The organism is Sphingopyxis sp. Root1497 (assembly GCF_001427085.1).
In the GTDB taxonomy this organism is placed as follows: Bacteria; Pseudomonadota; Alphaproteobacteria; order Sphingomonadales; family Sphingomonadaceae; genus Sphingopyxis.
In genome coordinates, this window is record NZ_LMGF01000002.1 from 1 (window position 1) to 54,584 (window position 54,584).

Sequence of the window (54,584 nt, forward strand, 5' to 3'; positions counted from 1 at the left end):
ATCCGCCAGCACCTCGCGCATGATGTGAATCGCCTCCGACTCCAAGCGGTCAAGATGGGTCAGCGCATTGCGGGCTGCGGGCATGCGGTGGGATTGGAAATTTGCCGGTCTCATGACCCGCTCTTAGGAAGGCTGCGCGCCCGGCTCTTGACGATTCCTGCTAATTTGTAGAATCCTGCTAATTAATCGACTGACTAGATATCTTTCCATGCCCGACCGGGCGTGATAAGCTGTCGACGACCGCGCATCAAAGCACGGCATCGCGGGAGGCAAGGATGCTGGGAAGCTTCTTTAAGAGTGATCGCGCGATCTATGCGCGCCACCAGTCAGACCTGGTCGTCGAACGCTGTTCGTCGCAAAAGGGCTGGCGCGGGATGCATCTGGAGGTCGGCCACAATCGCGGCTGCGACGTCCGGTCGCTGATGCTGCAAGGCCATTTGATCGGCATGCAGATCACCGGGCAGCCGCTGGCGGTCGAAATCCACGAAAATGGCCGATGGGTTCCCGCCACCCTGCCCTCGCATCAATTGTTCATCCATCCCGCGGGTACCCCGCTCAATATCCGGCACGATCTGTGGACTCGCTGGGCCTTTGCGATCGTCGACCATCCGGCGCTGGGGTCGCGGCGGGGTTCCGACGACACGGCGGGCTGGTCGGATCATGACCAGATTTTGTCGCTGTTGTTCCAGGCGCTGATCGAGCAGCTCTGCCACGAGCAACGCGATACGAGCGGCGATCGCGCGCTCGCCCAGTCGCTGATCGACAGCTTCATCCTGGCGATGCACCAACGCGCGCCCGCGTCGCCCGCCGCATCGGCGCGCGGCGGCATCGCGCCCTATATGGTCGCCGATCTGCGCGTCTGGATCGAAGGCAATCTGGAGGCGAAGATCGGCGTCCAGGACATGGCCGACCGCCTCGGCTATTCCTGCGCCCATTTCGCGCGCGAGTTCAAGCGCGAGGTCGGCGTCACCCCGCACGGTTTCCTGCAGGACATCCGCCTGTCGACCGCGATGGACCTGGCGCGCCGCGGCGCGGCGCTGGTCGACATCGCGCACCGCTGCGGCTTTGCCGATCAGGCGCATCTTTCCAACGCCTTCAAGAGCCGGTTCGGCTTTTCCCCGGCAAGCCTGCGCCAGCGCAGCAATTAAAAACCCGCGATCGGCGCCGGGGATGGATCGACGCCATCGGCAAGGCCTTCGACGAACGCTCGCGGCTGCGACAGGACTGGGTTACAAAGGTCCCAAATCATAAGTGGGAGCGACGCGATGAAAACCGCCTGGGTCTGGGTCGTGACGATGCTGGCCGCCTGTTCGTCGCCGGCCAGCGAAACGGAGACGCCAGAGGGGACGACCGGCGAAACCGCCGCCGCCGCGCCTGCCGCCACGGCCGCGCCCGCCAAAACCACCGCCGCGCTGACGCTGGCTCCCGACGGGCTGTCGATCGTCGAAACGCCACCGGGCAAAGCCAGGCTGGTTCCCTTTGGCATCCCGCGCGCCAGTGCCGAACGGATGGTCGGCTCCGTTCAGGGCGAACAGCTGGGCAAGGGTTCGAGCGCCGAATGCGGCGCCGGAAAAATCGACTACACCAGCTACAGGGACGATCTCCAGCTGACCTTTCAGGAGAACAAGTTCGTCGGCTGGACGATCAACGGCGGCGAATCGCCGCTACGCACCGCGAAGGGCATCGGCGTCGGCTCGACGCGCCAGCAACTCGACGCCGCGTACAAGGTCGACGTCGAGGATTCGTCGCTCGGGCTGTTGTTCAGCACCGGCGACCTTGTCGGCCTGCTCGACATCGATGGAATCGACGGGCTGGTCACCAGCATCTGGGCGGGGACGGTGTGCCTGATCGATTGAGGCGATGACGCGCCTATCGCTCCAGTTCGAGCAGATATTGTTTCGCTTCCATCCCGCCCGCAAAGCCGGTGAGTTTCCCCGTCGATCCGATCACGCGGTGGCATGGGGCGATGATCGAGATGGGGTTGCGGCCGTTGGCGGCGCCGACCGCGCGCGACGCGCCGGGCTTGCCGATCTGCGCCGCGACCTCGCCATAGCTGCGCGTCTCGCCGAACGGGATGGCGAGCAGCGCCGCCCACACGCTTTTCTGGAAGGCGGTCCCGGCGAAGGAGAGCGGCACGTCGAAACGCCGCCGGTCGCCGGCGAAATATTCGCCGAGCTGGCGTTCGGTCTCGACCAGCAGCGGATGATCCGGCGCCTCGGTCAGCGGACCGAGGCGGACGCGGCCCGGCCGGTCATTCTCCCACAGGATCGCGGCGAGGCCGTTGGCATCGGCGACGAGGGTCAGTTCGCCGACCGGCGACCAGATGGTTTTGAAAACATGCGTCATGCGGCCATTCCTTGAACTGTGACGCTCGGTCTATGGCGAGGATTGCGGCGAAGCGCGTCCCGTATCTTGCGCCCAATCGCCCCGCCGAATTTTCTAGCCTCTTTCACCGGCTGTGATAGCCCATGGTCCGGGCGGGGGACAGGATATGGCGACAGCGAACGGCGACACGCGGCACAGCCCCGTCCGGCTGACCTGGATCGTCGTCCTGATCGCGCTGTCGGTCCTGCTCAACTATGTCGACCGCGGCGCGATCGGCGTTGCGGCGCCGCTGATGAAGGAAGAGCTGAAGCTTTCCGCGACCGGCTTCGGCTTTGCGGTCTCGGCCTTTTTCTGGGTCTATGCGCCGGCCTGCCTGTTCGTCGGCTGGCTGTGCGACCGGTTCTGCGTCTACCGCGTCTTCGCGATCGGCGTCGCGATCTGGGCGATCAGCACCGCGCTGACCGGGTTCGTCGGCGGGCTCGCGTCGCTGATCCTGCTGCGGCTGTTCCTCGGGCTGGGCGAGAGCATCGCCTTTCCGGGCAGCAGCAAGATCTTCGCCGCCGAGGTTCCGGCCGAGCGCCGCGGCATCGCCAATGCCTCGGTCTCCGCGGCGCTCGCCTTCGGTCCGGCGGTGGGGGTGCTGTTCGGCGGCGCGATCCTCGGCGAATGGGGATGGCGACCGGTCTTCTGGATTTTCGGGCTGGGAACCTTGCTCTGGCTCATCCCCTGGCAGATCGCTTCGGCACCGCTGCGCGCGAAGCGCATCGCCGCCGCCGCCGGAGAGCGCGTCCCCCTGACGCGCCTGCTCGCCATCGCGGCGCTGTGGAAAATGGGGGCGGTGCATTTCCTCTCCAACTATGGCTTCTACTTCCTCCTCGCCTGGTTGCCGCTCTATCTCGTCAACACCGAGGGCTATTCGATTCCCGAGATGACCGCACTGACGACGCTGGGCTTCACGACGCAAGGCGTCGTCGCGCTGGGCGCGGGATGGCTGTCGGACCGCATGGTCGCGCGCGGCGCGGAAGAGGGCGAATTGCGCCGCAAGCTGATGATCGCAGGCCATTTGTCGACCGCCGCCGCGATCGCGGGGATCGGCGCCAGCGACAATGTTTTCGCCCTCGCCGCCTGGCTGGCGCTCGCCGGGGTCGGGACCGGGCTGATCGCGACCAACCTGTTCGCGATCGGCCAGATCTTCGCCGGCCCGCGCGCCGCGGGAAGCTGGATCGGCGTACAAAATGCGCTGGGCAATGTATCGGGTATCGTCGGACCGATCGTCACCGGACTGATCATCGACTATCTTGGCGGCTATGGCTGGGCCTTTGCGTCGGCCGCCGCGCTGGGCGCGCTGGGCGCCGTGCTATGGTGGAAACTCATTCCCGAAATTCGCGCCGCCGATCTGTGATTCATCGGCTGGCCAATCGCCGCGTGCATTATTAGAGCGCGAACATCCCCTTTTCTTCGGAGCGCGCCATGACCCCCACCGCCACCATCTTGCTGCTCGGCTCGGGCGAACTCGGGCGTGAATTCGTGATTTCGGCGAAGCGCCTCGGATGCCGCGTCATCGCCTGCGACAGCTATGCCGGCGCGCCCGCGATGCAGGTCGCGGATAGCTTCGAAGTCTTTTCGATGCTCGACGGCGACGCGCTGCGCGCGACGATCGAAAAGCATCGCCCCGACCATATCGTCCCCGAGGTCGAGGCGATCCGCACCGAAATCCTTGCCGAGGTCGAAGCCGAGGGGTTCCATGTCGTCCCCAGCGCGCGCGCCGCGCAGCTGACGATGAACCGCGACGCGATCCGCGATCTTGCCGCGAGCGAGTTGAAGCTCACCACCTCGACCTTCGAATATGCGACCACCCGCGAGGAACTGGCCGCCGCCGCGAACCGCATCGGCTTCCCGCTCGTCGTCAAGCCGGTGATGTCGTCGTCGGGCAAGGGCCAAAGCACCGTCAAGACGGCCGCCGACATCGATGCCGCCTGGGACTATGCCGCCGCGGGCATGCGCGGCGACCGGCTGCGCGTGATCGCCGAAGCGTTCATCGACTTCGATTATGAAATCACGCTGTTGACGGTGCGCCACAAGGATGGCGTGACCTTCTGCCCGCCGATCGGCCACCGCCAGGAACGCGGCGACTATCGCGAAAGCTGGCAGCCCGCGGCGATGTCGACCGCCGCGTTGCAATCGGCGCAGGACATGGCGACCAAGGTCGTCGATGCGCTGGGCGGCCACGGCATTTTCGGGGTCGAGTTTTTCGTCAAGGGCGACGCGGTGATCTTCTCCGAACTCTCGCCCCGCCCGCACGATACCGGCATGGTGACCCTGATCTCGCAGCGGCTGACGCAATTCGACCTCCACGCCCGCGCCATCCTCGGCCTGCCGATCCCCGCGATCGCGGTGTCCGATGCCAGCGCCAGCGCGGTATTGCTGGCCGATCGCGACGCGAGCGATTTCGCGATCACCGGCCTCGCCGAAGCACTGGCCCAGCCCGACGCCGAAACGTCGGTCGACGCCCGCATTTTCGGCAAGCCCGTCACCCGCCCCTGGCGCCGCATGGGCGTTGCGCTCGCAAAGGTCGCGAGCGGCACGACCGAAGATGCGCGCGATGCCGCGGTCGCGGCGGCGGCAAAGCTGCATATCGACTATAAATAGCCCCGCCATTGCGAGCGCGGCGAAGCAATGACGAAGGATTGTATCGAATCCTCCGCGCGCTAAGCTGCGCCATGGCAAAGCGCCCTGTCCCGCTCCTTCGCTGGCTCGCAATCGTCGCGCTGCTGTTCCTCATCATCGGCCTGCCGCTGATCTTTCGCGACCAGTTCATGGCGGCAAGCGATGCCGTCCTTGCCGCAGCCGACGAGCGTCCGATCGCCGCCGCCGCCTTCATCATCGCCGCGCTTACCCTCGACCTGTTCCTGCCAGTGCCCAACGGCGTCACCAACACGCTCGCGGGGGCGGCCTTCGGGTTCCCGGTCGGGACGCTCGTCATCTGGCTCGGGCTGATGGGGGCGAGCCTCGCCGGCTATGCCGTCGGCCGCTGGGCGGCGCGCCCGCTCGCGAAACGCTGGCTCGGCGCCGACGATGTCGAAAAGGCCCATGCCCTTGCCGAACGCGCAGGGCCGATCGCGCTGATCCTTTCGCGACCGGTCCCGGTCCTGGCCGAGGTGATGGCGATCGCCGCAGGCGTATCCGCCATGGCCTTCGCGCGCTTCGCGCTCGTCATGGCGCTCGCCAACCTCGGCGTCGCGATGCTGTTCGCGGCGATCGGGGCCGCAGCGATCGAGCAGGCCTCGACAGAACTGCTGATGCTTGGTGCCGTGGGCCTTCCCCTGCTCTTCTGGCTGAGCTGGCAAGGCATCGAGCGCTGGCGCACCCGGTGATGCGCGCGACCGGGAAGAAAGCAGGAACATCGCCCTAGGCCGCCCCGCCGGCCGCTGCTACATCCGCGCCATGTCGGAAAAGAATCATCTCTATCTGGTCGATGGCTCCAGCTACATCTTCCGCGCCTATCACCGCCTGCCGCCGCTGACGAACCCGCAAGGGACGCCGGTCGGCGCGGTCTATGGCTATACGACGATGCTGTGGAAGCTGGCGAAGGACCTGCACGACGCCGACGGCCCGACGCATCTGGCGGTGATCCTCGACCACTCGAGCAAGTCGTTCCGTAACGACATCTACGACCAGTATAAGGCGAACCGGCCCGAGCCGCCCGAGGACCTGCGCCCGCAATTTCCGCTGATCCGCGACGCGACGCGCGCCTTCTCGCTGCCGTGTATCGAGCTTGAGGGTTTCGAAGCCGACGATTTGATCGCGAGCTATACCGAGGCGGCGGTCGCCGCTGGCTGGGACGTCACCATCGTCTCCTCCGACAAGGATCTGATGCAGCTCATCCGCGAGCCGGCGGGCGACGCGCCGCAGGTCGACATGCTCGACACGATGAAGAATGTCCGCCTCGGCCTCGACGCGGTGAACGAGAAATTCGGCGTCACCCCCGACCTCGTCGGCGACGTGCTCGCGCTGATGGGCGACACGGTCGACAATGTCCCCGGCGTGCGCGGGGTCGGGCCGAAGACCGCGACCAAGCTGATCGTCGAATATGGCGACCTCGAAAAGGCGCTCGCGGGTGCCGAGACGATGAAGCCGTCGAAACTGCGCGACAATCTGATCGAGCATGCCGATATGGCCCGGCTGTCGCGCATCCTGGTCGAGTTGAAGCGCGACACGCCGATGCCCGACACGCTCGACCAGCTCAAGCTCGGCGCGATCCCGCCCGAACCCTTGAAGCTCTTCCTCGACGAACATGGTTTCCGCTCGCTGTCGGCGAAGCTCGATCTCGGCGCGACCCCCGGCGGCCCGCCGACGCTGCCGCGCGCGGGCGCGGCCCCCGCGCCGGTTCCCGCTGGCGCACCCTCGACCCCGACCCTGCCCCCGATGCCGGCGATCGACCGCTCGCTTTACGAGACGGTGACGACGATCGAGGCGCTCGACCGCTGGATCGCAATGGCCAAAGCGGCGCATGTCGTCGCGGTCGACACCGAAACCGCGAGCCTCGACAGCGTCACGGGCACCCTTGTCGGGGTCAGCCTGTCGACCGGTGCCGGCAAGGCCTGCTACATCCCGCTCGGCCATGGCGGCACCGACATGTTCGCCGAAAAGCCCGACCAGATTCCCCTAGGCGAAGCGCTCGATCGCCTGCGCCCGCTGTTCGCCGACGATGCGGTGCTCAAGGTTGGCCATAACCTGAAATATGACATCGGTGTGCTCGCGCAGCACGACATCGTGATCGCGCCCTATGACGACACGCTGGTGATGAGCTTCGCGCTCGACGCGGGCAAGCATCAGCACGGGCTCGACGAGCTGGCGAAGCTCCACCTCGATCACATCTGCCTCACCTTCAAGGAGATGTGCGGGACCGGCAAGTCGCAGATCAGCTTCGCCGAGGTCCAGCTCGACCGCGCGACCGAATATGCCGCCGAAGACGCCGAGGTCGCATGGCGCCTGTGGAAGCTGCTCAAGCTCCGCCTGCCGCTCGAAGGCGGCACCCGCGTATACGAAATGGTCGACCGCCCGCTCGCCGCGATCGTCGAGGCGATGGAACGCGCCGGGATCATGGTCAATCGCGACTATCTGGCGAAGCTGTCGGGCGAGTTCGCGACCGAAATGCTGCGCATCGAGGGCGAAATCCACACCCTCGCGGGCCAGCCCTTCGCCATCGGCAGCCCCAAGCAGCTCGGCGAAATATTGTTCGACAAGCTCGGCCTCAAGGGCGGACGCAAGGGCAAGTCGGGCGACTGGTCGACCGACCAGAACGAGCTCGAACGGCTCGAACGCGACGGCGTGCCGATCGCGCGCAAAATCCTCGAATGGCGCCAGCTCGCCAAGCTGAAGTCGACCTATACCGACGCCTTGCAGCAGCAGATCAATGCGAAGACGGGGCGCGTCCACACCAGTTACAGCCTCGTCGGCGCGCAAACCGGACGGCTGTCGTCGACCGATCCGAACCTTCAGAACATTCCGATCCGCACCGAGACCGGGCGCCAGATCCGCGACGCCTTCATCGCCGCGCCGGGTCATGTCCTGATCGCGGCCGACTATAGCCAGATCGAACTGCGCCTCGCCGCGCATATGGCCGATGTACCCGAACTGAAGGAAGCCTTTGCGCAGGGGCAGGACATCCACGCCGCGACCGCGATCGAGCTGTTCGGCGAAAGCAACCGCGACACGCGCGGCAAGGCCAAGACGGTCAATTTCTCGATCCTCTACGGCATTTCGCGCTGGGGTCTCGCCGGCCGGCTTGAGGTCACGCCCGACGAGGCGCAAGCGCTGATCGCGCGCTATTTCGAGCGTTTCCCGGGGATCAGCGATTATATCACCGACACGCTGGAGAGCGTCCGCGCCAAGGGCTATACCGAGACGCTGTTCGGGCGAAAGACCTGGTTCCCGCGGATTAAGGCGGCAAGCCAGAACGAGCGCGCGGGCAGCGAGCGCGCCGCGATCAACGCGCCGATCCAGGGCACCAGCGCCGACCTGATCAAGCGCGCGATGGCGCGCATGCCCGCCGCGCTCGCCGAGGCCGGCCTGTCCGACGTGAAAATGCTCCTCCAGGTCCATGACGAACTCGTCTTCGAAGCGCCCGAGGACAAGGCCGCCGCGGCGGGCGACGTCATCCGCCGGGTGATGATGGGCGCCGCCGAACCCGCGCTGACGCTTTCGGTCCCGCTGGAGGTCGAAATCGGCACCGGCAAGAGCTGGGGCGAAGCGCATTGAAGATGCTCGCGCTGGCGGCCGCGTTGCTGCTTCAGGATGGTACGGCGGTGGTCCCGCCGCCGGTTGTGGAAACCGCACCGCAGCCCGCCGCCATCCCCGCGATCGCCGATGAGGACATGCGCCTGTTCGCCGCACTCAATGGCCGCAAGGTTGCCGGGCGCCCCGTCGGTGGCCCCTATCCGACCGCCGACAAGATCCTGCTGCTCAACCGCGACCGCAATGGCCACCCCGACATCGGCGGCAGCCTCGCGATGCCGGTGCGCCAGTCGCTGCCCGCGCCGCCCGCCGGGACGATCGCGGTCGTCCGGCTGCACCAGCGCTCCGAAACCGTCGTCCCCGGCCCGACCGCCGACGATCTCGCCTTCGTCGCGGCGAACCGGATTCCGCTGTTCGTGATCGGCGAATGGGCGCGCCCCGCGCCGATGTGGGAGGTCGCCTGGCAGGGCGACGCGGTGCGCTACCGCGTGATCGGCGACGTCGGCGAAATCGGCCCCTGGCAGGATTGACGCCTCAGGGCTGCGGCCCGAAGCGGTTGGGACCCGGCGTTCCGGCCCGCAGCAGTTCGATCACCAGCACGAGCATCGCGAGGCCGGCAACGATCGCCGCCCAGCTCGCCCCGGACGCGTCGGGCTGCATCTTCGCGATCAGCCCGAAAATGTCGCCCGGCTGTTGCGGGCCGCTTTGCGCGGCCAGTTCCGCCGACAGTTTCGGCATCATGCTCAGGATATGCTCGGTGCGACGCGCCTGATCGATGCCCGTCACCACCGCCGCAAGCGGCAGGATCAATGCGAACAGCCCGCTGCGCCCCCGGTCGTGCAGGCGGCGCGCGGTCGCCGTCAGCAACAGCAGCGTGGCCACCGCATGCATCGCCACCGCGATGTAGATCGACGCGATCATGCCCTCGAACATCTCGGTCATCATCTTCAGATTGGCCGCCCTGGCATCATAATCGGGCTGCATCGCGCCCTGCAGGTCGATCGACGGAAAGGTGAGCACGACCTGCGCGATCATCTGGACCGCGATCAGCGGCGCAAGGACGATGGCGAAATAGATCCAGAACTGGACCCGGTCGTCGCGCCCGCGGGGATCGATCGTCCCCGCCACCCCGCGCCGCACGATCCTCCCGATTGAAATATCGGCCATTTGTCTCCCCCTTCGGCTTTCCGGATAGCCGTTCGGCGACGGCGCGCCAAGCATATGCCGCGTCCATCCGCCCCGCCGCGAAGCCGGGCTGCATGGTCGCGCCCTTTCCCCCCTGCGAAATTGCGCCTATGACGCCCGCGTGACGTCTGGCTGACACAGATGTGACAGCCCCCGACGAAAGGCCGACATGAGCAGCATTCCCCCGCAGGCGGCGACCCCTCCGGTCCGCATCCAGCAGAATATCCTCGCGCGCGGCGAACGCCGCCTGCTCAACTGGATCTGCCCGCGCCTTCCCGGCTGGGTCACCCCCGACCAGCTGACGACCTTGGGCTTCCTCGGCGCGGTGATGGTCGCGATGGGTTATATGCTGAGCTGGCTCGGCCCGGCGTGGCTCTCGCTGTCGGTGGCCGGCTATGTCGTCCACTGGTTCGGGGATTCGCTCGACGGCAGCCTCGCGCGCTGGCGCCGGATCGAGCGCCCCTCTTATGGCTATTTCGTCGATCATAGCGTCGACGGCCTTGCCATTTTCCTGATGGTCGGCAGCATCGGGCTCAGCCCCTATATGCGCTTCGACGTCGCGCTGATCGCGGTGATCGGATATCTGCTGCTGGCGATCCACAGCTTCCTCGCCGCCAAGGTCGTCGGCGAATTCCGCCTCTCCTACATGGCGGGCGGCCCGACCGAATTGCGGCTGATGCTGATCGCGATGACCGGGTTGATGCCGATCGTCGGCGGCGCCGATGTCTGGCACACCAATTTCTCGCCCTTCGATCTTTTCGGGCTCACCATCTCCAGCATCCTCGTCACCCTGTTCGTGACGCAAAGCTTCGCCACCGCGCGCCAGCTGGCCCACCGCCGCGACTGAACCCGCCTGCCTTTTCGCTTGACTGTATTGTCATAATAATACAGCTAGCCGAAAAGAGGAGGGCGACATGAATCTCTGGAAAACCGCCTTGGCCGCCGCATGGATCGCGGCGCTGCCGTTCGCGTCCGCCGCCGCCGATCCTGCCGCATCCGCGCCCGAGCCGGTCGAAATCCTGCCGATCGCCTTTTCCGCCGAGGGCCTGTCGGGTCCCGGCGGCGATCGGCTGCGCGCCGAACTCGCCGACGTCCAGTTCATCGCGCTCGGCGAGGATCATGGCTTTGCGGGATCGCCCGAACTCGGCATGGCGCTGGCGCATGACGTCGCCGCGCTGCCCGGCGCGGCGCCGCTCTATCACGCGGTCGAGGTCGGCCCGGTCACCACCCGCTGGGCCGGGCAGACGCTGCGCGACGGCGGACCCGACGCACTCGGCAAATCGCTCGCCGGACGGCCCTTTGCTATGCCCTTCCTATCGAACGTCGAGGATGCGAAACTCGCCGCGCCCTTCGCCGCCAACGACCGGTTGTGGGGCATCGACCAGGAATTCGTCGGATCGCCCACGATCCTGCTCGATCTGCTCGCCGAGCGCGCGAAAGACAAGGCGACGACGGAATTGCTCGCAGGGTGGCGCGACAAGGACAAGACCGCGCTCGGCGCCGGCCGGTTCGACGCGATCATGCTCCAGACGACCACCCCCGCCGGTTTCGCCGACCTCAGGTCGCGCTTCGCCGGCGATGTCGAGGCGCTCGCGATCGTCGACGCGCTCGCGAAAAGCGCCGCGATCTACCAGCTCAACGACAGCGGACGCTATCTGGAGAATAACGAGGTCCGCGCCGCCTTGATGCGCGGCTATTTCCTGCGCGCCTGGCGCGGCGCGGCGCCGAACGCACCGACGGTGCTGTTCAAGATGGGCGCCTATCATATGGGACGCGGCACGACGCCGACGTCGATCTACGATATCGGATCGCTGCTGCCCGGCCTCGCCGCCGCGAATGGCAAGACGTCGATTCACATCGCCTATGTGCCGCTGGCGGGGATGGTCCGCACCGTGAAGCCGTCGCCCACCGCCTTCACCGCCGTCGTACCTTATGAGGACGAGGCGATCGGTCCGATCCTCGACGCCGCGGGCATCGCCCGCGACAGCCTGCCCGCGACGGGCCATGTCCTGATCCCGCTCGCGCCGCTGCGCCACAAACTGCAGGGCAAGGCGCTGCGCGAATTGCCAAGTTTTCCGCGGTTCATGCTGCTCGGTTACGACTATCTGGTCACGACGCGCGACGCGAAACCCGCGACGCATTTCGAGGCGCGTTAGGTGCGCGCGCGCGCCTGACGATAGATCCCGAGCAGGCGCAGGGTCTTGGTCTGAAAATCGAGTTCTTCGAGCGCGCGATCGATGCGTTCCTCGCCCGGCGCCCCGACGATGTCGGCATAAAAGGTCGTCGCGGTAAAACTGCCCCCGACCTGATAGCTTTCGAGCTTGGTCATGTTGACGCCGTTGGTCGCGAAGCCGCCGAGCGCCTTGTAGAGCGCGGCGGGAATGTTGCGCACTTCGAAGATGAAGGTCGTCATCAGCGGCACGTCCTGCGGCAGTTCGGTCAGCGGTTCGCGCGCCAGCACGACAAAACGCGTCATATTGTGGTCGGCGTCCTCGATCCCGGTCTCGTGCAGCTTGAGCCCGTAGAGGTCGGCAGCGTGCGGCGGTGCCAGCGCGGCAAGCCCGACCTCGTCGCTGTCGGCGACCCACGCCGCGGCGCCCGCGGTGTCGCTGTGCGCGACCGGGTCGATGCCGTTGCCGCGCAGCCATTTGCGGCACTGCCCCAGCGCCTGTTCATGGCTCATCGCGCGCGTGACCGGGCCGAGGTCGCGACTCATCAGACCGTATCGGATGCGCAGGAAATGCTCGCCGACGATCGACAGGCCGGATTCGGGGAGCAGGAAATGGATGTCGGCGACGCGGCCGTGCAGACTGTTTTCGATCGGGATGATCGCGCGGTCGACGCGCCCGTCGCGCACCGCCTCGATCGCGTCCTCGAACGAATAGCAGGGCAAGGGAAGCGAATTCGGGTCATATTCGCGCGCCGCGAGGTCGCTGTTGGCGCCCGGCGCGCCCTGAAACGCAAGGCCACGCGCCGGTTCGGCGAGTGCCGCCGCCTTCATTTCGTCGACCAATGCCTGCGCCGATGCCGAATAACTGCCCATATGTGCCTTCCCGCGTGGAGGCCGCGCGCATAGCGGCGCGGGCCTTTTCGCGCAACCGGCGTGAAGAGCCTTTCATCCCCTTGCGCCGCCGTGCGCGCACCAGTAAGGGAGCGTCCAAATCAGATATGAGCGTCCATGGGCGGGCGCCAGCGAACGGGGCTGCAAAGCATGGACAATCGCAACAATACCATCGCCGGCTGGGTGCTCTTTGCGGGCATTTGCGCGCTTGGTCTGACCATCGGGTCGGGCATGGTGTTCGCCGACCATCATCCTGAAAAGGAAGGCTATCCGATCGAGGACGCCGAAGGCGGTGCCGGCGGCGGCGAATCGGCCGTCCCGCTTCCCAACCTGCTCGCCGCGGCGGATGTCGCGAAGGGCGAGGCGGTGTTCGCGAAATGCGCCGCATGCCACACGATCAATGCAGGCGGTGCCAACGGCGTCGGCCCGAACCTCCATGCGGTGGTGGGCGACGAAATCGGCCACGGCCGGGGCGGCTTCGCTTTCTCCGACGCGCTCAAGAGCCACGGCGGCACCTGGACCTTCGAGAATATGGACCATTGGCTCGCCAGCCCGCGCAAGTTCGCGAGCGGCACCAAAATGTCGTTCGCCGGCCTGTCGAGCGCCGAAGATCGCGCGAACCTGATCGTCTATCTGAACGCCCAGGGTTCGAACGTTCCGCTGCCCGCCGCCGAAGCCGCTCCGGCAGCTGACGCCGCTGCGGCCCCGGCCGAAGGCGCGGCGGCACCCGCCGCCGACAAGGGCGCCGCCGCTGCACCGGCAGCAGGCGCCGCGGCCGCTCCCGCCCCGGCAGAAGCGAAGAAGTAATGCGTCTCGCGCCCGTCGTGCTGGCGGGCGCGCTCGTGCTTGCGGGCGCGCTGGCGGGTTGCGGGAAAGGCGACAAGCCTGCCGCCGAAACCCCGGACGCGCCGTCCGGGGTCCCCGAAGCGACGGTCGAACCGACCGCGGCGATGGGCGAACAGATCTTCAAGCGCTGCGTCGCGTGCCACACGATCGACAAGGGCGGCAACAACGCCATCGGACCCAATCTGCACGGCGTCGTCGGCCGCGCGGTCGCCTCGCACGCCGGGTTCAGCTATTCGTCCGCGATGAAGGCGAAAGGCGGCATCTGGGACGACGCGGCGCTCGATCTTTATCTCAAACAGCCGATGATGGCGGTGCCCGGAACGCGCATGGCGTTCGCGGGCATTCCCGACGATGCCGATCGCAAGGCGCTGATCCTGTATCTGGACGCGCAGAAATAGGCGGCTGGCGCCCCCCGCCTGCGCGGGGGCGACGAAAGGGCGGCCTACTCCGCCGCCACCTTCGCATAGAATTCCTGGATGATCGCCCACGCCTCGTCGGCGGTCTCGACGAAGTGGAACAGCGACAGGTCGCGCGCGCTGATCACGCCTTCCTCGACCAAAGCGTCGAAATTGACGACGCGGGTCCAGAATTCCTGGCTGAACAGGACGATCGGGATCGGCTTGATCTTGCCGGTCTGGATCAGCGTCAACAGCTCGAACGTCTCGTCGAACGTCCCGAAACCGCCCGGAAACACGCACACCGCGCGCGCGCGGAGCAGGAAGTGCATCTTGCGCAGCGCAAAATAGTGGAACTGGAAACTCAGCCCCGGGGTGACGTAGCGGTTCGGTGCCTGCTCGTGCGGCAGCACGATGTTGAGCCCGACCGATTCCTTGCCTTCATCGTCGGCGCCGCGATTCGCCGCCTCCATGATCGACGGCCCGCCGCCCGAACAAACGACGAAGTTGCGGCAACCATTCTTGTCGGGCGGCACCTGGCTGGCGATGCGTGCCAGTTTGCGCGCCTCTTCATAATATTTCGCCTTGGCGGCAAGCCGCTCGGCGATCCGCTTTTCCTCGGGCGTCCGCGCCGCGTCGAGCACCGCCTGGGCATTGTCGGGTGACGGGATGCGCGCCGACCCATAGATGACGAGCATCGATTCGATCTTCGCCGCGTCGAGCATCAGTTCGGGTTTCAGCAGCTCGAGCTGGAAACGCACCGGACGCAAATCCTCGCGCAGCAGAAATTCGGTGTCCTGGAACGCCAGCCGATAGGCGGGGTCCTGGGTCTGGGGAGTCGATACCGCCTGCTTGGCGAACTGCGCGTCGTCCTTGGCCTTGTGGAAACGCGAACGATGGGGTTGTTTGTCTTCTGTCATGGGCGGACGGCTAGCCGTTTCCGCCGCGAAAGCCAAGTGCGCGGCGCCCTAGCGGCAGTATCCGGCGCCGCTCATATCCATGTGGAAATGGTTATAATGGGCGGCGTTATAATCCGGGCTGAGCACCGTGCCGAAGCGCCGGCACGCCGATTTGTGCAACGCGCGTAGGAAGTCCTGCGATGGTTTGTCGCCCGTCCACCCGCCGTCGAGCATGATCCGCCGCCCGTCGGCGAGCACGAAGCCCGACACGTCGACCGCATTCGAATAGGCATGCTGCGACAGCCGGCCCGAACGGCCGCCATAAATGTTGCGGCAGCTGTAGGTGCCGAAGGTCTCGATCTTGACGACCTCCTGCCCGAAATATTTCCGCGCCGCGGGCTTCACCGCATATTGCGCCCACGCCGCGAAGTTGCGCGCCAAGGGACAGGTCATCGCACCAAGGTTCGTCGTCGGGGTGCCGATGTCGAGCAGCTTGACCGCATCGATCGAACTGCACCCGCCGCCATGATCCTGATTGGGCAGCGGGGTGAACTTCACCCCCGCCTGCTTCAGGTCGACCGCGCATTGCCGCGCCTCGGGGCTGTTGAACGACGGTGCCGAGGTCATCTGCGGGCGTTTGGGCGTGTCCGCCGACGGGCGCTGCGTATCGCTGCGCTTCATCACGTCGGGGCTGCCGAAACAGGCCGAAAGCGACAGGGCCGCGATCATCGCCATCAGGATATGGGGCCGGAGAAGCGGGAGTTTCGCCATGGCGTCAATTTACCGACACCATGGTTAACAAGTCTTAAAGCACGGCATCGGCTCGTCGATAATTTCGCCCGGGCGGCGCAATTTGTTTGACAGTTACGCGGCGCTCCCTAAACGCGGCGCCGGGCCACGCGGTCCCAACGCCGCGCGAGCTCTCTGCAAGGAGAGACTAACATGACTGAAGTGCCGACACCCGAATTGCGCCCTGCGCGCCCGTTTTTCTCCTCCGGACCCTGCGCCAAACCGCCGGTCTGGTCCCTCGAAAAACTCAACACCGAATCGCTGGGACGCTCGCATCGCGCCAAGATCGGCAAGACGCGCCTGCAGCTTTGCATCGACCTGATGCGCGAGATGCTGCAGCTTCCCGACACCCACCGCATCGGCATCGTTCCGGGCAGCGACACCGGCGCCTTTGAAATGGCGATGTGGACGATGCTTGGCGCCCGCCCTGTGACGACGCTCGCTTGGGAGAGCTTCGGCGAGGGCTGGGTCACCGATGCCGCAAAGCAGCTCAAGCTCGATCCGACCGTCATCCGTGCCGATTACGGCCAGCTTCCCGACCTGACGCAGGTCGACTGGTCGAACGACGTTCTCTTCACCTGGAACGGCACCACCAGCGGCGTCCGCGTGCCCGATGGCGACTGGATCGCCGCCGACCGCGAAGGACTGAGCTTCGCCGACGCGACCAGCGCGGTGTTCGCCTACGACCTGCCGTGGAACAAGATCGACGTCGCGACCTTCAGCTGGCAGAAAGTGCTCGGCGGCGAAGGCGGCCATGGCGTGCTGATCCTTGGCCCGCGCGCGGTCGAACGCCTCGAAACCTACACCCCGGCCTGGCCGCTGCCGAAGGTCTTCCGCCTCGTCAGCAAGGGCGCGCTCGCCGAGGGCGTGTTCAAGGGCGAGACGATCAACACCCCGTCGATGCTCGCGGTCGAAGACGCGATCTTCGCGCTCGAATGGGCGAAATCGCTCGGCGGTCTCGACGGGCTGAAGGCGCGCAGCGATGCGAACGCCGCGGCGCTCGACAAGATCGTCGAAGACCGCGAGTGGCTGAGCCACCTCGCCACCGATCCCGCCAGCCGATCGAAGACCTCGGTCTGCCTGTCGGTCGCCGGCGCCGACGAGGGCTTCATCAAGAAGTTCGCGGGGCTGCTCGATGCCGAAGGCGCCGCATATGACATCGCGGGCTATCGCGACGCGCCGCCGGGGCTTCGCATCTGGTGCGGCGCGACCGTCGATACCGCCGATATCGAAGCGCTCGGGCCGTGGCTCGACTGGGCCTACGCCTCGCTCAACGCCTGATTCTGTTCCCCGGCGCAGCCGGGGCCCATTTCCCCATTCCGCTACAGGTCCCGGCTTTCGCCGGGATACGGAGACATAAAATGACCGCTCCCAAAGTTCTCATTTCCGACAAGATGGACCCCAAAGCCGCCGCGATCTTCAAGGAACGCGGCATCGACGTCGATGTCATCACCGGCAAGACCAAGGACGAGCTGATCGCGATGATCGGCGACTATGACGGCCTCGCGATCCGCTCGGCCACCAAGGTCACCGCCGACGTCCTCGCCGCCGCGACGAACCTGAAGGTCGTCGGCCGCGCCGGCATCGGCGTCGACAATGTCGATATCCCCGAGGCGTCGAAGAAGGGCGTCATCGTGATGAACACGCCGTTTGGCAACAGCATCACCACCGCCGAACATGCGATCGCGATGATGTTCGCCCTCGCCCGCCAGATTCCCGAAGCCAACGCGGGGACCCAAGCGGGCAAATGGCCGAAGAACGATTTCATGGGGGTCGAGCTGACCTCGAAGACGCTCGGCCTGATCGGCTGCGGCAATATCGGCAGCATCGTCGCCGAGCGCGCGCTGGGGTTGCGCATGAAGGTCGTCGCCTTCGACCCCTTCCTGACCCCCGAGCGCGCGATCGAACTCGGCGTCGAAAAGGCCGATCTCGACACCCTGCTCGCCAAGGCCGATTTCATCACGCTGCACACGCCGCTGACCGACCAGACGCGCAACATATTGTCGGCCGAGAATATCGCCAAGGCGAAAAAGGGCGTGCGGATCATCAACTGCGCGCGCGGCGGGTTGATCGATGAGGCGGCGCTCAAGGACGCGCTCGACAGCGGCCATGTCGCGGGCGCCGCGCTCGACGTGTTCCAGACCGAGCCGCCGGCGGCCGATCATCCGCTGTTCGGCGCCCCGAACTTCATCTGCACCCCGCACCTCGGCGCGTCGACCGACGAGGCGCAGGTCAATGTCGCGATCCAGGTGGCCGAGCAGCTGTCGGACTATCTGCTCACCGGCGGCATCACCAACGCGCTCAACGTGCCGAGCCTCTCGGCCGAAGAAGCGCCGAAGCTGCGCCCCTATATGAGCCTCGCCGAAAAGCTCGGCAGCCTCGTCGGCCAGCTCGCGCACGACAACCTCACGACGATCTCGGTCGAGGTCGAGGGTGCCGCCGCCGAGCTGAACCTCAAGCCGATCACCGCCGCGGTGCTCACCGGCCTGATGCGTCGCTATTCGGACAGCGTGAACATGGTCAACGCGCCGCATCTCGCCCGCGAACGCGGGCTCGATGTGCGCGAAGTGCGTCATGATCGCGACGGCGACTATCACACGCTCGTCCGCGTCACGGTGGCGACGAGCGACGGCGACCGCTCGGTTGCCGGCACCTTGTTCAGCAACGGCGACCCGCGCCTGGTCGAAATGTTCGGCATCAAGGTCGAGGCCGATCTCGACGGCCACATGCTCTACATCGTCAACGAGGATGCGCCCGGCTTCATCGGCCGCATCGGCACTGCTCTCGGCGAAGCCGGACTCAACATCGGCACTTTCCACCTCGGCCGCCGTGCCGCCGGGGGCGAAGCGGTGCTGCTGCTCAGCCTCGACTCGCCGATGCCCGAACCTCTGCTGTGGCAGCTGTGCCAGCTGCCCGGCGTGAAGACGGTGAAGGGTTTGAAGTTCTAGGACTTCCTGCCCTGCCAGTCCGCGTCGGGTGGACCGGGATGCCCAATCAGGCTCTCTCTCCTCCACGGTGTTTCGGCACCACCCGACGCGGACGAATCGCACCGGATCGTTGACTCCGGTCGCGACCAGCCTAAGGCCGCTCCGATGCCCAAAGCCCCCGCCCTGCTGCCCGAAGGCCTGCGCGACCGCCTGCCGCAACAGGCCGAGGCGGCGTCGCGCGTCACTCGCGCGCTCGTCGATGCGATGCGCGCGCACGGCTATGGTCGCGTCGCGCCCCCGCTCGCCGAGTTCCGCGAGACGCTCGGCGGCGACGACGAGCGCGCATCGCGCGACCTGCTCCGCTTCACCGATCCGGTATCGCAGCGCACCCTCGCGCTACGCCCCGACATCACCCGCCAGGTCGGGCGCATCGCCACCTCTTTGCTCGCGAGCGCTCCGCGGCCGCTGCGGCTTTGCTACGCCGGGCAGGTCGTCAAGCTGCGCGCCAGCCAGCTTCGCCCGGCGCGCGAAATGCTGCAGGTCGGCGCCGAGCTGATCGGCAGCGACAGCGTCGCCGCGGCGCGCGAGATCGTCACCGTCGCGATCGACGCACTCGACGCCGCGGGCATCGGCCCCGTCACCATCGACTTCACCCTGCCCGACGTCGTCGACCTGCTCGCCGCCTCGCTTCCGGTCGCGGCCAGCCGCGATGCCTTGCGCGATGAACTCGACGCCAAGGATGCCGGCGCGCTCGTCCGCATCGGTGCTTCGGCCTATCTGCCTCTGCTCCGCGCCACCGGTCCTTTCGACCAGGCGATCGCCGACCTGCGCGCCTTCGACAGTGCCGGGGTGCTTGCCAGCCGCATCGACGCGCTGGAAGAAATCGCCGCACCGATCCGCGACCGCGTGTCGCTGACCCTCGACCCGACCGAGCGTCACGGTTTCGCCTATCAAAGCTGGTTCGGTTTCCAGATCTTCGTCCCCGGCCAGGGCGACGCGATCGGCCGCGGCGGCGGCTATGCGATCCCGGTCGGCGAGGATCATGAAGAATCGGCGGTCGGCTTCTCGCTCTATCCCGATCCGCTGATCGACGACGGCCTCGGCGCCGAGGACGACGCCGACCGCCGCATCTTCCTGCCGCTGGGGCACGATCCCGCGCTCGCCGCGAGCCTGCGCGCCGACGACTGGCAGACGGTGGCGGCGCTGTCCGACGGCGACGACGCCCGCGCGCTGGGGTGCGGCTGGCGCCTCAGCGCCGACGGTCCCGTCGCGGCCTGACCTTCACGCTCCCCGGCGAAAGCCGGGGCCGATTGATCGGTTGCGCACAGCATCTGGGCCCCGGCCTTCGCCGGGGAACATCAATTAGAAATCGGCCTTGCCGAAGCGCGGCACACCCTGATTGACCCCCGGCGGGTCCAGCACCGTCACATCGAGTTCGACCGGCTCGCCGATCCAGTGCGCAAGCGTCGTATGGTCGGCGAGATCGTCGTCGGTGAGCGGATGCACCAGCGCGCGCAGCCCCGTCGCCTCAATCGCAGCAACCACCGCCGGCACCGCGCTCCCCACAAAATGCACCTCATATTGCGCGATCGGATGCGGCCCCACCCCGCCCTCGGTCATCGACCCGACGAACAGGATCGCCGGATCGCGGTCGAAATCGTCACGCAGCGCTGCAGCCGCAGGACGTTCGGCGGCGTCATAATAGATATGCGCGTGATAGGGGGCGGCGGGGTCGGTCATAGGGGCATCGCTTTCCGGGTCACGTCACCCCGGACTTGATCCGGGGCCTGCCTGCCTTGAACGAGAAGGCTGGCCGCGGGTCAAGCCCGGGTTCCTCCCCAGCCTGACGATCATTTCGAACGCTTCGGCCAGCGTGACGCTGATGCCGCGCAACGATCGTCGCGAGCGGATGTTGTCGAAATACCGAAAATGAATCGAGGGTGGGTCGCCCTCGTCGTCGGAGAGAGAAAATGAAAAAGCTTCTGAAAATTTTCGTAATCGGCAGCTCGATCTTGGTCCTGTCTGCTTGCAACACGGTTCAAGGCGCAGGGAAGGATGTCGAATCGGTCGGCGACTGTGCCGATGGCGTGAAGGGCAATTGCTAGACAGCGGCGTTAGACGCTATCGCGCAAACACCCGCTTCAACCATGCGTCGACCGCCGTCGTCGGCGCGTAACTCGGGTCGCCCAGTCGCCGGTTGATCTCGGCATGGCCCTGCAATCCCTCGCCGGGAAAGCTGCCATGCTCGACCTTGCTCCCGCCCGCCTCGAGCGCGGCGCCTAGCGCTTTGGCTTGGCGCACCCCGTCGGGCCGCTGGACGTAGAGCAGCAGGAAGGCCGGGGCGTTGGGCACCGCAGCGTTGAGCGTCGGCGATAGCTTCGCCTGCCGCGCCGGATCGCTCCCGAACGCCTGCTTATAGGTCGCCTGCATGATCGGCGGTCCGTCCTTTATCTGCGCCGGCACGTCATAGGCCGCGCCGTCGATCGGGATCACCCCCGCGATATCGGCGAAAGAAAGGCCGACGCTCTTCAGATATTGCTCATCGGTGCCGACCAGCGCCACCAGATGCGCGCCCGCGCTATGCCCCATCAGCACGATGCGCCGCCGGTCGATCCCCAGTCGGTCGGCATCGCGGATCAAGGCCTTCACCGCCATCGCGACATCCTCGGCCTGCTGTTCGACCGGCGAGTCCGGAACCAGCCGGTAATCGATCGACGCAAAGGCATAGCCCTCACCCGGATAATGGTCTGCCTTGAAGCGCCCCGTCGCATTGTCCTTGCTGCCGCGCTTCCACCCGCCGCCATGGACAAAGACGACCAGCGGCACCGGCCCCTTCACGTCTTTCGCACGCCAGACGTCGAGCGACTGGAGCGGATCGCGGCCATAGAAAATCGTCTCGCTGCCCGGCGCCTTCGGCCCCTCGTCGGCACCCATTCGCTGCGCGATCCGGTCGCGCAGCCGCTCGCGCGCCTCCGCAAAGGGGCCCGGGACGATCAGGCTTGCCGCGACGAACGCCGCGAGCGCCGCGAGCGCCGCGCCTGTGATCAACCGCTGTTTTCGCATCGCCTGCAATCTCCGCTTTCCCTGGCGCCAGCATATCTAGCCCGCAAATGTCGCAAATCCGTCCCACCAAGCTTGCCTCTGCGGCCAAATCCGCTAAGCCCGCGCCGGGCCGGCGCTGGTCGTTTCGAGGCCCCAGTTCAGCAGGACAGCATCATGGCAAATGTCACCGTCATCGGGTCGCAATGGGGCGACGAGGGCAAGGGCAAGATCGTCGACTGGCTCGCCAGCCGCGCCGACGCCGTGGTCCGGTTCCAGGGTGGGCACAACGCCGGCCATACGCTCGTCGTCGGCGAGCAGGTCTACAAGCTCTCCTTGCTCCCGTCGGGAATCGTCACCGGCACGCTGTCGATCATCGGCAATGGCGTCGTCCTCGACCCGTGGGCGCTGCGCGACGAGATCACCAAGCTGCGCGGCCAGGGCGTCGCGATCAATCCCGAGAATTTCGCGATCGCCGACAATTGCGCGCTGATCCTGCCCTTCCACCGCGACCTCGACGCGCTGCGCGAGACCGCCGCGGGCGCGGGCAAGATCGGCACCACCGGGCGCGGCATCGGCCCTGCCTATGAGGACAAGGTCGGCCGCCGTGCGATCCGCGTCTGTGACCTCGCGCACCTCGACAAGCTCGATCCGCAGCTCGACCGCCTGACCGCGCACCATGACGCGCTGCGCGCCGGCTTCGGCGAACCGCCGATCGACCGCGATCGCCTCATCGCCGACCTCACCGAAATCGCCGACTATGTGCTCGAATATGCGCAGCCGGTGTGGAAGCGCCTGAAGAAGGTCCGCAAGGCCGGCGCGCGCATCCTGTTCGAGGGCGCGCAGGGCGTGCTGCTCGACGTCGATCATGGCACCTATCCCTTCGTCACCAGCTCGAATACCGTCAGCGGCACCGCGGCGTCGGGCTCGGGCCTAGGCCCCTCGTCGGTCGGCTTCGTCCTCGGCATCGCCAAGGCCTATACGACGCGCGTCGGCAGCGGCCCCTTCCCGACAGAACTCGAAGATGCGACCGGCCAGAAGCTCGGCGAGCGCGGGCATGAATTCGGCACCGTCACCGGACGCAAGCGTCGTTGCGGCTGGTTCGACGCGGTGCTTGTGCGCCAGAGCTGCGCCGTCTCGGGCGTCACCGGTATCGCGCTCACTAAGTTGGACGTGCTCGACGGCTTCGACACCATCCGCATCTGCACCGGCTATCGGCTGCGCGGCAAGATCCTCGACTATTTCCCCGCCCATTCGGCAGACCAGGCCGAGGTCGAGCCGATATACGAGGAAATGGACGGCTGGCACGAAACGACCGCGGGCGCGCGCAGCTATGCCGACCTGCCCGCGCAGGCGATCAAATATGTCCAGCGCGTCCAGGAACTGATCGAGACCCCGATCGCATTGGTATCGACCAGCCCCGAACGCGAAGACACGATCCTGATCCGCGATCCGTTCAGCGACTGATCCCCGCAGCTGCAACGTCGCGGATCGCGGCGACGAAGCCGTCGGGGTCATTCTCCTGAATGAAATGTCCACCGTGCAGCGCGCGATGCGCCATGCCGTGTGCGCCCGGCACGCGCTCGATGAACAGCGCGTCGCCGCCGCGCGTGATCGGGTCGCTGTTGGCGAAGCAGCAGAGGAAGGGCTTGTCGAAGCGCTCGAGCGCCGCCCATGCGCGTTTCTGGTCGGGTACGGCGACATTGTCACCGAGCGGCACGAAGGACGGAAAGATGCGCGCCGCGACCTTTGACGCGCGGGTCGGAAAGGGCGCGTCATAGGCGGCGATTTCTTCGGGCGTCAGCTGCCGTTTCGCTCCGGCATTGACGATCCGCCCGACCGGAAACACCGGACTGTAGCGCGAGAAAGCGCGCCAGATGGCGAAGGCGCGCGGCGCCGGCTGGCCCTCGGGCAGGCCACCGTTAGACAGCGCGACCCCAGCGAAGCGATCGGGCATCTCCGCCACCAGCCGCAACCCGATCAGCGAACCCCAGTCCTGACAGGCGAGGATCATGTTCTTGAGGTCGAGCTCCTCGATCCACTGGCGCATCCACGCGACCTGCTGTGCATAGCTGTAGGCACCGGCATCCAGCGGCTTGTCCGACCGACCGAAACCGATCAGGTCGGGTGCCAACACGCGAAAGCCCGCGTCGACCGCCGGCCCGATCATCTTGCGATAGAGATAGGCCCAGGTCGGTTCGCCGTGCAGCATCAGCACGGGCTGCGCATCCGCTGCCCCCTCGTCGACATGATGCACGCGCAACCCGCCGTCTATCTCCAAATATTTCGGCGCATAGGGCCAGTCGGGTAGCGCGGCGAAGCGCGCGTCCGGCGTGCGATATATGGTCATGCTCCAATCCCCCCGCCGCCACCTTAGCTTGGGAGGCCGCGCTGACAACCACTTGCCGGAGACCGCCAAAGGCGTAGGGTCGAACGATGCGCTCCGCCCTCCCCCTCGTGTGCCTGCTCATCTCGGCCTGCGGATCCGCCGCGTCGCAGCCGCCGCAAATGCCCCAGAACGCGAAGGCCGACCGCCTGCTGATCGACAAGAGTGACCGCACCCTGATCGCCTTTGCCGGCAACCGCGAGATCGCGCGTTACACCAATATCCGCTTCGGCGACGCGCCCGAGGGGCATAAGCAGTTCGAGGGCGACGAGCGCACGCCCGAGGGCGATTACAGGATCGACGACCGCAACGCGAAGAGCGCCTATCACCTGTCGCTGCGCATCTCCTATCCCAATGCCGCTGATCGCGCTTATGCGAAGGCGCAAGGGCGCTCGCCGGGGGGCGATATCTTCATCCACGGCCAGCCCAATCGCTGGCCCGGTCCGCCGCTCACGACCGACTGGACCGACGGCTGTATCGCGCTGTCGAACGGTGAAATAGAGCAGCTGTGGGACCTGGTTCCCGACGGCACCTTGATCACCATTCGCCCCTAGGAGCTTCCATGTCCCGCAACATTCTCGTCTTCTACGGCAGCTACCGCCGCGACCGGCAGGGGATCAAGCTCGCCCACTGGCTGGTCGAAGCGATCGCGGCACGCGGCGACAGCGCCGAACTGATCGACGCCAAGGCGGTCGACCTCCCCATGCTCGACCGCATGTATAAGGAATATCCGGAGGGCGAGGCGCCGCCCGCGATGGCGGAACTCGCGGGCAAGATCCGCGCCGCCGACGGCTTCCTGTTCGTCACCGGCGAATATAATTGGGGACCGCAACCCGGCCTCAAGAATCTCGCCGATCATTATCTCGAGGAATGGTTCTGGCGCCCCGCCGCGATCGCCTGCTATTCGGCCGGCCCCTGGTCGGGGGTGCGCGCGATGATGGGCTGGCGCGACACGCTGGGCGAAATGGGAATGGCGGTGATCTCGTCGATCCTGCCGGTCGGGCGGATCGGCGGCGCCTTCGATGCCGACGGCCAGCCGGCGGGCGACGACGGCGCGCGGCTGGCAAAAAGCTTCCCGCGCTTCGCCGACGACCTCAATTGGTGGATCGACGCGGCGCGGGCGCAGCGGGCGCGCCAGGCGCCGCCCTATTGACCTAACCCGACTTCAGCTCGGCCTTCAGCCGCAGGCTGGCACGCCAGAAGAAGAAGGCTGGGATCAGCCCGAGCCACGCCGCGCCATAGAGGACGTACCGCACGCTTTCCTGACCATAGGTCGGTGCCAGCATGTCCGACAGCACCCCGAACAGGAACGGCCCGAAACCCAGCCCGATCAGATTCTGCCCGAATAGCATGATCGACGCCGCGACCGCGCGCGCCTGCGGCCGGACCAGCCCCTGCACGCAGCCATAGGCAGGACCGTAATAGGCCGAATTGAGGATCGTCGGGACGATCAGCAACGCCACCGCGACGCGCCAATCCTCCATATAATAGCCGAGGAACAGCACCGGCGCCGCGAGCGCCATGCCATAGGCGGGGAAGGTCAGGATATGCTTCTTGTCGCGCGGGCCGAACTTGTCGGCCATCTTGCCACCGAGCCAGGTGCCGAGCACCCCCGCGAGCCCGAGCACGACCGCCATCGACAGCCCCGCCTCGGTCGTCGACAGTCCGTGGCTGCGGATGAAGAAGCTGATCGTCCACAACGCCTTGCCATAACCGAGGAAGGCGACGACCGACGATGCGATCAATATGTAGACGAAAGCGCGCGAAGCGAAGATTTCGCGCATCGCCTCGCGGGTCGACAGCGGCACCACCGCCGCCGCGCTCGCCGCGGCTTCGGCAGTGCGGCTGTGGCGCGGCTCGCGCATGACGAACAATACGATCAATGCGAGCAGCAAACCCGGTGCGCCGACGAGCATCAGCGCGATCCGCCAGCCATAGAGATCGTTGACGATGCCCCCGATAATCAGCCCGAGCAGCGAACCGATCGGCACGCCCAGCCCGTAAAAGGCGATCGCCGACGAGCGTTTCTCGGCAGGCACGCTGTCCGAAATCAGCGAGTGTGCGGCGGGGGTGCAGCCCGCCTCGCCAACCCCGACCCCGATCCGCGCGAACAGCAACTGGACAAAATTCTGCGCGAGCCCGCACGCCGCGGTCATCGCCGACCAGACGGCGAGCGCGAGCGCGATCAGCCGCACCCGGTTGGTGCCGTCCTTGTCGGCATAGCGCGCGATCGGGATGCCGAGCAGCGCATAAAAAACCGCGAACGCCGGCCCCGCGAGCAGTCCGAGCTGGGTATCGCTCAGCCCGAGGTCGGCCTTGATCGGCTCGGCGAGGATGTTGACGATCTGCCGGTCGAGGAAATTGAAGATATAGACGATCAGCAGCACCCACAGCATCGTCCGCGTCTGCGCGGACACGCCTGCGGTGGGCGGCGACCCGATGCTCCCGGCAAGGGCAGCTTTCTGGTTCATTCTTATCTCCCGTAGCGCCATGGGAGCAGACCGGACACCCAGGTGTCAACGCCGTTGCGGCGCGCCGAAATTCGCCGCTTGCAATTGCCGCTACGGCTGGCAGCTTCGCGCCCATGCAAAAAATTTCGCTGCTCGTCGCCACCGCCCTGCTCGCCGTCGCTCCCGCCGCCGCGATGCCGCCGCCGTTGCCGCCCGTCGAGGGCAAGGACGCCGCGACGCTCCAGGCCGAGATGGAGAGTGGGTCGATGTACGACGAACTGCTCACCACCCTCTATCTCGACCGCATTTTGAAGGTCGACGACTACGGGCCGAAGCTGAACGCCGTCATCGCCACTTTCCCCGACGCGCAGAGCGAGGCGACCCGGCTGTGGAAAGAACGCGAGGCGGAGAAAAAACGCGGCCCGCTCCACGGCATCCCGATCCTGCTCAAGGACAATATCGAGGCGAAGGGGCCGGTGCCGACGACCGCCGGCTCGCTCGCGCTGAAGGACAATATCACGAACCGCGACGCGCCGATCGTGGCGCGCCTGCGCGATGCCGGCGCAGTCATCATTGGCAAGACCAACCTCAGCGAATGGGCGAACATCCGGTCGAACAATTCGACCAGCGGCTGGAGCGCGGTCGGCGAACTCACCAAAAACCCCCACGCGCTCGACCGCAACACATGCGGCTCGTCGTCGGGCAGCGCCGCCGCGGTCGCCGCCAGCCTCGCGCCGCTCGCCATCGGCACCGAAACCGACGGGTCGATCACCTGCCCCGCCGGGGTTAATGGCGTCGTCGGCTTCAAACCGACCGTCGGCCTTGTCAGCCGCACCCATATCGTGCCGATCAGCCACAGCCAGGACACCGCCGGCCCGATCACCCTCACCGTCCGGGACGCCGCCGCGGTGATGACCGTCATCGCGGGTAGCGACCCCGCCGATCCCGCGACCGCCGAGGCCGATGCGCGCAAGACCGACTATGCCGCCGCGCTCTCGCCCGACGCGCTGAAGGGCAAGCGCATCGGCGTGCTGCGCGACCGCATCGGAGACCGGGCCGACGTCGCCGCGCTGTTCGGCGCGGCGCTAAAACAGATGGCGGACCTCGGCGCGACGATCGTCGAGATCGACGACAGCCGCAAAGGACTGGAGGAACTGGGCGCCGCCGAGTTCGAGGTGCTGATGACCGAGCTTAAGGCCGACATGGCGGCCTATCTCGCGGGCCTGCCCGGCAAGGACGGGCCGAAGACGCTCGCCGACCTGATCGCATTCAACAAGGCGCACCCCGCCGAACTCAAATGGTTCGACCAGTCGCTGTTCGAACTGGCCGAAAGCAAGGGCGGGCTCGACAGCCCCGCCTATGTCGAAGCCATGTCCAAGGCGGCGCGGCTTGCGGGTCCCGAGGGGATCGACAAATTGTTGAAGGACAAGGGCGTCGACCTGCTCGTCGGCGTCACCAACGGGCCCGCCTGGACCAGCGACCTAGTCAACGGCGATCATTATAGCGGCCCGAGCGTCAGTCAGCTTCCCGCCGTCGCCGGCTATCCGCACCTGACCGTCCCGATGGGCGCGGTCGAGGGCCTGCCGATCGGTGTCAGCTTCATCGGTGCGAAGTGGAGCGATGCCGATGTGCTTGCCGCAGGTTATGCCTATGAGCAGGCGAGCAAGAAACGCGTCATGCCGACCTTCCGCACGCGTGTCGGCCCCTGATTGTCCGAAGACCTGATGGCCGCTCATCGACACTTTAGCGCACAGGGCTTCGAGCTGGACATCCGGTCTCGATGAATTTATTTTTGAGCAGATGATACCCAGGATTTTTCGCAAGCACGCAACTGAAACCGCCACCGTAATTGGTTTTGCGACTTATGCTGGATTGGATTTTTTCGAGATCGACTGGGTGCTGAGATTTGGCGCAGCCTTGATTGTGACGGCAGCCATCGCCCGGATTCTTCGTAAACCAAAGATATGGACATATTGAGGCCTAGCTGTCGCCGCTGGCAAATGTCCGCTTTCTACGCCAAAGCCAACGCCGGTAACAAACGCGGATCGCGATGATCCGATGCCCTAACGCCGCCCCTGTCGCTTCCGCCAGCCCATCTCCTCCAGCTCGAGCAGTTCGAGCGGGACATGGATCGTCCGCGTCGCAAGCCTGACCTCGACCAGGAAGAGGACGAGCGAGGCGAGCAGCAACAGCATCGCCAGCGCGAACACCCACGCCGCCGCGGCGCCGAGGTTGAAGCCGACGAAAGCCTGCGCGAACAGCAGCGCCACCAGCAGGCAAACGACGATCCCGCACGCGACCGCCGCGGCGATCGAATTGTTGATGATGTCCATCCGCCGGTCGACGACGCGCAGCTCGGCGACGACCCGCTCATGCTCCGCGCCCTGGGTCTCGCCCCATTGCTCGATCAGCACGCGCGACCGGTCGACGACGCGCGCCAACCGCCCGGTGAAGACGTTGAGCAGGCCGCCGGTCGCTACCAGCAGGAACACCGGCGTGACCGAGATCTGGATGATTTCCGCAATGGCCCCGAGGCCTGCGGCCGCCATCAACCCGGCCTCGCCGATAAATAGGGACTGTCCCTATTTATCGCACCCCGCCGGTTCGCCATCATCCCTCGCTGCCCGCCGCGACCGATGGCGTGTTGACGCCGTGCATCTGGAGGAACTTGCGCACATTGCGCGCCGCCTGACGGATGCGCTGCTCATTCTCGACCATCGCGATGCGCACGAAGCCTTCGCCGTCCTCGCCATAACCGACGCCGGGCGCGACCGCGACCTTGGCATGGGTGAGCAGCTGCTTCGAAAATTCAAGGCTGCCCATTTCCTTCAGCGCGGGCGGCAGCGGCGCCCAGGCGAACATCGACGCCTTGGGGCTCGGGATGTCCCAGCCGGCGCGACCGAAGCTGTCGACCATCACGTCGCGGCGCTTCTGGTACAGCTCGCGGTTCCTGGCGACGATATCCTGCGGCCCGTTCAAGGCCGCGCACGCGGCGGCCTGGATCGGGGTGAAGGCACCATAGTCGAGATAGGATTTCACCCGCGTCATCGCCGCGATCAGCCGTTTGTTGCCGACCGCGAAGCCCATGCGCCACCCCGCCATCGAATAGGTTTTCGACATCGAGGTGAATTCGACCGCGACATCTTTCGCGCCCGGCACCTGCAGGATCGAGGGGGTCGGATTGCCATCGTAATAAAGCTCCGAATAGGCAAGGTCGCTGAGCACCCAGACCTTATTCTCCTTCGCCCAGGCGACGAGCCGTTCGTAGAAAGCGAGGTCGACCGCCTCGGCGGTCGGGTTCGACGGATAATTGACCACCAGGATCGACGGGCGCGGCACGGTGAAGGCCATCGCGCGGTCGAGGGCGCGCCAGTAATTTTCGTCGGGGGTCGTCGGCACGCTGCGGATCGTCGCGCCGGCGATGATGAAGCCGAAGGTGTGGATCGGGTAGCTGGGATTCGGCGCCAGCACGACGTCGCCGGGACCGGTGATCGCGGTCGCGAGACTCGCGAGTCCCTCCTTCGATCCCATTGTCACCACGACCTCGCTTTCGGGATCGAGCTCGACGTTGAAGCGGCGCGCATAATAATTGGCCTGCGCGCGGCGCAGCCCCGGAATGCCCTTCGATTGCGAATAACCATGCGCGTCGGGCTTCATCGCCACTTCGCAGAGCTTGTCGATCACATGCTGCGGCGGCGGCAGGTCGGGGTTGCCCATTCCCAGGTCGATGATGTCTTCGCCCGAGGCGCGGGCGGCCGCACGCATCGCATTGACTTCGGCGATGACATAGGGCGGCAGGCGCTTGATGCGATAGAATTCATCTTCGGACATGGGAAACTAGAACAACTCCTTTTCGTTATCGGTAATAAGCGCGAACGGCCGCTCGCCAGCCGCGCCGCGGCTTGTTATAGGCATAATCTCCGGACAGACCAGCAGGAACCAGCATGAGCGACACGGGCAAAGACGGCACATCGGAAACGCCAAACCCCTTCATGCCCGCACCCGACGACCTGCAGCATTGGACCAGCGTCATGGGCCGGGCACAGCAGATGATGCTCGATTACGCGATGGGACAGGCGAACGAGGGCAAGGCCGGTGCCGCCGCGATGTTCGATCCCGCGGGCTGGCTGAACAATCCCGCGACGCAGGCCTGGGCCGAGCAGTCGGCAAAAATGTGGGAACAGGGGGTCGCCTTCTGGACCTCGCTGGCGACGCTGACCCCGGGCTTCACTCCCGACGCGCCTGCCGAAGTGCCGAAGGACAAGCGCTTCGCCGATCCCGAATGGACCGAGAACCCCGCCTTCGCGCTGATCCGCCAGACCTATGGCCTGCTTTCCGACCAGTTGCTGGCGACGACGCGCCAGATGTCGGGTCTCGACGAGAATGCGCGCAAGAAGATGGAATTCGCCGCCAAGGGCATGGCCGACGCCTTTTCGCCGTCGAACCTCGCGCTCACCAACCCCGAAGTGATCAAGCGCGCGGTCGAGACGCGCGGCGAAAGCCTGCTCAAGGGACTCAAGCACATGCTCACCGACCTGTCGCGCGGGCAATTGAGCCATGTCGACCCCGACGCGTTCGAGGTCGGGGTGAATATCGCGACGACGCCGGGCAAGGTGATCCATGAGACCGATCTCTATCAGCTCATCCATTATGCGCCGACGACCAAGGACGTCTTCACCGTCCCGCTGCTGATCTTCCCGCCGTGGATCAACCGCTTTTACATCCTCGACCTGAACCCCGCGAAAAGCTTCGTGCGCTGGGCGGTCGAGCAGGGGCTGTCGGTGTTCATGGTGTCATGGAAATCGGCCGACGCGTCGATGAAGGACGTGGTCTGGGACGATTATATCGCGGCGCAGGTCGATGCGATCGACACGGTACGCGACTTGCTGGGCGTCCCCGCGGTCCACACGATCGGCTATTGCGTCGCCGGCACGACGCTTGCCGCGACGCTCGCGATGCTGTCCGCCAGGCAAGAGGCCGACCGGGTCAAGTCGGTGACCTTCTTCACCGCGCAGATCGATTTCGAATTCGCCGGCGACCTCAAGATGTTCGTCGACGACAGCTATCTGGGGCTGCTCGAACAACTGTCGGCGCCGGGCTTTCTCGACGGCCGCTATATGGCCGCGACCTTCAACAGCTTGCGCGGGCGCGACCTGATCTGGAACTATGTCGTCAGCAATTATCTGCTCGGCAACGACTATCCGCCCTTCGACCTGCTGTATTGGAACGGCGACACCACCAACCTGCCCGCGAAGTGGCACCGCCAATATCTGGTCGACCTCTATCGCGACAACCGGATGGTGATCCCGAACAGCCTGTCGGTGTGCGGCACCCCGCTCGACCTCAAGAAGATCAAGACCCCCGCCTATATCCAGGCGGGGCGCGAGGATCATATCGCGCCGCTCGCCAGCGTCTGGCGACTGATGGACCATCTGTCGGGCCGCAAGACCTTCCTGCTCGCCGGTTCGGGCCATATCGCCGGGGTCGTCAACCCGCCGGCCGCGGGCAAATATCAATATTGGGTCGGCGACAGCGACGCCGCCACACTCGACGACTATGTCGCCAGCGCGCACGAGACCAAAGGCAGCTGGTGGCCGCACTGGATCGACTGGATTGCCACACAGGATAGCGCAAAAACCGCCGTTAAGGGTTCGCGCATTCCCGGAAAAGGTGCTAAGAAGGCGATCGAGGATGCCCCCGGCCGCTACGTCAAGCAGCGGTAAAATCGGGGAAACAAAGGGCCAATAAGGCCGCGAGCAACAATTTTTGTGCAGTGCACAAAAATATCCTTGAAATCGCCACGCCACTCCTATATTGTGCACTGCAACATAAAGGAGTTACCCCGATGGCTACCAAGATGGATAGTGCCGAAAAGGCTTTCGAAGCCGCGACGCTGGAAACCCCCGCCACGCCGGCGGTGACTCCGGTCGCTCCGGTCGAAACCGCTGCCCCGGCAGTGGCAAAGGCCGCTCCGGCACCCGTAAAAACCGCGACGGTGAAGGCAAAAGCCAAGCCGGTCGCCAAGAAGGCCGCGGCCCCCAAGGCCGTCGCCAAAAAGACCGCCCCCAAGAAGGCGGTCGTCAAGACCATTGCCCCCAAGCCCCTGAAGGCCGCACCGAAGCCGGTCGCTGCCGCCACCAAAGGATTCAAGACCATGAACGACACCGTCAAGAAGTTCGCCGACGAAGCGAAGACCCGCGCCGAAGCGCTGACCGCCGATTTCAACGCGAAGGCCAAGGAAGCCGTCGAGTTCAACAAGGCGAACCTCGAAGCCCTCGTCGAAGCCGGCAAGATCGCCGCGAAGAACGCCGAAGTCCTCAGCCAGGAAGGCGTGACCTTCGCTCGCAAGAGCTTTGAAGACACGACCGCCGCGCTGAAGGGCTACACCGCCGTCAAGTCGCCGACCGAATTCTTCAAGCTCTATGCCGAAAACAGCAAGAAGGCGTTCGACGCCGCTGTCGCGCAGACCTCAAAGACCAGCGAACTCGTCGTCAAGATGGCGAACGACAGCTTCGCGCCGATTTCGAACCGCGTGTCGGTCATCACCTCGAAGATGAAGGCCGCCTAAGGGCTTTCCTCTTCCCGTTGGCGCGGGCGTCTCTCCCCTCCTCCCAGCCTGCGCCGACAAACCAAGACCGCTCGCATCCTTCGGGTTGCGGGCGGTTCTTGCTTTCGGGGTTCTCACAAAAGGGGTTAATGATGCCCCTCCCCCTTGCGATTCCATCGCGGCGTGCGATATTCCGGTGACAATGCTTCCAGTTCAGACTCTCTCCCCTATCCGCGCCATGGCGGACAAGGACGATGGCACGCCCGGCCCGCCGGGCGTCGGCATCGCGACACGCACCCGCGCGAAGGCCAAAAAACCCTCAATGTACAAGGTGCTGCTGCTCAACGACGACTATACCCCGATGGAATTCGTCGTGATGGTGCTCCAGCGCTTCTTCAACATGGACATCGAACAGGCGACCCAGGTGATGCTCCACGTCCACCAGCAGGGCGTCGGCGTCTGCGGCGTGTTCAGCTATGAGGTCGCCGAGACCAAGGTCAATCAGGTGATGGACGCCGCGCGGCAGAACCAGCACCCGCTGCAATGCACGCTGGAAAAGGCCTGAGCTAACCCGTCCGCCGCGCCTGTTCGGCCTTCAGCGCCGGCGACGGCTCGCCCTTCAAGTCGCCATAGCCCAGCGCCGCGCCGCACCCCGGGCAGACCGTCGCCGTCCCGACATCGGTGCCGCACGCGCGGTGGGTATAGCGCATCGCCGGGCCGTCGCCGGTCTCGCCATCCGCATAGGCCCAACGCTCGGCCCAGCCACGCATCGCATAAAGCACGCCAAACAGGTCCTTGCCCTTGTCGGTCAGCCGATATTCGTGGCGCGGCGGCTTGTCCTGATAGGCATGGCGTTCGACCACGCCTTCCTTTTCCAGCAGCTTGAGCCGCGCGGACACAAGCTGCGGGCCGAGTCCGGTGTTCGCCACGATCGCTTCGAACCGCCGCCGCCCGAAGAACAGGTCGCGCAGGATCAGCAGCACCGCACGGTCGCCGAGCAACTCCGCCGAGCGCCCGACGGGGCAGAAAGTGTCCGAAAGATCCGCGCGTCTGGGCATCTATCGTCCTCCCTACTCGTCATTGCGAGCGAAGCGAAGCCATCCAGAGCGGTTTACGCAGGCTCTGGATGGCTTCGCTTCGCTCGCAATGACGCGGTTTTTGTCGCAGTACAATTGCCACCCTTCGTGGAAAAATCACTTGTCACTATGATTATCATAGTTACGGTGCGCGGCAAGAGGAGAGTCGCATGCCTAACCCAGCCGCCGTCATTATCGGAGCCGGTGACGCCACCGGCGGCGCGATTGCGCGCGCCTTTGCCGCCGAAGGCCTGACCGCCTGCATCAACCGCCGCGCGCGCAACGCCGACCAGCTCGAAGCGCTGGCCGCGTCGATCCGCGATGCGGGCCAGCAGGCGCGCGCCTTCCCTGGCGACGCCCGCGAAGAAAACGACATGGTCGCGCTGTTCGACCAAGTCGAGGCCGAGGTCGGGCCGGTCGAGGTCGCGGTGTTCAACATCGGCGCCAACGTCAATTTCCCGATCGCCGAGACCAGCGTGCGCGTTTACACCAAAGTGTGGGAAATGGCGTGCCTCGGCGGTTTCCTGATGGGCCGCGAGGCCGCGAAACGCATGGCGCCGCGCGGCCGCGGCACGATCCTCTTTACCGGCGCGACCGCGAGCCTGCGCGGCGGTTCGGGCTTTTCCGCCTTTTCGGGCGCCAAGGGCGCGCTGCGCATGCTCGCCCAGTCGATGGCGCGCGAACTCGGGCCGCAGGGCATCCACGTCGCGCACACGATCATCGACGGCGCGATCGACACCGATTTCATCAAGGGCCGCCACCCCGATTTCGACAACGCCAAGGCCGCCGATCTGATCCTGAACCCCGACGCCATCGCGGCCAATTATGTGATGCTCCACAAGCAGCCCAGGAGCGCCTGGACCCACGAACTCGACCTCCGCCCCTGGGGAGAAAAATGGTGACCAAGACCGCCCGAAAGACATTGGAACTCATCTTCGATTTCGGCAGCCCCAACGCGTATCTGACCTTGAAAGTCTTGCCCGAACTGCTCGACCGGACCGGCGCCGACCTGATCATCACCCCCTGCCTGCTCGGCGGTATCTTCAAGGCCACCGGCAACAAGGCACCGATGATCCAATACGCCGACGCGCCCACGAAGATGGCTTATGAAAACCTTGAGATGCGGCGCTTCATCGACAAGCATGGCCTGACCAAATTCCGCCTCAACCCGCATTTCCCGGTCAACACCCTGCTCATCATGCGCGGCGCGATCGTGGCGGAGGATGACGGCAACCTTGACGATTATGTCGAGGCGGTGAATCGCGCGATGTGGGAAGATGGGCTGAAAATGGACGATCCGGAGGTCGCCGCGGCCTTCCTCACCGCCAACGGCTTCGACGGCCCCGCGCTGCTCACGCGCACGCAGGAACCCGAGATCAAGGCGAAGCTCGCCCAAAACACCGAGAGCGCGGTTGCGCGCGGGGTGTTCGGCATCCCGACCTTTTTCGTCGGAGAGGAGATGTTCTTCGGCAAGGACCGGCTGGCGCAGGTCGAGGAAGCGCTGGGCTAACCGTCTGCGGCGGGCTGCGGCGGGCGCCCGGCGACCAAAATCCCGGCGACGATCAGCGCCAATCCCGCGATGTGGAACAGGTGCAGCACCTCGCCGAGAAAAAGCATCGCCAACCCTGCCCCCATCAGCGGCATGATATTCATATACTGCCCGGTCGCCGCCGATCCGATCAGTTCGACGCTGCGGTTGAAGAAAAGATAGGCCAGGAACGACGGAAAGATCGACACATAGGCGATCGCAAGGGCGCTGCCCGTCGCCGGCACGATCAGGCGTCCCGACCAGATTTCCGTCGCATAGACCGGCATGATTACCATCAGTCCGACCATGATCGATGCGGCGAGAAAGCTGAGCGGATGCACCGCCGGGCGACGGCGGAGCAGCACCGAATAAAGCGCCCACAACAGCACCGCGACGGCGATGATCGCGTCGCCGCCATTCAGCCTTAACGCGAGCAGCAGGCCGGGGTCGCCGCGTCCGATGATGATGAGGACGCCCGCCAGCGACACCGCGACACCCGCGATCTGCCGGGCGCTCGTCCGGTCGCGCATCACCAGCGCACCGACGATCAGGATCAACGCCGGCTGCGCCGACTGGATCAGCATCGAATTGAGCGCAGTGGTGGTTTGCAGCCCGGTATAGAGCAAGGTGTTGAACGCACCGATTCCCAGCGCGCCGAGGATCAGCATGACCGGCCAACGCGCCCGCAATGCGAGCCAATCGCGCTTCAGATGCGGCCAGGCGAGCGGCAACAGCAGCGCGAGCGCGATCGTCCAGCGCCAGAAGGACAGCGCGGCGGGCGGCACCAGGTCGCGCGCGGCGCGTCCGACGATCGAATTGCCGGCCCAGAACAGCGCCGTCATCGTCAGCAGCAGATAGGCCCGCGACCACAAGGCCGCAGCCGGCCCATTCTCCTTCACCATGGCGGCGCGACCCTGTTCTCGTCTCATGCTTCGTCACCCGGCTTTCGCCGGGATGACGGCAATATCCAAAACGCCGTAGCGCGCTAGCTGAAATCGAGCTGGATGATCTGGCTCGGCGTCGCCCGGCAATACATTTCGACCGTCCGCGCCCCGTCGGGATAGGTCGCGGTCATCGCGGCGCGGATGCGCCAGCCGCCATTGCCCTGCTCCAGCGACACCAGCTTGTCATAGCTCAGCCGCGTGCCGCCGGTGACCCCGATCTGGCGTGCCGCGTCGTTCATGCAATTCTGCACCGACGGCCGCGCCGCGCTCGGCAACGCCGACAGGTTCGCGCTCAGCGTCGCCGGCGGTCCGGCGGGATAAGTGGCGGGCTCTTCGGTCGTGGTCTCTTCGCCCGCCGGGGNNCAGCCCGGTGCTCGGCCCCTTGTCCTTCTCGGGCCGGGGTCCGGGCAGCGGGGTCAGATTGTTGTAGCCATAGCCGAATTCGGCCCGGCAACCGTCGTTCACCCAGATATAGTTCGCGGTATAGCCCCATTGCCGCCCGTCGTTGCACTTGCCGCCGAGCCGCCGCACCAACTCGACGCGGTTGTTGGTCTGCACATTGCATTGTTCGTAGCGGCTGCCGCGCGATTCGCAGCGGATCGTCCCCGCATAATCGTCGACCGGCTGCGGCAGCGGCACCGGATAGCCGCCGCCATTGCCGTACCCATAGCCATAACCGAATTCGGCACGGCAGCCGCCCGACACCCAGATCTGGTTGGCGGTGAAGCCCCAGTCGCGCCCCTTCGAACAACGCCCGCCGATCACCCGGATCAGGTCGACGCGATTGTCGGTGCGCACATTGCAGCGCTGGAGCTTGTTCTTGCGCGATTCGCAGAGCAGCGTCCCGGCATAGCCCTGGTCGCGCGGCGGCTGGATCTGCGGGCCGCCCGAGCCGGGATAGGGATAGGTCGTCTGGGCAAGAACCGGCGGCGCGAGCTGCGCCATGATCAACGACGCCGACGTGGCGATGGTCGCGACAATATTCCTCATGCCCTTGCCCCTTCTGTTCTGAAAACCGACTCCGTCCAGTAACGTCCCTCTACTTCCCGATATTTGCACCAATGTTTCCACGTTTCGGTGCGCATTGCCATCGCAAAAGACCGGGTCCGGCAGGCAGGACTTAACCATGGGCGGCATCACTTCCCTTTCGGCGCAGCCTCGCTTAGGCTGCACCCTGCTATCCACCGCAACCGGAGGGCGGATGGTATCGCCATGATCGACCATCGGGGGCCGTGACAGTCATGCCGCGCAAACACATCATATTGCTCGTCCATGGAATCAGGACACACGCCAGTTGGTACGAACGCGCGCAACAGGTGTTTGCGCAACTCGGCGACATCGAAATCGAGCCGATAAAATACGGGCGCTTCGACCTCTTCCGTTTCCTGATCCCCGGCCCCTGGCGCCGCGGCCCGATCGACCGGTCGGAAGACCGGATGCTGCCCATCATCGACCGGGTCCGCAAAGAGGGCGGGCTGGTCAGCGTCATCGCGCACAGCAACGGGACCAATGTCGTCGCGACGCTGCTCAAGGAAAGCTACTTGTTCAAGATCGACAATCTGATCCTTTGCGGATCGGTGATCGATACCGATTTCGACTGGGAAGGCGTGTCGCACAAGGTCAGCGGCAAGATCATCAACGATTATGGCGTCCGCGACATCTGGCCCGCGGTCGCGAAATCCTTCACCTGGGGCTATGGCTATTCCGGCACCAACGGCTTCGGCGCGCCGGTCAAGGACCGGCTGCACGACACCACCCATTCGGCCTATTTCTCCAAGGACTTCATGGAGAAATACTGGATCAGCTTCTTCCGCGACGGGTCCATCGTTCGGCCGGAATATGGCGATGTCGAAATCCCCGAATCGCCATGGTGGTTCTATTTTTTCGAAGTCCCGTGGAAGTGGGTCATCGTGGCGCTGCTCGGGCTGCTGGCCTTTTTCGCCTGGTCGGGCGGCGGCGCGACGCCCGATGTTTCGCCCGGCGACGGCGGCGACCCGACGACCGCCGCACCGGCGACAGCCACGCCCGCGGATGGCGTCGCCCCCGCCCCAACCGGCCCGTCCGCCGAAACGACCGAGGGTCCGGCCTTGAGTCTCGCATGCGACCGCGGCTCCTATGTCGTGAATCTCGACGAACTCGGCCAACTGCGTAGCGATGCCGACCTCGTCAACACCGCGACATGGGTGAATATCGCGATCGGCGAACTAGGGCAGCGCGAATTTTCGGGGGACGAAGCGAACCCGCGCATCCTCGCCTATATGGCGACCGCCGAACCGAAATTCGCATCGGACGAGCAGCCGTGGAACAGCCAGTTCGTCAATTATGTGATGAACCGGGCGGGCAAGACCGGCACCAACAGCGGGCTGGCGCGGTCGTGGCTCAGCTGGGGCAAGGACGCCATTGCCGAAGTCGGCGAGCCGGTCGTCGGCTCGGTCGTGGTCACCAGCCGCGACGGGGTTCCCGGCGGGGGCGTCGCGGGTTTCTATCTGGGTTCCGCGCCCGATGGCGGCGTCCGGGTGCTCGCGGGCAATATCTGCAAGGAGGTGTCGATAGTCTCGGTGCCCGAAAGCAAGATCCTCGGCTATCGCCTGCCCTCGGACTGGCTCGGCCCCGCGCAATGAGCATCGCCCCCGCTTGCGCCACCGCCGCCATCCGCTAAAGACTGCGAATGGATCAAATCGTCATTCGCGGCGGCCAGCGACTCAAGGGCCGTATCCCCATTTCCGGCGCCAAGAACGCGGCGCTCACCCTGCTGCCCTGCGCGCTGCTCACCGACGAGCCGCTGACGCTGCGCAACCTGCCGCGGCTCGCCGACGTCGACGGCTTCGGCCACCTGCTCAACCAGCTCGGCTGTTCGACGACGATCGAGGGATCGCGGCCCGAGGATTTCGGCCGCGTGATGACCGCACGCACGACGACGCTGACCTCGACCGTCGCGCCTTACGATATCGTCCGCAAGATGCGCGCCTCGATCCTCGTCCTCGGCCCGCTGCTCGCGCGCGCCGGTGAAGCCACCGTCTCGCTGCCCGGCGGCTGCGCGATCGGCAACCGTCCGATCGATTTGCATCTCAAGGCGCTTGAAGCGCTGGGGGCCGAAATCGAACTCGCCTCGGGTTATGTGAAGGCGAGCGCGCCGGGCGGACGCCTGGCGGGCGGCAAATTCACCTTCCCCGTCGTCTCGGTCGGCGCGACCGAAAACGCGGTGATGGCCGCGGTGCTCGCCAAAGGCACGAGCGTCCTCGAAAATGCGGCGCGCGAGCCCGAGATCGTCGACCTGTGCAACTGCCTCGTCGCGATGGGCGCATCGATCGACGGCATCGGCACCGAAACATTGACCATCGAAGGCGTCGACCGCCTGCACGGCGCGACCTATCGCGTGATGGCCGACCGCATCGAGGCGGGTAGCTACGCCTGCGCCGCGGTGATCACCGAGGGCGACGTCGAACTGGTCGGCGCCAAGGCCGACGAGATGGAAGCGACATTGAGCGCGCTGCGCCAGGCCGGCGCGACGGTCGAGGCGACCAAGACCGGCATCCGCGTCGCGATGTCGGGCCGCGCCGAGCCGGTCACCCTGTCGACTGCGCCCTATCCCGGCTTTGCCACCGACATGCAGGCGCAGTTCATGGCGATGGCGACGCTGGGCAGCGGCGCCAGCCTGTTCACCGAAACCATCTTCGAAAACCGCTATATGCACGTCCCCGAGCTGGCCCGCATGGGCTGCGACATCGACGTGCGCGGCCGCAGCGCCGTGGTGCGCGGGGTCGATCATCTGGTCGGCGCCCCCGTCATGGCGACCGACCTGCGCGCCTCGATGAGCCTGATCATCGCAGGGTTGGCAGCGCAGGGCACCACCGAGGTCAATCGCGTCTACCACCTCGACCGCGGTTATGAGCGGCTGGAGGAGAAATTGCAGGCGGTCGGTGCCGATATCGAACGGATCAGCGCGGGCTAACGATCGGCGGTCAGATGCTCCGCCCGGCCATAGGGTCCGCGCGCATCGCCTTTTATCCAGTCGCCGAGCAACTTGAGGTACCCATCGGTGATCCGCGTGACGCTGCGCTCGCCATCCGGCCCGGTCGTAAATTCGAACATGCCATGGTCGGTTTGCGGAAAAAGATAGACGTCGATCGGCTTGCCCGCCTTCGCCAGCCCGAGCAGCGCGGCGCGGGTCGTTTCGATCGGCGCCTCGCGGTCCTCGCCCGCGAGCACCCACAGCAAAGGCGTGTCGAGTTTCCGCAGCGCCGCGACCGCGTCATAATCCCAGATCAGTTCCAGATTGTCGAAGCGCGCGCGGCCGAGGTGGCGCAATTCCTCATTCGTCATCCGCGCCATCGCGCCGCTATATTCACCCTCGATCTTCCCAGCCCATGGCTGCGCCGCCATCGCGCGCCGCGCCGCATCGAGTGCGTCATAACCGTCCCTGAAATCCGACAGCAGCAGCGTCGCGGTCGCCGCCGACAAGCGCGTCACCAGTGCCTCGGCATCCTTGCCCAGCCCCGCAGCGCGGACCTCCGACACCATCTGCTCGCGATCCTCCTCGATCGGCGAGGCGACGAGGCCGAAACCGACCGCGACGAAATCGGCCTTGCTGCGCGTCGCCGCGAGCGGGGCAACCCAGCCGCCCTGACTGCCGCCGAAAAAGCCCGCGCGGCCATGGCGACCCGCCGCCAGCCGGCGCGCGGTGTCGAGCGCCTTCGCAGCATCCGCCGCGAGCAGTTCGAAATTCTGCGTATACTCGCCCTCGGAGCCGCCGGTCCCGCGCTTGTCATAGACGAACACCGAAATCCCCTGCGCCGCCATCGCATAGCCATAGACGCCGCCGATCGGCGAGGTGCGTTCGGAGCCGTGCACCATGACCACCAGCGGCCGCCTGGCATCGGCGCCGGGCGGTTCGATCAGCAGGCCGGTCAGCCGGGTCCCGACGCTGTCGAATCTCGCCGGGGTCTCGCGGAAGGCGATCCGGCTCCAGCGCGCGCCCTGCACCTCGACCAAGCCGTCGCGGCACGCCAATGGCGCCGCCGCCTCGCTCGTCGCGCCGCGGCGCCCGTCGCGGAACAGATAGCGCAGCCCCGGTGCGGGGATGCTCGGCACCGGCGCGAGCACGACGAAATCGCCGTCGGCGGCGGCATAGGTGCCCGGCGCGCAGGCGGGCTGCGCGGCGGCGGGCGAGGAGAGGACGGCGAGCGCGGCGGCGAAAGCGAAGGCGATAGGATTCATGATCCTGTCTTTAGGACAGCCGCCGCGAAATCCGAACCGCCTTCGACCAAGGAAGATTGCCGATCGACGGCGGGGCGCGCATGGTCGCGGCATGACCCGTGCATCGCACCGCGCCGCCAAGGGGCTGCGCCAGTTCCTCGATCCCGAGCAGCAACACGGCTGGCTGGAAGGCGAGTATCGCCCGCCCGACGCCGACGAGCGGGCCGAATCGATCGAGCAACGCTTCAAATATGCGGCGCGCTTCGAAAAATTGCTGCGCCGCCCGCAAGCGGAAGACCTGCTGGCCATCCTCGGCCTGTACGCCGCCGCCTGCATCCCGGTGCCGCGCCGGACCGAGCGCCATTATTGGTCGGTCTCGTGCCTGCCCTCGACCTCGGACAAGCCGCTCGTCCGCGTCAATGCGAGCTGGATGGAGCTGTTCACCCTCTATGCCGGCGGCGACGATCTGCGGGCGCGGTTCATCGTCCATCTTTCGGATTTCACCGCCGACGGGTCGTGCGATCCCGAACAGGTGGACCACCCGCTGCTCGAGCGATGCGTCGCCGCGCCCGAGGATGTGAGCTGCTTCTTTCCGAACGGCGCCGATATGTTCGGGATCAGGGTCCGTAGTGCGGCGTCGATCCGCGCCTTTCTGTCAAACGCACATGCCTTGCGGGGCATTCGCGCCTTCAACCTGACGCATATGAATCGCGGCCGGAACGCCTATCAGGCGAGCCATTCATACAGCGTCGCGGACCATATGGTGGGCGAGGAGCGGTCCTGACGCGCTGGAGCGACCCGGTCAGTCGGCCTTGTCGACCGGCACCGACACCGTCCCGCCGCTGACCGAGGGCTTGTCGGGCCGCTTCGCCACCGCGATCGCCAGCCCAACCAGTGCCACCGCACCACCCGCGATCGACAGCGGCGCCCAGCGATAGCCCTCGAGCACGGTCGAGAATCCCATCGCGATGATCGGGATCAGCACGCTCGACCAGGCGGCCTGTCCCGGCCCGACCTCGCGAATGATGTTGAAATAAAGCGGAAAGGTGACCGCGCTCGCGATCACGCCCAGATAGAGCACCCCGGCGATATAGGCCGGTGTCGTCTCGATGACCGGCGGCCCCGTCGTGATCCATGCGAAGCTCGCATCGCCGAGCGCGCCGAACAGCATCGCCCAGGCGATCATCACCACCATCGATTGCGCACGCGCGATTTTTGCGCCCTGCATGACGTTCGAGGTCGATGCGCTCATCACCCCGCTCAAAGCCAGTACCGTGCCGAGCAGCACCTCGCCCGCCCCGACCGTCGCGGCGCGATATTCGTGGAGGATCATCATGCCAACCCCGACGATCGCGATTCCCGCCCCGGCGAGGAAGCGCCCCTCGACCTTCGTCTTGAGGAAGACGCGCCCGAGCAAGGTGTTCGGCACGATCAGCAGCGCGAACAGCACCGCGACGAGTCCCGAGGTGATATGCTGTTCGGACCGGTAGACGAAGTTGAAGTTGAACGCGAATTGAGCGAGGCCCAGCAGCGCCGCGAAGCCCCACGCCCAGCCCGATAGCAACAAGGATTCGCGCCGCCACAGCGCATAGGCGAACATCGCCGCCGCGCCGACGAAGAAACGATAAGCGACCGACCAGCTCGGCGGCACGACCCCCAGCTGCCCAGTGATGACGATCCACGTCGAGCCCCAGATCAGCGTGATGAACGCGAACGGCAGCAGGACGCGCGGCGTCAAAAGGCTGGGCTGCGCGCTCACAGCGCCGCGATGGCTGCCGCGAGCGGCGCGACGGCTTCGGCGTCCTGGTCCCAGCTCACCACCAGCCGCGCCGCGCCCTCGCCCCAGTCGTAGAAATCGAAGCCCTTGGCACGCAGGTCGGCGGCATCCTCGGCGCTGATCCGCACGAACAGCTCGTTCGCCTCGACCGGATACATCAGCCGGTCGCCGCATGCCGCCGCCAGCGCCGCCGCGCCGGCATTGGCGGCGCGCGCATTGGTCAGCCACAGATCGTCCTTGAGCATCGCGCGGATCTGCGCCGCGACGAAGCGCCCCTTGCTGAGCAGGTGGCCGCCGCGCTTCTTGAGTTCGCGCACGCCTGCGCCGCCGCTGCCGCCGAAGAAAACCAAAGCCTCGGCCATCATCGCGCCGTTCTTGGTGAAACCGAAGGACAGCGCATCGACCCCGGCACGCCAGGTCACATCGGCGGGCGCGCAACCCGCGAAGGCGACGGCATTGGCGAAACGCGCGCCGTCCATATGGAGCTTCAACCCCTTGCTCCTGGCGATCTCGCTGATCTCGCGCACCTCGTCGGGGCGCCAGGCGAGGCCGTATTCGGTCGCGTTGGTGATGCTGATCGCGGCGGGCTGCACCTGGTGGACGTCGTTGCGGATGCTGCGGATGCGCTCGCGCAGCGCGTCGGCGTCGATCTTCGCGCCCGGCCCGGGCAGCGTCATCAGCTTGGCGCCGCCCGAATAGAAGCTCGGCGCGCCGCATTCGTCGACCTCGATATGCGCCTCTTCATAACAGAGGATGCCCTGCCAGGGCCGCACGAAATGCGCGAGGATGATGCTGTTCGCGGCCGTGCCGGTCGGGATCCACACGACCTCGCAGTCGGTTTCGAACAGCTCCGAAAAGGTCGCGTCGAGCGACTGGCTGAGCGCGTCGCCGTCATAGGCGGTGTCGACGTGGTTGGCGGCCGCCAGCGCTTCCATCACCTTGGGATGGACGGTCGCGGCATTGTCGGAGAAGAAGCGGGTCGCGGTCATGTCGCGCCCTTAGCGCAGCGAAACGCGGCACGCCAGCGGGGCCTCAATGGCGGCGATAGACGTAACGTTTATAGGTCCGCGACCAACGCACCAAATAGCGCCCCGGCCAGATGAAGCGTGTGCGCATTCCGGTGCGATTGACGTTCAGCGCAAAGCGCGGAACCAGCACAGTGCGCCATTCCCAATCGTCGCGTTCGGAGGTCACGTCCTCCGCGTTCCATTCGTCCATGTCCGCTACCCCATTGGATGGTGGCAGCCTCTTCCCGACATTATCGTTCGATTGCCGGGACGGTACGTATCACGCACAGGGCGCCGGGTCGACCGCATGCGATCGATCCGGCCGCTCGCTGCGGCGATTCCTGCCCCGAACGGGTCGAAGCGTCAGCGGTCGCGCTTGGCCAGCAACTTCAGGCGCAGCGCGTTCAATTTGATGAAGCCCGCCGCATCTTTCTGGTCATAGGCGCCGGCATCGTCCTCGAAGGTCACATGGCGCTCGCTGTACAGGCTGTTCGGCGACTTGCGGCCGACGACGCTGGCATTGCCCTTGTAGAGCTTGAGCCGCACCGTGCCCGACACCTTTTCCTGGCTATGGTCGATCGCCGCCTGCAGCATCTCGCGCTCGGGGGCGAACCAGAAGCCGTTGTAGATGAGCTCGGCATATTTCGGCATCAGCTCGTCTTTCAGATGCGCGGCGCCACGATCGAGCGTGATGCTTTCGATGCCGCGATGCGCGCGAGCGTAGATTTCGCCGCCCGGGGTCTCGTACATGCCGCGCGATTTCATGCCGACGAAGCGGTTCTCGACGAGGTCGAGCCGGCCGATGCCATGCTTGCGGCCGAGCTCGTTGAGCGCCGTCAGCAAGGTGGCGGGCGACATCGCCTCGCCGTTCAGCGCGACGCCGTCGCCGCGTTCGAAATCGACCGTGATATATTCGGGAATGTCCGGCGCATCCTCGGGATTGACCGTGCGCGAATAGACATAATCGGGGGTCTCGTCCCACGGATTTTCGAGCACCTTGCCCTCGGACGAGGTGTGGAGCAGGTTCGCATCGGTCGAGAAGGGGCTTTCGCCGCGCTTGTCCTTGGGAACCGGAATCTGGTGCTTTTCGGCGAATTCGATCAGCGCGGTGCGGCTGGTCAGGTCCCATTCGCGCCAGGGCGCGATCACCTTGATGTCGGGGTTCAGCGCATAGGCGCTGAGTTCGAAACGCACCTGGTCGTTGCCCTTGCCGGTCGCGCCATGCGCCACGGCGTCGGCACCGACCTCCTTGGCGATCTCGACCAGCCGCTTGGAAATCAGCGGGCGCGCGATCGAGGTGCCGAGCAGATAGTCGCCCTCGTAGCGCGCATTGGCGCGCATCATCGGGAAAACGAAGTCGCGCACGAACTCCTCGCGGACATCGTCGATATAGATGTGCTCGGGCTTGATCCCCATCAGCTCGGCCTTGGCGCGCGCGGGTTCCAGCTCGTCGCCCTGCCCGAGGTCGGCAGTGAAGGTCACCACTTCGCAGCCATAGGTCACCTGCAGCCATTTCAGGATGACGCTGGTGTCGAGCCCCCCCGAATAGGCGAGGACGACGCGTTTGAAGGACTCGGACATGGGGCACACCTTTGGCGGGAAAAGACGCCGCGGCGCCTAACAGGCCCGCTTCGCGCACGCAACGCCTTGGCGCGTTCTTACAAGTTTCCGCGCCCGACATGCGGCATATTCGCGCGCGGGGACGCGCCCGTAGGAATATTGTCATGCGAATGCTTCTGACCCTCGCCGCGCCTTTTCTCGCGCTGGCCACGGCTTCCTCGACGATGAGCGGCGGCGGCGCGATGCCCGATCCGACGGTCGAATATAACCAGAATGTCGATTGCCATAACGCCTATGACCGGCTGGTGGCCGAGAAGAAGGCCGGCACCGCCCCGTCGGCAGCGGCCACTGCGTGGGCGCAAAGCTATGAGGCGGGCGCCAATGCCGGCACCCCCTGCCCCGCGCCGCTTGCCGAGATGACCGCGCGCGGCGGCAACTGGTATATCCGCACCACCGAAGGCCGCGACGCCGCGCTCGCCTATGCGCAGAAACAGAAGGATCCGGCCGCGCTCAGCGAGATCGGCCATGCGTGGATCAACAGCAGCGTTGCGGGCGGTACGCCGCAGGAGGGGCTGGCGCTGGTCCAGCAGGCCGCCGACCTCGGCGACCCGGTCGCGCTCTATTCGGTCGGCACGCTTTACGGCGCCGGGATCATCGGCGGCAAGAAAGACCCGGCCAAGGCCTTCGCGCTGCTCAGTCAGTCGGCCGCGGCGGGCCATATCGACGCCATCTATCGCACCGGACTCTATCATCTGGAGGGCATCGGGACGAAAAAGGACCCGAAGAAAGCCTTCGCCGCCTTCAAATCCGCCGCCGAGCGCGGGCATTTTTACGCGGTCATCATGGCGTTCGACATGATCAACAGCGGCACCGGCACCAGGAAGGATTTCGACCTCGCCTATCGTCTGTCGCGGATCGTCGCCGACCAGGGCGAACCCTATGGCGCCGTGATGGCGGCGTCGTCGTTGCTCCAGCTCAAGAACCCGCTGCCGCATGAAGACGAGATTCTCTATTGGATGGACGAAGGCATCGCGCGCGGCGACGACAACATCCGCAGCCAACTGATCCCGCTCCGCGCGCAGGTCGTCGGCGCCTTCACCAAGGCCAAGGCGCCCCCCGAGTACAAGCCGCGCGTGTTCAAGGCGTGCCCGATGAAGACCGTGTGCCTGGTGAACCATTATTCGGGGCTGCAAAGCTGCACCACGAACAAGGATTATTGGAGCGACTGCGACGGGTGAGTAATTCTCCCAATGGCCGCAGGGGGACCGCCGCCACAGGCGGTGGTGGAGGGGCCGAAAGGTCGCACGACGCCTGACGGCGTCGGGCCCTCCGTCACCCGCTTCGCGGCTGCCACCTCCCTATCGCTTCGCGACAGGGAGGATTGGTACGACACCCGTGTCCTTGCCTTCGGACAGGAAGGTACCGACGCGGTCGCCGCGCGGACGACCGTTGCGGATCGTGGCTAACGCTTTATCATTCTTTCCCGTCCACTTGTCCGGCGAGGAGAGATTTATGGACATCGCGACGCCGCCTAAAAAGACGCTCTGGTCGCGCGCCCGCGCGATGGCCGAGGCGGCGCCGCCGACACGCAATCGCTATGTCGATTTCCTGCGCGCTTTCTCGATCCTCGCGGTCGTCGTCGGCCACTGGCTCGTCGCCGCGCCCTATATGAAAGACGGCGCGGTCGAGGGCGGGCATCTGCTCGGCATCCTGCCCTGGACACAGTGGCTGACCTGGGGGTTCCAGGTCATGCCGCTCTTCTTCCTCGTCGGCGGTTTCTCGAACGGCCTGTCCTGGGCGGCGACGCAGCGAAACGGGGCGCGCTTCACGACCTGGTTCGCGGCGCGCGTCCGGCGACTGATCAACCCCGTGCTGCCGCTGCTGCTGATCTGGGCGCTGGTCACGCTGTTCGGCACGCAGGCCGGCATCGACCGCGCGGTGGTCAAGATGGCGGCGCAGCTCGCGCTCGTCCCTGTGTGGTTCCTCGCCGTCTATCTGATCGTCACCGCGCTGACCCCGTGGAGCCATGCGGCGTGGCGGCGCTTTGGCCTCACGTCTTTCTTCGCGCTCGTCGCGGCGGCGGTCGTGATCGACATCGCGACGCTGCAATATGGCATTCCCTATGTCAATTTCCTGAACTTCGTCTTCGTGTGGGTCGCGATCCACCAGCTCGGCTATGCCTGGCACGACGGGCGGATCGCCGCGCCGCTGCTCTGGGCGGCGGCGGGCCTGGTCGCGCTCGGGCTGCTCGTCGGCCTCGGCCCCTATCCGGTCGCGATGATCGGGGTGCCGGGTTCGGAGCTCAGCAATTCGATGCCGCCGACGCTGGCGCTGCTCGCGCTCGGCATCGCGCAAACCGGGCTCGCGCTCGCGCTCGAAAAACCCGCACGCAAGATGCTCGATGGCCGCACCGCATGGACGGCGGTGGTCCTGATCAACGGCATGATCATGACCGTCTATCTCTGGCACCTCACCGCCTTCGTGCTGGTGATGATCGCCGCCTGGCTGCTCGGCGGCATCGGCCTGCATGTCGAACCGGGAAGCACCGCATGGTGGCTGGCGCGCCCGATCTGGTTCGCGCTCTATATTGCGCTGCTCTTCCCCTTCATCCTGCTTTTCGCGCGCTACGAAAGCGGCGGCAAGACGGCCGAAGGCGACGTCACCCACGCCCGCCTGATCCTCGGCATGCTGATGATCTGCACCGGGCTCGCGATGACCGCCGCGATCAGCATCGCCAGTCCGCTGGGCGTCACCGGCGTTCGGCTATGGGTCGTTGCCCTGCCCTTCCTCGGCGCCGCGCTGGTCGGTTTCGGCCCCGCCGCGCGCCTGCTGATGCGCCGCGCCGAAACCTAGGAGAAGCGAGATGGCCAAGACCGAGATCAAGACCAAGGCGACCGAGGTGACCGTCGCCGACTATATCGCATCGCTCCCCGAAGAACGCCGCCGCGAGGAGGCACCGGTGATCGACGCGATCCATCGCCGCGTTACCGGCCTCGAACCGAAAATGTGGGGGCCGTCGATCATCGGTTATGGCAGCTACGACTATCATTATGACAGCGGCCATTCGGGCACGATGGCGCGCGCCGGATTCAGCCCGCGCAAGGCGGCGATCACCCTCTATCTGATGGAGGATTATGGCGAGCGCCAAGTCGAGGCCGACGCGCTGTTCGCGGCGCTTGGCAAGCATAAGACGAGCAAGGTCTGCCTCTATATCAACAAGCTGGGCGACGTCGATCTGGGCGTGCTGGAAAAGCTGGTCGCGCTGACCTGGGACGCGATGAACGCGCGCTATACGAAGTAAAATATCGTCATTGCGAGCGTAGCGAAGCAATCCAGAGTAGGAGTAAACCGCTCTGGATTGCTTCGCTACGCTCGCAATGACGACATCATGGGGACCCTAAATCCCCGCATACCATTCATAATCGATGCGGTCCTCCCAATAGCCACCCTTGCCTGCCCCAATGCCGCCGAGGCTGGCGACCGCCTCGATCCCGGTGACATATTTGGCGTGCTTGTAGCCGAGCTGACGCTCGATCCGCAGCCGCAGCGGCGCGCCATTGGCGATCGGCAGCAGTTCGCGGTTGAGCGCCCACGCCAGGATCGTCTGCGGGTGCAGCGCGTCGATCAGGTCGCAGCTTTCATAATAGAGCGCGTCGCCGATCCGGTCGGCGCAGCGAAAGACGATGAAGCGCGCGGCGTCCTTGATCTGCGCGGCGGCGAGGATGCGGCTGAGCTGCACCCCGGTCCATTCGCCGATCGCGCTCCACCCCTCGACACAGTCGTGGCGGGTGATCTGGCTCCGCTGCGGCATCGTACGGATATCGGCCATCGACAGCGACAGGGGCTTGGCCACCAGCCCCGTCACCACGACGCGCCAGTCGGCGAACCCGCTTGCGGCATGGCCGGCATAGGCCGCGCCCGGCGGCAGCTTCGTCCCGTTCGAGCGGAACACCGGCGACAGGTCGGCGCGGCCGAACTCGCGCGCCAGCGCGTCGCGGTCCATCAGCGCGCGCTGGCTGCCGCGATGCATGTCCTCGCCCATCGACAATATCTTGCGCGTGATCGGTGCCTCGTTGATCGCGTCGCATCCGGCCAGCAACGGCAACGCACCGGCCGCCGCGACCAACCCGCCCGCACGGGCGATCAACTGGCGGCGGGGCAAGATGAGGCCGCTCATTCGTCCCTCTCCGGCGGCAGGCGGAACCAGCCGCTGACCATCGAGCGGATCTCGTTCACCGGTCCCGCGAGCAGCACCATGACGATATGGACGAGGAAGAAGGCCACGAGCAGCCACGCCGCGATGAAATGGAGCGAACGCGCCGACTGGCGCCCGCCGAAGATATCGAGCAACCACGGCCACGCCGCGCCCATCCCCGGTGACATCGTCAGTCCGGTGAAGATCATCAGCGGCAGCAGGACAAAGATCACCCCGATGTAGCTCAGCTTCTGCAGGATATTATAGCGCGCCGCCGCCTCCCCCTTGGGAAAGCGCAGCCGGACATGATCCCTGATGTCGTGCCAGATATGACGCGGCGACCATTCGTGCCGCCGGACGTGCAGGTCGCGTCGCAAATGCCCGCCGATCGCGGTCCAGATCATATAGAGCGTCAGCCCGATCGCGAGCACCCAGGCAAAGAACAGATGCCAACGTCGCCCGTCGGCAAGGCTGTATTTGGTGGGGATCGTCGCCCAGCCCGGGAAGGCCCAGGTCTGTTCGACGCCCTTGGCATCAGTCCAGCGCCCGAGCACCCCCGTCGTCTCGATCCGCGTCTCGCCGATCCGCACGAATCCCGTCGTCGGCGTCGCCCCGACCGCGAACCAGGCATGGTCGGGGTTGGCCCCATATTGCCCCCAATAGAGGCGCGGATGGGCGTTGAAGATCATCAGCCCGCTCATCAGCAGGATGAGCAGCGTGACGGCATTGACCCAATGCCAGATGCGCGTCGGCAGCCGGTGGCGATAGACGCGCCGCGGCTGCTCCGCGCCGGGCGGAACGGTGGGGGCTTCAGGCTGGGCCATATCCCCCATTCGCTTCGTTCCTCGCTTTGGTTACGCCGCGACCTCGGTCGCGAACTGCGCGCGATATTGGTTCCTGAGCGACACCTTGTCGATCTTTTCGCTGCCGAGTTTGGGCAGCGCCGCGTTCGACATCCAGATCTTGTACGGCACCTTGTACGGCGCCAGCCGCGCGCTGAGGAACGAACACATCGCGCCGTCGTCGACCGTCGACCCGGGCTTCACCCAGATCACCGCGCCGACGACCTCGCCCAACCGCTCGTCGGGCAGACCGAACACCGCGCATTCATTGACGTCGGCATGTTCGTAGATCGCCGCCTCGACTTCCTGACAGCTGATATTCTCACCGCCGCGGATGATGATGTCCTTCTTGCGGTCGACGATGAACAGATAGCCGTCCTCGTCAACGTAACCGAGGTCGCCCGAACGGAAATAGCCGCTGTCGAAAAACGCCGCCTTCGTCGCTGCCGGGTTGTTCCAATAGCCCTCGAAATTGGCAACCGAACGCATGCACACCTCGCCGACCCCGCCCTGCGGCAGTTCGTCGCCATTGTCGTCGAGGATCGCGAGATCGACCAGCGGCTTCGACGCCGGGCCGGTGGACATCGGCTTGGCGAGATAATTTTCGTTGATAATGCCGCAACCGACCGCATTGGTTTCGGTCAGCCCGTACCCGAGCAGGGGCTTGGCATCGCCCATCTCTTCGGACAGCCGCTTCACATGTTCGGGCGGGCGCGGGGCGCCGCCGCCGGCGTAGCTCTTGCACGTCGACAGGTCGTAGTTCTTGCGGTTCGGATGGGTCAGAATCTCATAGCTCATCAGCGGCACGCCGACGAAATAATTGCACTGCTCATCCTGGATCAGCCGCATTGCCTCTTCGGCGTTCCACTTGGGCATCAGAACGAGTTTCCGCCCCAGCGCCATGCTCTGCAGGAACACCGGGATTTCGGCGGTGACGTGGAACAGCGGCGTGCAGATCAGGGTCGCGGGCTGAATGTCCGACATCAAGCCGTCCTGCGTCAACAGGTGCACGATGCTCGCGGTCTGGGTCACATAGTTGAAGATCGCCTGCACCACCGCCTCGTGGCGCGAATAGGCGCCCTTCGACTGGCCGGTCGACCCCGAGGTGAAGAGGATCGTCGCCAGATCCTGCCCGGTCAGCACCGGCAAAACCGTCTCGGCGCTGCCGCCCGCCGACGTGATCGGTGCGATCGCTTCATCGATCGGCTGCGACAGGTCGAGCGTGACGACCTTCGCGCCATGGGCGACCTCCGCGAGTCGCGCGGCGCGCTGGACGTCGGCGATCACCAGTTTCGCCTCGCTGTCGGCGATGCCGGCGGCCAGCTCACCGCCCTGCCACCAGCCATTGAGCAAGGTCGCGCAGCCGCCCGCGAGCAGTACGCCGATATAGGTGACGCACCAGGCATTGGCGTTGCGCATCGCGATGCCGACGCGGTCGCCGCGCTCGACGCCATGGCCCTCGATCAATCCCGCCGCGACCTTGCGCGCCGCGGCATAGACCTGGCCGAAGTTTAGCCGCTCGTCGCCCTCGACGAGGAAGGTCGCATCGGCATGCTGCGCAGCAAAAAACGCAACATAATCGGCAAGGTTGGTCGGCGCGTTCGTAATAAAGGGAAGGTCCCGGCCAAAACGTTCGACCGTTCCGACCTGGATCGGGCCGCCGGGACCCGTGATCAGATTATAGGCGGCTTCCAGGCGCAAATCGAGCGCGGATGGCATCGGGCATCTCTCCTCTTGGTCTCGCTCGCCATACCCCTTATGGGGAGGCCTCTCCTGGGGAAGGACAGCGCGACTATATGTTTCTTTTTGCAACCTTAGCCGAAGCAACGCAATATGTGAACTTCCACGATCTCATGGGGGAAAACTCCGAGATCGCGTTCAGCGTCTTCGGCTGGCCGATCCGCTGGTATGCGCTCGCCTATCTCGCCGGCATCTTCCTCGGTTACTGGTATCTGCTCAAGCTGATCGACCAGCCCGGCGCCCCGATGGCGCGCCGCCACGCCGACGACATGATCTTCTATGCGATGCTCGGCATCATCCTCGGCGGCCGCCTCGGCTATGTGCTCTTCTACAATCTGGAAGCCTATATCCAAAAGCCCGCGACGATCTTCAAATTGTGGGACGGCGGCATGTCGCTGCACGGCGGCGTCATCGGCGTGCTGATCGCGATCTGGTATGTGACGCGCAAGGAAAAGCTCAGCTTCCTGCGCTTCTGCGACTATGTCGCGTGCGTCATCCCCTTCGGCCTGTTCCTCGGCCGCATCGCCAATTTCGTCAACGGCGAGCTGTGGGGGCGCATTTCCTATGTTCCCTGGGCGATCATCTTCCCCGGCGAGGCCGGCCCGCTGCCGCGCCATCCGAGCCAGCTCTACGAAGCCGGCCTCGAAGGGCTGCTGATGATGGCGGTCCTCACCTGGCTCTTCTGGCGTACCGATGCGCGCTACAAGCCGGGCCTGCTCGTCGGCATGGCGTCGATCATCTATGGCGTCAGCCGCTTCGCGGTCGAGTTCGTCCGCAACCCCGACAGCCAGCGGATGTGGGTCGTCGAAAGCACCGGGCTGTCGATGGGGCAATGGCTCACCGTGCCGATGATCGTGATCGGCCTGTGGCTGGTCCTCACCGCCAAGCGCCGCCGCCAGCGCGTCGAACCGATCGCCGGGCCCGACAGCGTTGCCTGACGAGAGTCCGCTCGAAAGCCTCTGGACGGACGGCCCGGTCAGCCTCGCCGACTATATGGCGGCGGCGAACGGCCATTATTACGCGGCCCGCGACCCGCTCGGCGCCGCGGGCGATTTCACGACGGCGCCCGAGATCAGCCAGATGTTCGGCGAACTCGTCGGCATCTGGTGCGCCGACCTGTGGGACCGCGCGGGGCGCCCTGCCTTTCGCTATGTCGAACTCGGCCCCGGCCGGGGTACCCTCGCCGCCGATGCGCTGCGCGCGATGCGGCGCTTCGGCTGCGACCCCGTCGGCGTCGAACTGGTCGAAACCAGCCCGGCGCTGCGTGCGGCGCAATTGTCGCGCGTCCCCGACGGAACGCACCATGACACGATCGAAAGCCTGCCCGGCGACGCGGTGCTGCTCATCGTCGCCAACGAGTTTTTCGACGCGCTGCCGATCCGCCAGTTCGTCGCGACCCCAGAGGGTTGGCGCGAGCGGCTGGTCGCACGCGACGGCGCGCGGCTCGTGACGCAGCATGGCGACACCCCGGTCGACGCCGACGTCGCGCCCCTGCTCCGCACCCAGCCCGTCGGGACGGTCGTCGAAACCAGCCCCGCCGCGTCCGCGGTCATGCACGGCTGCGCGCTGCGCATCGCACACAACGGCGGGGCGATGCTCGCGATCGATTACGGCTATCGCGGCCCCGCGGCGG

Annotated in this window: 55 protein-coding genes and 1 pseudogene (1 of these 56 running past the window's edge); 33 read left to right on the plus strand and 23 right to left on the minus strand. The window is 65.9% G+C overall.

Annotation, left to right across the window (positions count from 1 at the left end; translation table 11 throughout):
- Positions 1-275: 275 nt before the first annotated feature.
- Both ASD67_RS02640 and ASD67_RS02645 read left to right on the plus strand, forming a co-directional pair.
- Complete coding sequence (locus tag ASD67_RS02640) at positions 276-1,148, plus strand: helix-turn-helix transcriptional regulator (RefSeq protein ID WP_056342965.1); 873 nt, start codon at positions 276-278, stop codon at positions 1,146-1,148.
- 117 nt (positions 1,149-1,265) lie between these two features.
- Positions 1,266-1,856, plus strand: a complete 591-nt coding sequence (locus tag ASD67_RS02645) for a hypothetical protein (RefSeq protein ID WP_056342968.1) — start codon at positions 1,266-1,268, stop codon at positions 1,854-1,856.
- 13 nt (positions 1,857-1,869) lie between these two features.
- Here ASD67_RS02645 and ASD67_RS02650 read toward each other — a convergent pair whose 3' ends face one another.
- On the minus strand, positions 1,870-2,346 hold the full coding sequence (locus ASD67_RS02650) for a methylated-DNA--[protein]-cysteine S-methyltransferase (protein WP_056342971.1): 477 nt from the start codon (positions 2,344-2,346) through the stop codon (positions 1,870-1,872).
- A 145-nt stretch (positions 2,347-2,491) separates the two neighbouring features.
- Between ASD67_RS02650 and ASD67_RS02655 the strand changes: the two genes are divergently transcribed.
- The 5 genes from ASD67_RS02655 to ASD67_RS02675 all read left to right on the plus strand — a co-directional run bounded on the left by ASD67_RS02655 (position 2,492) and on the right by ASD67_RS02675 (position 9,092).
- Entirely contained in the window at positions 2,492-3,727 is a 1,236-nt protein-coding gene (locus ASD67_RS02655) for an MFS transporter (RefSeq protein WP_056342973.1), read from the plus strand.
- A 68-nt stretch (positions 3,728-3,795) separates the two neighbouring features.
- Positions 3,796-4,974, plus strand: a complete 1,179-nt coding sequence (gene purT / locus ASD67_RS02660; protein WP_056342977.1) for a formate-dependent phosphoribosylglycinamide formyltransferase — start codon at positions 3,796-3,798, stop codon at positions 4,972-4,974.
- A 71-nt stretch (positions 4,975-5,045) separates the two neighbouring features.
- On the plus strand, positions 5,046-5,699 hold the full coding sequence (locus tag ASD67_RS02665) for a TVP38/TMEM64 family protein (protein ID WP_056342980.1): 654 nt from the start codon (positions 5,046-5,048) through the stop codon (positions 5,697-5,699).
- Between the two features lie 70 nt (positions 5,700-5,769).
- On the plus strand, positions 5,770-8,586 hold the full coding sequence (gene polA / locus ASD67_RS02670; RefSeq protein ID WP_056342983.1) for a DNA polymerase I: 2,817 nt from the start codon (positions 5,770-5,772) through the stop codon (positions 8,584-8,586).
- Positions 8,587-8,588: 2 nt separating this feature from the next.
- Positions 8,589-9,092 (plus strand): hypothetical protein, encoded by a 504-nt coding sequence (locus tag ASD67_RS02675; protein WP_235535551.1) that lies wholly within the window; start codon positions 8,589-8,591, stop codon positions 9,090-9,092.
- 4 nt (positions 9,093-9,096) lie between these two features.
- Here ASD67_RS02675 and ASD67_RS02680 read toward each other — a convergent pair whose 3' ends face one another.
- On the minus strand, positions 9,097-9,729 hold the full coding sequence (locus tag ASD67_RS02680) for a DUF805 domain-containing protein (protein ID WP_056342985.1): 633 nt from the start codon (positions 9,727-9,729) through the stop codon (positions 9,097-9,099).
- A 187-nt stretch (positions 9,730-9,916) separates the two neighbouring features.
- Between ASD67_RS02680 and ASD67_RS02685 the strand changes: the two genes are divergently transcribed.
- Both ASD67_RS02685 and ASD67_RS02690 read left to right on the plus strand, forming a co-directional pair.
- Positions 9,917-10,594: a CDP-alcohol phosphatidyltransferase family protein gene (locus ASD67_RS02685; protein ID WP_056342988.1), complete on the plus strand. Its 678-nt coding sequence runs from the start codon at positions 9,917-9,919 to the stop codon at positions 10,592-10,594.
- A 67-nt stretch (positions 10,595-10,661) separates the two neighbouring features.
- Positions 10,662-11,903, plus strand: coding sequence for a hypothetical protein (locus tag ASD67_RS02690; RefSeq protein WP_056342991.1), 1,242 nt, complete (start codon positions 10,662-10,664; stop codon positions 11,901-11,903).
- Here ASD67_RS02690 and ASD67_RS02695 read toward each other — a convergent pair.
- Positions 11,900-12,790, minus strand: coding sequence for a prephenate dehydratase (locus ASD67_RS02695; protein ID WP_056342993.1), 891 nt, complete (start codon positions 12,788-12,790; stop codon positions 11,900-11,902). The two genes, ASD67_RS02690 and ASD67_RS02695, sit on opposite strands and share 4 nt — an antisense overlap.
- A gap of 168 nt (positions 12,791-12,958) precedes the next feature.
- On the opposite strand from ASD67_RS02695, the gene ASD67_RS02700 reads away from it, so the two are divergent.
- Both ASD67_RS02700 and ASD67_RS02705 read left to right on the plus strand, forming a co-directional pair.
- Positions 12,959-13,615, plus strand: coding sequence for a c-type cytochrome (locus ASD67_RS02700; protein ID WP_056343414.1), 657 nt, complete (start codon positions 12,959-12,961; stop codon positions 13,613-13,615).
- Entirely contained in the window at positions 13,615-14,052 is a 438-nt protein-coding gene (locus tag ASD67_RS02705) for a c-type cytochrome (RefSeq protein ID WP_056342996.1), read from the plus strand. Before ASD67_RS02700 ends, ASD67_RS02705 begins: the two co-directional genes overlap by 1 nt.
- 44 nt (positions 14,053-14,096) lie before the next feature.
- Here ASD67_RS02705 and ASD67_RS02710 read toward each other — a convergent pair whose 3' ends face one another.
- Positions 14,097-14,969, minus strand: a complete 873-nt coding sequence (locus ASD67_RS02710; protein ID WP_056343000.1) for an LOG family protein — start codon at positions 14,967-14,969, stop codon at positions 14,097-14,099.
- A gap of 48 nt (positions 14,970-15,017) precedes the next feature.
- The gene (locus tag ASD67_RS02715) at positions 15,018-15,683 is read right to left on the minus strand and encodes an extensin family protein (RefSeq protein ID WP_082544814.1); all 666 of its coding nucleotides are present in this window, start codon (positions 15,681-15,683) and stop codon (positions 15,018-15,020) included.
- 207 nt (positions 15,684-15,890) lie between these two features.
- Between ASD67_RS02715 and ASD67_RS02720 the strand changes: the two genes are divergently transcribed.
- From ASD67_RS02720 to ASD67_RS02730, 3 genes are all read left to right on the plus strand, one after another.
- A complete protein-coding gene (locus ASD67_RS02720) occupies positions 15,891-17,018 on the plus strand; it encodes a phosphoserine transaminase (protein WP_056343006.1) in 1,128 nt (375 codons plus the stop codon).
- Between the two features lie 80 nt (positions 17,019-17,098).
- Complete coding sequence (serA, locus tag ASD67_RS02725) at positions 17,099-18,685, plus strand: phosphoglycerate dehydrogenase (RefSeq protein WP_056343009.1); 1,587 nt, start codon at positions 17,099-17,101, stop codon at positions 18,683-18,685.
- A 144-nt stretch (positions 18,686-18,829) separates the two neighbouring features.
- Positions 18,830-19,942: an ATP phosphoribosyltransferase regulatory subunit gene (locus tag ASD67_RS02730; RefSeq protein WP_056343013.1), complete on the plus strand. Its 1,113-nt coding sequence runs from the start codon at positions 18,830-18,832 to the stop codon at positions 19,940-19,942.
- Between the two features lie 84 nt (positions 19,943-20,026).
- Here the strand turns inward: ASD67_RS02730 and ASD67_RS02735 are convergent, their stop codons facing one another.
- Positions 20,027-20,404, minus strand: a complete 378-nt coding sequence (locus tag ASD67_RS02735) for a DOPA 4,5-dioxygenase family protein (RefSeq protein WP_056343017.1) — start codon at positions 20,402-20,404, stop codon at positions 20,027-20,029.
- Between the two features lie 230 nt (positions 20,405-20,634).
- On the opposite strand from ASD67_RS02735, the gene ASD67_RS22875 reads away from it, so the two are divergent.
- Positions 20,635-20,769 carry an entericidin A/B family lipoprotein gene (locus ASD67_RS22875; RefSeq protein ID WP_156377546.1) on the plus strand — a complete coding sequence of 45 codons (135 nt, stop codon included), beginning with the start codon at positions 20,635-20,637 and terminating at the stop codon, positions 20,767-20,769.
- Between the two features lie 16 nt (positions 20,770-20,785).
- Here the strand turns inward: ASD67_RS22875 and ASD67_RS02740 are convergent, their stop codons facing one another.
- Complete coding sequence (locus ASD67_RS02740) at positions 20,786-21,727, minus strand: alpha/beta hydrolase (RefSeq protein ID WP_056343417.1); 942 nt, start codon at positions 21,725-21,727, stop codon at positions 20,786-20,788.
- A gap of 153 nt (positions 21,728-21,880) precedes the next feature.
- Here ASD67_RS02740 and ASD67_RS02745 point away from each other — a divergent pair, with 153 nt between their 5' ends.
- Positions 21,881-23,170: an adenylosuccinate synthase gene (locus ASD67_RS02745; protein ID WP_056343019.1), complete on the plus strand. Its 1,290-nt coding sequence runs from the start codon at positions 21,881-21,883 to the stop codon at positions 23,168-23,170.
- Here ASD67_RS02745 and ASD67_RS02750 read toward each other — a convergent pair.
- The gene (locus ASD67_RS02750) at positions 23,160-24,053 is read right to left on the minus strand and encodes a haloalkane dehalogenase (protein ID WP_056343022.1); all 894 of its coding nucleotides are present in this window, start codon (positions 24,051-24,053) and stop codon (positions 23,160-23,162) included. The genes ASD67_RS02745 and ASD67_RS02750 overlap by 11 nt on opposite strands.
- A 158-nt stretch (positions 24,054-24,211) precedes the next feature.
- Here ASD67_RS02750 and ASD67_RS02755 point away from each other — a divergent pair, with 158 nt between their 5' ends.
- Positions 24,212-24,643 (plus strand): L,D-transpeptidase family protein, encoded by a 432-nt coding sequence (locus ASD67_RS02755; protein ID WP_327197000.1) that lies wholly within the window; start codon positions 24,212-24,214, stop codon positions 24,641-24,643.
- An 8-nt stretch (positions 24,644-24,651) separates the two neighbouring features.
- Entirely contained in the window at positions 24,652-25,242 is a 591-nt protein-coding gene (locus ASD67_RS02760) for an NADPH-dependent FMN reductase (RefSeq protein ID WP_056343030.1), read from the plus strand.
- A gap of 1 nt (position 25,243) precedes the next feature.
- Here ASD67_RS02760 and ASD67_RS02765 read toward each other — a convergent pair whose 3' ends face one another.
- Complete coding sequence (locus ASD67_RS02765) at positions 25,244-26,560, minus strand: spinster family MFS transporter (RefSeq protein ID WP_056343033.1); 1,317 nt, start codon at positions 26,558-26,560, stop codon at positions 25,244-25,246.
- Between the two features lie 113 nt (positions 26,561-26,673).
- On the opposite strand from ASD67_RS02765, the gene ASD67_RS02770 reads away from it, so the two are divergent.
- Both ASD67_RS02770 and ASD67_RS22880 read left to right on the plus strand, forming a co-directional pair.
- Complete coding sequence (locus ASD67_RS02770; protein WP_056343036.1) at positions 26,674-28,248, plus strand: amidase; 1,575 nt, start codon at positions 26,674-26,676, stop codon at positions 28,246-28,248.
- 91 nt (positions 28,249-28,339) lie between these two features.
- Positions 28,340-28,516, plus strand: coding sequence for a hypothetical protein (locus ASD67_RS22880; RefSeq protein WP_156377547.1), 177 nt, complete (start codon positions 28,340-28,342; stop codon positions 28,514-28,516).
- A gap of 86 nt (positions 28,517-28,602) precedes the next feature.
- Here the strand turns inward: ASD67_RS22880 and ASD67_RS02775 are convergent, their stop codons facing one another.
- On the minus strand, positions 28,603-29,088 hold the full coding sequence (locus ASD67_RS02775; protein WP_056343038.1) for a DUF2721 domain-containing protein: 486 nt from the start codon (positions 29,086-29,088) through the stop codon (positions 28,603-28,605).
- A 61-nt stretch (positions 29,089-29,149) separates the two neighbouring features.
- Positions 29,150-30,370 (minus strand): LL-diaminopimelate aminotransferase, encoded by a 1,221-nt coding sequence (locus ASD67_RS02780; protein WP_056343041.1) that lies wholly within the window; start codon positions 30,368-30,370, stop codon positions 29,150-29,152.
- A 113-nt stretch (positions 30,371-30,483) separates the two neighbouring features.
- Here ASD67_RS02780 and ASD67_RS02785 point away from each other — a divergent pair, with 113 nt between their 5' ends.
- The 3 genes from ASD67_RS02785 (at position 30,484) to clpS (ending at position 33,651) form a co-directional block, all read left to right on the plus strand.
- Positions 30,484-32,262, plus strand: a complete 1,779-nt coding sequence (locus tag ASD67_RS02785; RefSeq protein ID WP_056343045.1) for a PHA/PHB synthase family protein — start codon at positions 30,484-30,486, stop codon at positions 32,260-32,262.
- Positions 32,263-32,384: 122 nt separating this feature from the next.
- On the plus strand, positions 32,385-33,107 hold the full coding sequence (locus ASD67_RS02790) for a phasin family protein (RefSeq protein ID WP_056343047.1): 723 nt from the start codon (positions 32,385-32,387) through the stop codon (positions 33,105-33,107).
- Between the two features lie 217 nt (positions 33,108-33,324).
- Positions 33,325-33,651, plus strand: coding sequence for an ATP-dependent Clp protease adapter ClpS (clpS, locus tag ASD67_RS02795; RefSeq protein WP_235535542.1), 327 nt, complete (start codon positions 33,325-33,327; stop codon positions 33,649-33,651).
- Between the two features lies 1 nt (position 33,652).
- Here clpS and ASD67_RS02800 read toward each other — a convergent pair whose 3' ends face one another.
- Positions 33,653-34,144, minus strand: coding sequence for a winged helix-turn-helix transcriptional regulator (locus ASD67_RS02800; protein WP_056343055.1), 492 nt, complete (start codon positions 34,142-34,144; stop codon positions 33,653-33,655).
- A gap of 188 nt (positions 34,145-34,332) precedes the next feature.
- Between ASD67_RS02800 and ASD67_RS02805 the strand changes: the two genes are divergently transcribed.
- Both ASD67_RS02805 and ASD67_RS02810 read left to right on the plus strand, forming a co-directional pair.
- A complete protein-coding gene (locus ASD67_RS02805) occupies positions 34,333-35,064 on the plus strand; it encodes an SDR family oxidoreductase (protein ID WP_056343057.1) in 732 nt (243 codons plus the stop codon).
- Complete coding sequence (locus ASD67_RS02810; RefSeq protein WP_056343060.1) at positions 35,058-35,672, plus strand: 2-hydroxychromene-2-carboxylate isomerase; 615 nt, start codon at positions 35,058-35,060, stop codon at positions 35,670-35,672. Before ASD67_RS02805 ends, ASD67_RS02810 begins: the two co-directional genes overlap by 7 nt.
- Here ASD67_RS02810 and ASD67_RS02815 read toward each other — a convergent pair.
- The 3 genes and pseudogenes from ASD67_RS02815 to ASD67_RS23965 all read right to left on the minus strand — a co-directional run.
- Positions 35,669-36,619 carry a DMT family transporter gene (locus ASD67_RS02815; RefSeq protein WP_200937979.1) on the minus strand — a complete coding sequence of 317 codons (951 nt, stop codon included), beginning with the start codon at positions 36,617-36,619 and terminating at the stop codon, positions 35,669-35,671. The genes ASD67_RS02810 and ASD67_RS02815 overlap by 4 nt on opposite strands.
- Positions 36,620-36,675: 56 nt before the next feature.
- A partial coding sequence (locus ASD67_RS23580) for a hypothetical protein (protein ID WP_235535543.1) occupies positions 36,676-36,995 on the minus strand: 320 nt, incomplete at its 5' end.
- Between the two features lie 2 nt (positions 36,996-36,997).
- Positions 36,998-37,858, minus strand: a pseudogene (locus ASD67_RS23965) (DUF3011 domain-containing protein); the annotation flags it as partial.
- Between the two features lie 17 nt (positions 37,859-37,875).
- Here ASD67_RS23965 and ASD67_RS02830 point away from each other — a divergent pair.
- Together ASD67_RS02830 and murA are read left to right on the plus strand one after the other, a co-directional pair.
- Positions 37,876-39,255 (plus strand): TIGR02594 family protein, encoded by a 1,380-nt coding sequence (locus ASD67_RS02830; protein WP_056343072.1) that lies wholly within the window; start codon positions 37,876-37,878, stop codon positions 39,253-39,255.
- Between the two features lie 47 nt (positions 39,256-39,302).
- The gene (murA, locus tag ASD67_RS02835; RefSeq protein ID WP_056343074.1) at positions 39,303-40,586 is read left to right on the plus strand and encodes a UDP-N-acetylglucosamine 1-carboxyvinyltransferase; all 1,284 of its coding nucleotides are present in this window, start codon (positions 39,303-39,305) and stop codon (positions 40,584-40,586) included.
- Here murA and ASD67_RS02840 read toward each other — a convergent pair.
- Positions 40,583-41,851, minus strand: coding sequence for an alpha/beta hydrolase family protein (locus tag ASD67_RS02840; protein WP_056343076.1), 1,269 nt, complete (start codon positions 41,849-41,851; stop codon positions 40,583-40,585). The genes murA and ASD67_RS02840 overlap by 4 nt on opposite strands.
- Before the next feature lie 91 nt (positions 41,852-41,942).
- Here ASD67_RS02840 and ASD67_RS02845 point away from each other — a divergent pair, with 91 nt between their 5' ends.
- On the plus strand, positions 41,943-42,614 hold the full coding sequence (locus ASD67_RS02845; protein WP_056343078.1) for a hypothetical protein: 672 nt from the start codon (positions 41,943-41,945) through the stop codon (positions 42,612-42,614).
- Positions 42,615-42,632: 18 nt separating this feature from the next.
- Here the strand turns inward: ASD67_RS02845 and ASD67_RS02850 are convergent, their stop codons facing one another.
- The 4 genes from ASD67_RS02850 to ASD67_RS02865 all read right to left on the minus strand — a co-directional run bounded on the left by ASD67_RS02850 (position 42,633) and on the right by ASD67_RS02865 (position 46,195).
- A complete protein-coding gene (locus ASD67_RS02850; protein WP_056343080.1) occupies positions 42,633-43,589 on the minus strand; it encodes a DMT family transporter in 957 nt (318 codons plus the stop codon).
- Positions 43,586-44,596 (minus strand): threonine aldolase family protein, encoded by a 1,011-nt coding sequence (locus ASD67_RS02855; RefSeq protein ID WP_056343083.1) that lies wholly within the window; start codon positions 44,594-44,596, stop codon positions 43,586-43,588. Before ASD67_RS02855 ends, ASD67_RS02850 begins: the two co-directional genes overlap by 4 nt.
- 43 nt (positions 44,597-44,639) lie before the next feature.
- Positions 44,640-44,825, minus strand: coding sequence for a hypothetical protein (locus ASD67_RS02860; RefSeq protein WP_056343085.1), 186 nt, complete (start codon positions 44,823-44,825; stop codon positions 44,640-44,642).
- A 152-nt stretch (positions 44,826-44,977) separates the two neighbouring features.
- On the minus strand, positions 44,978-46,195 hold the full coding sequence (locus ASD67_RS02865; protein WP_056343088.1) for an argininosuccinate synthase: 1,218 nt from the start codon (positions 46,193-46,195) through the stop codon (positions 44,978-44,980).
- A gap of 143 nt (positions 46,196-46,338) precedes the next feature.
- Between ASD67_RS02865 and ASD67_RS02870 the strand changes: the two genes are divergently transcribed.
- From ASD67_RS02870 to ASD67_RS02885, 3 genes are all read left to right on the plus strand, one after another.
- Entirely contained in the window at positions 46,339-47,412 is a 1,074-nt protein-coding gene (locus tag ASD67_RS02870) for a tetratricopeptide repeat protein (protein ID WP_162248532.1), read from the plus strand.
- 274 nt (positions 47,413-47,686) lie between these two features.
- On the plus strand, positions 47,687-49,027 hold the full coding sequence (locus ASD67_RS02880; RefSeq protein WP_056343095.1) for an acyltransferase family protein: 1,341 nt from the start codon (positions 47,687-47,689) through the stop codon (positions 49,025-49,027).
- 10 nt (positions 49,028-49,037) lie between these two features.
- Positions 49,038-49,475, plus strand: a complete 438-nt coding sequence (locus ASD67_RS02885; protein ID WP_056343097.1) for a DUF1801 domain-containing protein — start codon at positions 49,038-49,040, stop codon at positions 49,473-49,475.
- Between the two features lie 96 nt (positions 49,476-49,571).
- Here the strand turns inward: ASD67_RS02885 and ASD67_RS02890 are convergent, their stop codons facing one another.
- From ASD67_RS02890 to ASD67_RS02900, 3 genes are read right to left on the minus strand one after another with little or no spacing between them, the layout of a single operon-like run.
- On the minus strand, positions 49,572-50,351 hold the full coding sequence (locus ASD67_RS02890; protein ID WP_082544808.1) for a molybdopterin-dependent oxidoreductase: 780 nt from the start codon (positions 50,349-50,351) through the stop codon (positions 49,572-49,574).
- Positions 50,348-51,193, minus strand: a complete 846-nt coding sequence (locus ASD67_RS02895; RefSeq protein ID WP_056343098.1) for a cytochrome b/b6 domain-containing protein — start codon at positions 51,191-51,193, stop codon at positions 50,348-50,350. The genes ASD67_RS02890 and ASD67_RS02895 overlap by 4 nt, the downstream gene beginning before the upstream one ends.
- Positions 51,194-51,223: 30 nt before the next feature.
- Complete coding sequence (locus ASD67_RS02900) at positions 51,224-52,930, minus strand: class I adenylate-forming enzyme family protein (RefSeq protein ID WP_056343100.1); 1,707 nt, start codon at positions 52,928-52,930, stop codon at positions 51,224-51,226.
- A 77-nt stretch (positions 52,931-53,007) separates the two neighbouring features.
- On the opposite strand from ASD67_RS02900, the gene lgt reads away from it, so the two are divergent.
- Both lgt and ASD67_RS02910 read left to right on the plus strand, forming a co-directional pair.
- Entirely contained in the window at positions 53,008-53,889 is an 882-nt protein-coding gene (lgt, locus tag ASD67_RS02905; protein ID WP_056343107.1) for a prolipoprotein diacylglyceryl transferase, read from the plus strand.
- Positions 53,882-54,584: the 5' portion of a class I SAM-dependent methyltransferase gene (locus ASD67_RS02910; RefSeq protein ID WP_056343109.1), read on the plus strand. 338 nt of this gene lie beyond the right edge of the window; 703 of the gene's 1,041 nt are visible here — the first part of the coding sequence; it begins with the start codon at positions 53,882-53,884; its stop codon lies off the right edge, out of view. Before lgt ends, ASD67_RS02910 begins: the two co-directional genes overlap by 8 nt.

What these genes read in the sequence shown, in the direction of transcription:
- ASD67_RS02745 (WP_056343019.1), top strand. Translation starts at nt 21,881, where the DNA reads ATGGCAAATGTCACCGTCATCGGGTCGCAATGGGGCGACGAGGGCAAG.
- ASD67_RS02675 (WP_235535551.1), top strand. Translation starts at nt 8,589, where the DNA reads ATGCTCGCGCTGGCGGCCGCGTTGCTGCTTCAGGATGGTACGGCGGTG.
- ASD67_RS22880 (WP_156377547.1), top strand. Translation starts at nt 28,340, where the DNA reads ATGATACCCAGGATTTTTCGCAAGCACGCAACTGAAACCGCCACCGTA.
- ASD67_RS02700 (WP_056343414.1), top strand. Translation starts at nt 12,959, where the DNA reads ATGGACAATCGCAACAATACCATCGCCGGCTGGGTGCTCTTTGCGGGC.
- ASD67_RS02890 (WP_082544808.1), bottom strand. Translation starts at nt 50,351, where the DNA reads ATGAGCGGCCTCATCTTGCCCCGCCGCCAGTTGATCGCCCGTGCGGGC.
- polA (WP_056342983.1), top strand. Translation starts at nt 5,770, where the DNA reads ATGTCGGAAAAGAATCATCTCTATCTGGTCGATGGCTCCAGCTACATC.
- ASD67_RS02750 (WP_056343022.1), bottom strand. Translation starts at nt 24,053, where the DNA reads ATGACCATATATCGCACGCCGGACGCGCGCTTCGCCGCGCTACCCGAC.
- ASD67_RS02800 (WP_056343055.1), bottom strand. Translation starts at nt 34,144, where the DNA reads ATGCCCAGACGCGCGGATCTTTCGGACACTTTCTGCCCCGTCGGGCGC.
- ASD67_RS02885 (WP_056343097.1), top strand. Translation starts at nt 49,038, where the DNA reads ATGGCCAAGACCGAGATCAAGACCAAGGCGACCGAGGTGACCGTCGCC.
- ASD67_RS02805 (WP_056343057.1), top strand. Translation starts at nt 34,333, where the DNA reads ATGCCTAACCCAGCCGCCGTCATTATCGGAGCCGGTGACGCCACCGGC.
- ASD67_RS02735 (WP_056343017.1), bottom strand. Translation starts at nt 20,404, where the DNA reads ATGACCGACCCCGCCGCCCCCTATCACGCGCATATCTATTATGACGCC.
- ASD67_RS02690 (WP_056342991.1), top strand. Translation starts at nt 10,662, where the DNA reads ATGAATCTCTGGAAAACCGCCTTGGCCGCCGCATGGATCGCGGCGCTG.
- ASD67_RS02705 (WP_056342996.1), top strand. Translation starts at nt 13,615, where the DNA reads ATGCGTCTCGCGCCCGTCGTGCTGGCGGGCGCGCTCGTGCTTGCGGGC.
- ASD67_RS02845 (WP_056343078.1), top strand. Translation starts at nt 41,943, where the DNA reads ATGACCCGTGCATCGCACCGCGCCGCCAAGGGGCTGCGCCAGTTCCTC.
- ASD67_RS02650 (WP_056342971.1), bottom strand. Translation starts at nt 2,346, where the DNA reads ATGACGCATGTTTTCAAAACCATCTGGTCGCCGGTCGGCGAACTGACC.
- ASD67_RS02760 (WP_056343030.1), top strand. Translation starts at nt 24,652, where the DNA reads ATGTCCCGCAACATTCTCGTCTTCTACGGCAGCTACCGCCGCGACCGG.
- ASD67_RS02865 (WP_056343088.1), bottom strand. Translation starts at nt 46,195, where the DNA reads ATGTCCGAGTCCTTCAAACGCGTCGTCCTCGCCTATTCGGGGGGGCTC.
- serA (WP_056343009.1), top strand. Translation starts at nt 17,099, where the DNA reads ATGACCGCTCCCAAAGTTCTCATTTCCGACAAGATGGACCCCAAAGCC.
- ASD67_RS02840 (WP_056343076.1), bottom strand. Translation starts at nt 41,851, where the DNA reads ATGAATCCTATCGCCTTCGCTTTCGCCGCCGCGCTCGCCGTCCTCTCC.
- ASD67_RS02655 (WP_056342973.1), top strand. Translation starts at nt 2,492, where the DNA reads ATGGCGACAGCGAACGGCGACACGCGGCACAGCCCCGTCCGGCTGACC.
- ASD67_RS02880 (WP_056343095.1), top strand. Translation starts at nt 47,687, where the DNA reads ATGGACATCGCGACGCCGCCTAAAAAGACGCTCTGGTCGCGCGCCCGC.
- clpS (WP_235535542.1), top strand. Translation starts at nt 33,325, where the DNA reads ATGGCGGACAAGGACGATGGCACGCCCGGCCCGCCGGGCGTCGGCATC.
- ASD67_RS02720 (WP_056343006.1), top strand. Translation starts at nt 15,891, where the DNA reads ATGACTGAAGTGCCGACACCCGAATTGCGCCCTGCGCGCCCGTTTTTC.
- ASD67_RS02780 (WP_056343041.1), bottom strand. Translation starts at nt 30,370, where the DNA reads ATGTCCGAAGATGAATTCTATCGCATCAAGCGCCTGCCGCCCTATGTC.
- ASD67_RS02755 (WP_327197000.1), top strand. Translation starts at nt 24,212, where the DNA reads ATGCCCCAGAACGCGAAGGCCGACCGCCTGCTGATCGACAAGAGTGAC.
- ASD67_RS02715 (WP_082544814.1), bottom strand. Translation starts at nt 15,683, where the DNA reads ATGGCGATGATCGCGGCCCTGTCGCTTTCGGCCTGTTTCGGCAGCCCC.
- ASD67_RS02730 (WP_056343013.1), top strand. Translation starts at nt 18,830, where the DNA reads ATGCCCAAAGCCCCCGCCCTGCTGCCCGAAGGCCTGCGCGACCGCCTG.
- ASD67_RS02665 (WP_056342980.1), top strand. Translation starts at nt 5,046, where the DNA reads ATGGCAAAGCGCCCTGTCCCGCTCCTTCGCTGGCTCGCAATCGTCGCG.
- ASD67_RS02855 (WP_056343083.1), bottom strand. Translation starts at nt 44,596, where the DNA reads ATGACCGCGACCCGCTTCTTCTCCGACAATGCCGCGACCGTCCATCCC.
- ASD67_RS02770 (WP_056343036.1), top strand. Translation starts at nt 26,674, where the DNA reads ATGCAAAAAATTTCGCTGCTCGTCGCCACCGCCCTGCTCGCCGTCGCT.
- ASD67_RS02765 (WP_056343033.1), bottom strand. Translation starts at nt 26,560, where the DNA reads ATGAACCAGAAAGCTGCCCTTGCCGGGAGCATCGGGTCGCCGCCCACC.
- ASD67_RS02640 (WP_056342965.1), top strand. Translation starts at nt 276, where the DNA reads ATGCTGGGAAGCTTCTTTAAGAGTGATCGCGCGATCTATGCGCGCCAC.
- ASD67_RS02740 (WP_056343417.1), bottom strand. Translation starts at nt 21,727, where the DNA reads ATGCGAAAACAGCGGTTGATCACAGGCGCGGCGCTCGCGGCGCTCGCG.
- purT (WP_056342977.1), top strand. Translation starts at nt 3,796, where the DNA reads ATGACCCCCACCGCCACCATCTTGCTGCTCGGCTCGGGCGAACTCGGG.
- ASD67_RS02860 (WP_056343085.1), bottom strand. Translation starts at nt 44,825, where the DNA reads ATGGACGAATGGAACGCGGAGGACGTGACCTCCGAACGCGACGATTGG.
- ASD67_RS02900 (WP_056343100.1), bottom strand. Translation starts at nt 52,930, where the DNA reads ATGCCATCCGCGCTCGATTTGCGCCTGGAAGCCGCCTATAATCTGATC.
- ASD67_RS02775 (WP_056343038.1), bottom strand. Translation starts at nt 29,088, where the DNA reads ATGGCGGCCGCAGGCCTCGGGGCCATTGCGGAAATCATCCAGATCTCG.
- lgt (WP_056343107.1), top strand. Translation starts at nt 53,008, where the DNA reads ATGTTTCTTTTTGCAACCTTAGCCGAAGCAACGCAATATGTGAACTTC.
- ASD67_RS02645 (WP_056342968.1), top strand. Translation starts at nt 1,266, where the DNA reads ATGAAAACCGCCTGGGTCTGGGTCGTGACGATGCTGGCCGCCTGTTCG.
- ASD67_RS02815 (WP_200937979.1), bottom strand. Translation starts at nt 36,619, where the DNA reads ATGAGACGAGAACAGGGTCGCGCCGCCATGGTGAAGGAGAATGGGCCG.
- ASD67_RS02870 (WP_162248532.1), top strand. Translation starts at nt 46,339, where the DNA reads ATGCGAATGCTTCTGACCCTCGCCGCGCCTTTTCTCGCGCTGGCCACG.
- ASD67_RS02810 (WP_056343060.1), top strand. Translation starts at nt 35,058, where the DNA reads ATGGTGACCAAGACCGCCCGAAAGACATTGGAACTCATCTTCGATTTC.
- ASD67_RS02710 (WP_056343000.1), bottom strand. Translation starts at nt 14,969, where the DNA reads ATGACAGAAGACAAACAACCCCATCGTTCGCGTTTCCACAAGGCCAAG.
- ASD67_RS02790 (WP_056343047.1), top strand. Translation starts at nt 32,385, where the DNA reads ATGGCTACCAAGATGGATAGTGCCGAAAAGGCTTTCGAAGCCGCGACG.
- ASD67_RS22875 (WP_156377546.1), top strand. Translation starts at nt 20,635, where the DNA reads ATGAAAAAGCTTCTGAAAATTTTCGTAATCGGCAGCTCGATCTTGGTC.
- murA (WP_056343074.1), top strand. Translation starts at nt 39,303, where the DNA reads ATGGATCAAATCGTCATTCGCGGCGGCCAGCGACTCAAGGGCCGTATC.
- ASD67_RS02680 (WP_056342985.1), bottom strand. Translation starts at nt 9,729, where the DNA reads ATGGCCGATATTTCAATCGGGAGGATCGTGCGGCGCGGGGTGGCGGGG.
- ASD67_RS02695 (WP_056342993.1), bottom strand. Translation starts at nt 12,790, where the DNA reads ATGGGCAGTTATTCGGCATCGGCGCAGGCATTGGTCGACGAAATGAAG.
- ASD67_RS02895 (WP_056343098.1), bottom strand. Translation starts at nt 51,193, where the DNA reads ATGGCCCAGCCTGAAGCCCCCACCGTTCCGCCCGGCGCGGAGCAGCCG.
- ASD67_RS02830 (WP_056343072.1), top strand. Translation starts at nt 37,876, where the DNA reads ATGCCGCGCAAACACATCATATTGCTCGTCCATGGAATCAGGACACAC.
- ASD67_RS02785 (WP_056343045.1), top strand. Translation starts at nt 30,484, where the DNA reads ATGAGCGACACGGGCAAAGACGGCACATCGGAAACGCCAAACCCCTTC.
- ASD67_RS02685 (WP_056342988.1), top strand. Translation starts at nt 9,917, where the DNA reads ATGAGCAGCATTCCCCCGCAGGCGGCGACCCCTCCGGTCCGCATCCAG.